We start from the raw sequence: 57,671 nt of genomic DNA on the forward strand, positions 1-57,671 counted from the left end.
GTTACATTACCGGTTATTTCAATCGGTACAGGCCTCACCAGTTTAACAAGGGGTTATCGCCACAAAAGGCTGAAGCAGAATACTTCAAAACTTATAACGAGGTGGCCAGTTTTAGTTGACCACTACACACCAACTTTCTGCGAACCTTTGTATATTTCGATTTCGACGGCTATTCCCAGCTTCCAGTCATACGGCTTGGCGCAGAACCTAAAATCTTCTTTTTCAATCTCGATCATTTGTAATTTTGGCTTCTAACGCTTCAAATCGTGGTAGAGCGACCCATTACTGGGCCGACCCCACACAGATCCGGACGTGCGGAATTACCGCATCCGGCTCTTCAGTTATATACTCACGCGTGTAAATCAACACGCGCATAGTACCAATCTACGTGAATAAATCGCTTACTCACTCGTGGTCGCTCAATTGAATTGTAGCTCGCTTGGCTCGAATTCGGGGTTTGATAAATTGATTCGCTCATGGTTTCTCCTTATGAGGGTTAACGCTTCCGCCATGCGCAGCGTGCAGCTGGCGGAATTTTTGTTGTTTTACAAAAATTATGACAGCTCATGCTGTCGCTTGGGCGGACTGGTTAGGTTGGCAGACTTAGCAACACCCATGCGGGAAGCCAGTAGTGGCAAAATTCAGAAAGGATCAGCACGAAGAAGTGCCACTATGATTACCTTGCAATTTTGACCTGAAAACGCTCAACCTTGTGCGCCCTATTTCTAGCTAACGATACTCTACCGGCTAGCGAAATTCTAAGAGTTGGCACGCGTACCAGCACCAAACTCTGTTGTGGCGACCAGCCAAAAACAGAAGCTTTGCGCCACCTAACGTCGTTGTACTGCCGCGAACGATAGTGAGTCGATGGCCTGCCGCGACAGCGGTAAAAAGCGGGCCAAATGCAGCTACTATTTGTTAACTGCTTTCGAGTAAACCTACAATATCAGTTACCTTACACTCAGCAACCTTCTTACTTCCTTCAGTAAAGTAACCCATGGTTCCGACGGCTATTCTACTGGAATGATACTCACGCCTTTCATCAACTAGTATAAACATAAGAGCCTTACCTGATGATGAAACTTCTCCTTCAGGTAGGACTTCTCCTGCCTCAGAAATGAATTCAGGCCAGATCATATTGATACCATCTACCTTTGGGTCATCACCTGCATAAAGGAAATCCCATCTAGTATGTTGATGTGGTGGCGATTCTCTACCGCCTTCGTCATGGGTTAGAAACCGATATTCGACAATAAAATCTGGTGGCCTTCTGGTTCTTTCTGAGTAAGTTTTCATTCTTTGCAGTTAACGCCTTTAGCATGGGCTGGTGAAGCTGGCACGTAATTGCGTAAGCAATTTAAGTGACAGATTTGCCAGTCCTTTGCCTAAACTTGTTATGTGCTTGCTAGTTTTTTTAATGATGCCAATAAACTTTCTGCTTGTGGCTTGCATATGTTTAACCCTAATTGAGCGTATTTTTGAGCCTTTGTCTCTTGCGCGTATTCATAGGCAAGCATAGCTAGCTTTAAATAAGTTAGGGCATGCTCGCCCCCATAAATATTGGAATTATCATTACCTAAAAGCTTATTCGGCTCAGCCTCTGCTATAGCCATACGTATTTTGCTTAAAGGAGTTAAATAATTATTAAAGCCAGATATCAATTTATCATTAATTTCGTCAACCTCTTGGCTTGATAGTTCATATGGCCAACCTAACAGGTCTTCAGGAGGTGAAACTCTTTTCCGAAATGAGCACTGGTACTCTTTTACTTTTTTCGGTTCTTGGTCTTGGATAAGGCAAAGCGGCTCTACGCCTAGATTTATATAGAACCTATTTCCCCCAGAGCTTTTCTGGAAGTTAACCACCATAACAACGTCTTCATCAATCAAATAATAGTTTTGGCCTGAGCCTTTAAAACCAAGATTTCTTATCGTTGGTGTAATTTCTTTGAGTAACTCTTTCATGACTTATTCACATAACAGCTTCTTAGATCCCAAAATGGGGGGTTAAACACCCCAAAACGGCGTCTATAACATGGCCTGAATAATCCCATTGATTTTTTATATTGTAAACAACACATTACAAGGTGTTTGATTTAAGCCATGTTATTTTCCGACAAAACGGCGGCGAATAATGTTATACGGCAAAAACATCTGGCATGAACAACAAACCAACACTAAATATAAAGGTGTAAGCACGCCATTAGCGCTAAACGGGTCTATTTCCATACAAAGAGAGACACAAGTACCAAGTAAACCACAGCGCTAACTTAGGCTTAATACTTTAAGGTGCTGCGACATGTTGGAAACTGGCTACAACCCCAAAACTGATTACCTATTTGGTTGCCGCGCTTGGCCTTTCTGATCAACATCGGCGAGCCACACTTAGGACATGGCTGGTTAGTAACAGACTGCTTACTCACCTGAGGCTTTGCTTTGAGGCTATTAACATGCTGGTTGTGGGCGTGATTGGTTTTAAGCCCTTTGCTAAGTTGATGAGTGCTAATTAACGCGACAATATCCCTTACTTGAGCTTGTGTAAGAACTCTATCGGAAAAAGATTTTATATAACGTAAACCGCTGCGAGCATAGGTAACGTTAGCTGGCATCGGGGTTTTAAATTGACTATTGCCAATAAAAATCACCAGCGAGTGGATAGCATGATCAGGCAGATTGAGTATGGCTTGCAAAGTTTTAAGGTGTTTGTAGTTTTGATGTAGTGGGTTTTGAAACTGATTTTTGTGGCGATAAATTTGCTGAGTCCACTGGCGCTGCTTGGCTGAGCCAAAGATCCAACCTGTGATGTTTTTAGTTTCAATAACAAACACACCAAATGACGAAACTAATATATGATCAATTTGCGTGCTGCCATCGACCGTCGCTAATGTTACATCCTTAACGAGGGTGTAATGGGCTTTGGGCAAAGTGGCTAACATGCGGTTAACAATAAACTCCCCCAACCGGCCTTTAAACCAGCGGCTTTTTAGCACTAAGATAAAAATGAGGACGGGCAACACATACCAAACTTGATATACGACTAACGTCATTAAATCGACAGGGTTCGGGTTCATCAGCGCTCCTAAAGCTTCATTTCATTTAACTCAACTAGCCTCAGCTTTGTTTAAACATGTCGTCTAAATGAATAGCATGTTTGTAATAAAAGCGTCGTTGTAAGGGTAAAAATACTAAGGGGATAGAGACAGATCCCTGCGACCCTTTACGATAAAAAAAGAGAGCCGATCTGGCTCTCATGTGGTTTATTAGGCTTTGTTTAGCTGTAGAAACAGCCAATCTTTCAGCTCGGCACGATCCAGTTTAAGTTGGTTCATCGCTTGGTCACCAATGGGGGCGCCATTAAGTTCGAGCACTCGAATTTCTTTATCAAGGGAGTCGTACTTTTTGACCTGCTCAGCAAAGTTTTCATCGCTGGCAATCAAATCACTAATGGTTGACAAATGTTCTGGAAATTCAGCTCGGAGTGAATGATTTTCACCTAACATATACACCTCTTTTATTGACGATAAGCAGTTGGTAGCACATAAACCGTTAACACGTAGTTTTAAGTGTAGATAGTTTTGCTGACTTTTTCATACTGGTTATGGCACAGATTAAAAGAGGTTTTCACGCTACGTTCGGCTATTTGGCGGCAGCCACAAACGCCATTTCGACTAAATAGTTAGGGTCGGCCAGTTCGGCTTTAACGCAGGCACGACTTGGCGCGGTGCCAGCTGGAAACCAAGCGTCCCAAATTTCATTTAACGCTGCTAGGTTAGCAAAATCCGTAATGTAAATAGTCACTGATAGTATGCGGGTTTTGTCGCTATTAATACTCGCTAGCCTTTCTTCGGCTTGCGCCAACACTTGCTGCACTTGTGCGGAAATACCTGCCGATAAATCACCTTCTGGCACTTCGACAAAGTGTGCAATGCCGTTGTAAACAGTTACGTCTGACCAGCGTACATCGGGGTTAATACGTTGAATATCCATTTTTATTCCTTATAAAAAGCTTGATTAATGTCGGCTATAATAATCAGTTTTGCCTGGATTTTCATCAAGCTATGTACGGAATTAAGTAGCAAATGCTCGTCGCCCCTTTGTTGATAAAAGAGGCGATAAATGTGGGGTTGTTGGGCTTGGCTATTAATCAGGTAGCGCGCTTTGCGCCTCAAGTAACTCTTCTAAGGGTAGCTCGTTAAATTCTAGCGGCAAAACTTGCTCGGTAACTAATTTCCCTCCCGCATGAATTTGTGCTTGTGCCTGTTTAATTAATTCGGCTTTGGCATCTTGCTGACGCTTTATTAACTGCTCTGCGGCCTTTTGCTGCAGAATTTTTGGATCGGTGTATTGCAATAATTCTGTTGGCCATATCGGCACAATTTCTTCCATCTGCTGATTGAGCAATTGCTCGGCAAACACTTGCGGTGAGCCACCTGTTAGCAACATCACTGCCATTTGGTTGGTGTCAGCATTCCATACCAAACCCGCTTTTTCCGCCAGCTGCGGCACTGGAGTGTGGTTGGAAATTACATAATACAACGGGCCTTGCTGCTGAATTTCGTCAGCCGTTTTAAGCAAGCTTACCGCGGTCTGGTAGTGCTCACCCAGTAATGGCTCCATCCGGTTTTTGATTAGGGGTTGCTCTAACAAGTTAACGTCATTAGGGTCTAATCCCACTAACGGCTTCATGAGTGCCCACATTAATTGGCCTTGCGGAGTCATTAATAATAAGGGGGCGGCGCAGGCGTTTAGCAATAAAGCGAGCCATACCAAGTGCAGGTAACGGCGAGGTTTGAGTATCAGTTTACCCAAGATGTGTTGCTCCAAAAAAGTGACCAGCCAATTGCCGGCGGCGGATTATAGCGGGGAAATTTTACGCAAGCGAGGGATATTTATAGGTTAACTAGAAAGGCGTTTCATGGCAGTTTAACCGCCATGAAACGGATACAGAAGACTTAGTTATTGGCGAGCATTAGGCGGTTTTGCGTGTTCAATGCCGAGATGTAAGGCGTTGAATAAGCAATAAAATCATCTCTGGCTTGGCCTGATAGCGATTCGGCTTGTGGTAACTTCACCGTTTTAGGATTGGTGTGTACACCGTTAACCAAAAACTCATAATGTAAATGCGCCCCGGTAACCCGGCCTGTTGCACCCACGGTACCTATTTTATCACCTTGTTTAACGCGCTGATTTTGCTTAACAAAACGCTTATTTAAATGCAGGTATTTAGTAATATAGCTTGAGCTATGTTTAATGACTACGTAGTTACCGTTAAATTTGTTGTAGCCAGAGGTGATTACCTTGCCGTCACCTGCTGATACAACTGGAGTACCAGTACGGGCAGCGTAATCGATGCCGCGATGGGCGCGAATTTTACCTGTAACTGGGTGGCGACGTTTCGGGTTAAAGCTAGAACTAATGTATTTAAAGTTTACTGGCGCACGTAAAAAGGCTTTGCGCATGGCTTTACCGTCAGGGGTATAAAAACTGCCATCTTCACTGCGCACGGCTTGGAACACCTCACCTTGGTTAATAAATTCAGCCGCGAGTATTTTGCCTGTTTTTACAAACTCACCTTCATGGTAAAGGCGCTCATAAAGCACCGCAAAGCTGTCACCTTGGCGAATATCCAAGGCAAAATCCACATCCCAGCCAAAAATGTTGGCAAGCTCCATAATCAGCCCCACATCAAGGCCATTGTTCATGCCTGCGTTCCAGAAGTTAGAAACGATATCGGCACGGGTAAATTCGGTGCGCGCTTCGAGGGTTAAGGTTTCAATATTAGCACTAAAGCCTTTAGTCTCTTTATTAACCACTAAGGTTTCAGTGCTGTTATAAGGGTAACGTAAGCGGTGAAATTTCCCCTCAGAAGTAAGAGTGAACTCTATTTTTTCACCGGGGTGAATACGGCGTAGTTTGTGCGCGTCGCCGCCTAGGTTATCAATACGAAACAATGTTTTAGCGCTTAAGCCTGCGCGTTGGAAAATCAGGGCTAAGCTATCACCTGACTCAACAGTAATAGTCTCGGTAATAAAATTGGCTGAGTCTGCGTGAGGGTGGGATTTATTTTGCTGACTGGCGCGAGTCTTAACGGCTTCTAAGCTTAACGGTAAGGCATATTTTTCGCCAATGCTGTATCTTTGCTCGCCAGGCTCTAGTAGCTCATCTAAATTTTGATCAGATAGGACACTGGTGGTGGTTGAAGCCATTGCCACCGTTTCTACGCTGGCACTTTTTACTGGCATTCTTAACATTGCCAACAACAGCACCAGTAAAGGCAGGCCGATCCACAGGTGTTTTTTCTTGATAGAAACATTAAATGACATTCAAACCACACTAAATTCAGACTAAAACCAGACAAAACGCTCCGATTCTATCTATTGATGGCTTGATTAGCTACGCGAAACGTCCGTTTTAGTTCTCAATTTTATAAATAAGCAGCAAAATTGTATCTCTCAGAGCGTCTCTCAACGGCGTAGATTGAACACAGGCAGAGATAAGTGCCAACGCAGCGCAGCTAAGCGTAATCCTAACGTACCCGCCATGGCGATACCCAATGCCCAACCATCATCTAATCCTAAGGATAAGCTAACGGTGTAAAGCACCCCGCCTAGAATAGATGCAGTTGCGTAAATTTCTTTTTGCAATACGAAAGGAATTTGCCCCGCTAATACATCGCGGATCATGCCACCCGCGACGCCAGTGATCACTCCCATGACGATAGCTACGACACTCGGTAACTCATAAGACAATACCTTTTCAGCGCCAATCACGGTAAAAAGGGCTAAGCCAAAGGCGTCAAGTACTGGCAATAAAAAGCTAGGCAAGCGATGGGCTTTACGGGCCGTTAGCATGCTGATCAAGGCCGTGGCAAAAATTACATATAAGTAAGTGGTATCGTTAATCCAAAATACCGGGGTTGCGCCAATGGCCATATCACGAATGGTGCCGCCACCAATAGCAGTAACAGAGGCAAGTACTACTACGCCAATAGGATCCATTTTCAGCCGCCCGGCGACCAACACGCCTGAAATGGCAAAAACGATACAACCGAGTAAATCTGAGAAATATACAAATTGGGCTAACATGGCTTAGTGGCGTATTAGTAAAAATTGGCGCGATTCTACCTTAAGCGCTGACAAAATATTATCTTTTCACGAAAAAAAAGCGATGCCTAAGCATCGCTTTGAAAAGTCTCAGTAGCTAAACCTTTGTGGTTAATCCTTACTGCTAGCTTTCACTAACAAAATTAGCTTCAACCTTATTGGTTTTACGGCGATGGAAAAAATTCGACACATTCGCGCCTAGTTTTAATAAACAAGGCGTAAGCACCAATGTGAGTATGGTTGCAAATGCTAAGCCACCGGCAATAGCGGTAGCCAGTTGCGACCACATTTGCGTACTTGGCGCGCCAAATTCAACCACTCGGTTAACAATATCAACATTGGTTTCTAATACCATCGGCATTAACCCCAGCACAGTCGTCACAGTGGTCATCATCACTGGACGTAAGCGCTGCGCCCCGGTGCGCAGAATGGCTTCTTTTATGTCCATGCCCTTGGCGCGCAAAAAGTTGTAAGTGTCGATCAATACAATGTTGTTGTTAACCACTATCCCGGCCAAGGCAATCACGCCAATCCCCGACATGACGATGCCAAAAGGTTTTTGCGTGATGTATAAGGCAAAAAATACCCCTACCGTCGAGAATAATACCGCACTTAAAATCAGGCCAGCTTGGTAGAAGGAGTTAAATTGGGTGACCAAAATAATCGCCATAACAAACAGAGCAACAACAAATGCCTGACTCAAAAACGCCGACGACTCCGCCTCATCTTCATTTTGACCACGAATTTTAATGCTTAACCTCGGGTCAATGTCCATTTTCGCCAGCTCTGCTTCAATGGCAGGAATAACTTCATGTAACTGATTATCGCCCGCTAAATCAGCACCAATAGTAATCGACTTTTTACCATCAACCTTATGGATTGTCGCTTGCTTGTGGGCTGCGTTTAACTCAACAAAGTTAGTAATTGGCACTTGCCCTTGCGGGGTCTTTATTCTGAGTGCGTCAAGGCGCGCCAGACTGCGCTTGTCTTCCGGAAAGCGCACTCGAATATCCAGCTCATCGTCAACGTCATCAGGGCGATATTCGCCGAGTTTCAAGCCTGAAGTAATAAACTGCACTGAGCTACCCACTAATGCAGCATCAGCGCCATAACGCGCGGCATCGGCTCGGTTTACATTAAGCTGAAATTCAATGCCGGGTTTATCGCCGTTATCTTCGATATTGACGAAGTAGCCCGAGTTAACCATTTTTTCACGCATTAGCTTAGATGCGGGCTCAAGTAGCTCGGAAAAGCGCGAGTTGATTTCAATGGCGACGTCTTTCTCTGACGGCGGCCCCCCTTCGTCTTTTTTAATCACCATGGTGATACCAGCAAGGTTTTCAGTGCGCTGTTGAATGTCGGCTATTACTTCATCGGCCGGTCGGCGCAGTTGCCAATCAAGTAAATTAACCCGAATAGTGCCAATGAGGTCATCTTCATTTCGACCACCCCCTCCTGTTTTAACCACTAAGGTGTCGATGTCTTCAAGCCCCAAAATCTTGCCTTCAACCTCGGCCATCAGCGCATCTTTTTCATAGATGGAAAGGTCGCCATATGAGCGAACCTTGATGTTAAAGCCCGGCGGCTCCATATCAGGGAAAAACGTTACCCCTAAGTGAGAACTGCCATAAAGAAAAATAACAATAACCGCTGTTACTAACGCCGTTACTAGCGCCATAAAAGGATACTTAATCGCACGATTAAGTAAGCGCACATAAAACCCAGTAAAGCCCGGTAAGGTTAAAATATTGCCCGTTTCAGCTTGCAATAACGCTTGCTTGTTTTTCTCTGACACGGGACGAGCTTTACCAAAAATACCGCCTAGCGCGGGAACAAACACCAGCGCCATTAACAATGATGCTAACAATGTACAAATTAAGGTGAGCGGTAAATATTTCATAAACTCGCCCATGATCCCCGGCCAAAACAGCAAAGGCGCAAAAGCGGCAAGGGTTGTTGCGGTAGAGGCGGTAATCGGCCATGCCATTCGTTTGGCCGCTAAACGATAAGCTTGCTGCTTGGGAATGCCTTCTGACATTTCACGATCAGCATACTCAGTAACAACGATAGCCCCGTCCACCAGCATACCAACGGCCATGATCAACGAGAACATCACCACGATATTAATGGTCATGCCAAAGATGGCGAGGATTAAAATACCGGTTAAAAATGAGCCTGGGATTGAAATCCCAACCAGCGCAGCACTGCGTACGCCTAAAATAGCGACAATGACGATCACCACTAAGATAATCGCGGAGCTGACGTTAGCTTGCAGCTCGCCGAGCATATTTTTTACTTCTTTTGATTGGTCACCAGCAAAGTCGGCCTTAATATTTGAGGGCCATTGTTTACTTTCTTCCGCAACTAAGGCGCGCACTTTTTCCACAGTGGAAATCATGTTTTCGCCCGGGCGTTTAACCACTTCTAACGCTAAGGTAGTTTTGCCATTTACTCGGGCAAACGATTCAGGGTCTTTGAAGGTGCGGCGAATACTGGCGACATCAGCAAAGGTCACTACGGTGTCGCCATCTACTTTGATTGGCAGGTTGTAAATATCTTGCAGATTACTGAACACCGAAGGCACTTTGATTGGAAAGCGTCCCTGTCCGTTATCCATGTCGCCCGCGGCCACAATTTGGTTATTACGAGAAATAAGTTGGTAAATATCACCGGTGTCTAGGTTGTAGCTTTCAAGTAACAAGGGATCGACAATGATTTCCATCATGTCTTCACGGTCGCCTTGCAACTTCACTTCTAGCACTTCGCGCATGCTTTCAATTTTATCTTGTAAATCTCGGCTGAGTCTCACTAGGGCGCGCTCTGGTGCTGAGCCAGAAACAAGTACTGTCAACGCCGGGTTCATACTGGCAAAGGTCACTTCGTGAATGGTTGGCTCATCGGTGCCATCCGGTAGCTTGGCTTTGGCCAAGCTTACTTTTTCTCTAACATCTGCCAACGCTTCTTTTACATCTATGCCAACGTTAAACTCCATGGTGACCGAGCCGTGGCTGGCTAAGGCGATGGAGGTCATTTCTTTGATCCCCTCAATGCCTTTGAGCTCTTGCTCTAAGGGCCGCAATAATAAACGCTCGGCATCTTCAGGCGAAATCCCTTCGTGATGAACTGAAACATAGAGAAAGGGAATTTGAATGTCTGGGTTAGACTCTTTGGGAATGTTGTTGTAGGTGACCGAGCCTGCTATCAACAGCAACAGCAGCATCATCACCACAGTTCGCGCACGGCTCAGGGCCGCATCAATCATATTAACCACGTTCAGCCTCCGCTGTTACAGCGATAACTTCATCACCCGGATTAACAAAACCTTGGCCAACCGTGATCACGTCGACCGGGCCAGAAAAGCCAGATAGCCACACACCATCAGGATCGGCTTTGATGATCTTAATGGGGGTAAACACTACATGAGCATCAACCACCGTTTTAACGCCGAGCTCGCCATGATCATTGAGAGCTAAGACCGCAGGGGTCACTTTAATACCTGATGCTTTCTCAAGTGGAATACTCAGCTCAGCACTTAAGCCCGCAAGATAAGTTAAATCAGGGTTATCAATTGCCACTTCGATGCGAAAAGTATTGGTAGCAGGATTTGAGACTGACGAAATATAATTAACTTTTCCCGGGACATTGTCGTCATTAACTAAGCGGGTGTATGCTTTTTGACCGAGATGGATACGAGAAATGTCTTTTTCTGTTACATCGCCAACGACAATAATGGGATCAATGTCGGACACCTCTGCAATAGGGTCACCAATACCTAAAAAATCCCCTACTTCAACTAAACGCGTATTCAAAATGCCAGTAAATGGCGCCCTGATAGTGGTCTTTTCAATTTGCAGTGTCAAACTAGAAACCGATACGCGAGCGTCAACTAATGCAGCCTCGGCTTCAGCCAGCCTAGCTTTACCCTGAAAGCCTTGCACGTTCAGTTTTTTAGCGCCGTTATACTCTATTTCTCGTTGCTTGAGTAATGCTTTGGCTCGTGCTAATTGCTCTTTTCGGTCATTGATTTCAAGGCGCACAATGGGGGCACCCTGCTTAACTAATGCACCGCGCTTTGCAAACACCTCAACCACTTTACCACTGACCTCGGCACTGAGCATCGCTTGTCGATTCGGCTCACTGCGACCGTATAGCGTTAAATCTTTCACTACATCTTGCGACACAAAACGTGCGATACGAACTTTAGGTAAGACAACTTCAGCTTCCTCGGCTTTTGCCGGGTGCTCTGCCTTCTCTTGAGCGGCATGACCTGACCACATCCAGCCAAATAGTAGCAAGGTTAAAACTAACGCAATAATGTATGGTCTGGTTGCAAGCCAATTTGAAAAAGTTGCAAAGCCTGGCATGGTTTCTCCTTAAACTAACAAATGACGTTTCGTCACCTCTAATGGAATACACTTTTAGCCATCATGCAATAAACATAAGGTTAGCGCTTAACATGTTGCTGGCTAATACAGTGATGTTTCATAGAGTATTGTATTCGCTGACTGTAAATCTGACAGAAAGTGTGAGTAACGTAAACTAAGCACTGGCTGATCAACTCGTGTAAGCTAAAACAAAGAATTAGAATAATACAACTCGACAAATTAAAATCAAAGGAAACTAACAAAAAAGATAAATATAGCGCGATAATTCGGCTGGTTAGCCTTGGGGTTAAATTTTAGGCATAAAAAAACCACCTCGAAAGGTGGTTAGAGATTGCGTAGTGGTTAGTTAAATACTGAAACTTGAACCACAACCACAAGTTGACGAAGCATTGGGGTTATCGACTAAAAAGCGCGATCCCTCTAGGCCCTCAGTATAATCAACGGTACCACCGACTAGGTATTGTAAACTCATTGAGTCAACTACCATAGAAACACCATCGTTACTGACTACGGTGTCGCCTTCGTTTACCTTTTCATCAAAGGTAAAACCATAAGAAAATCCTGAACAACCACCGCCAGTTACATAAACACGCAAATTTAAATTTGGGTTCTCTTCTTCTGCAGCCAGAACTTTTACTTTCTTTGCTGCGGCATCACTAAAATATATGGGTAATGCTGTTTCAACATCTGTCGACATCTGTAACCTCTGATCTCACTATCTGGCTTGGATTATCTAATACCTGAGTAAACAGTTCAAGTATTCATCTACGACTGCTAATAAAATGCGCAAAAATCAGCTCTATTACTCAGATATTTCGAGCGCTGTTGCCGTTATACATCGTCATTAAGCTCTACGCTGACTTCAATTTCTGGCTCAGTGGTGGGGCCATCCGTTGGCTCTAAACTAGCCTTAATATCTGGCGCAGAGGTGGGGTTAGCCGTTGGGTCGACACTGGCCTTAACATTTGGCTCGGTGCTTGACTCAATGGTTAATTCAACACTCGGCTCCACACTTGTCGCAACACTAGATTCAACATCATTATTCAATTCCTTAGTGGGTTCAACCGTTACCTCTGGCGTCGCTGGCACGGGAAGCGGCACATAGACTTCAGACCAAATGTAGTCGGCAGACCACGACTGTGCTTTGCCTCTGTTGTCGCGATCCAAGTTAATGGTGAGCTTTACATTTGCTGCGGTCATGCCTTCAGGTAATTGAATTTCACCTTCTATCACTTGAAAATAGGTAAAATCTAGCGGGATTTCTGCCGCTTTATTAAGGGATAAATCCGCCAGGCTCAGCGTGATAGTTTCTTGTTGTTGATTGATGCCATTGATTTCAAATGTCGCATTACCTTTAATCACGTCTCGCTCTTTAGCCAGCTGCACCAAAACTAAGCGATAACGTAAAAGGTGACTATCATTGGCGTAAAAGTTTAATGAATCAATCGCAACGCCGCCCACCATTAGCTCTGGCGACAATACCTTTTGGTAAAAAGCCAGCTCTTTACGCAGTTCAAAAATTTCATTTTGGCTTTGGGTTAGATTTTGTGTAATAGCGGCTAATGCAACTTGCTCAGTTTCCAGCGCAGTATTTTTGACCGCTAATTGACTAGAAAGCTCATTGTTTTTTTCATTGAGCGCCGCGATATTCAACTGCAGAGGTTCAATAATAGCCGTGGTGTCTTGGTAGCCTTTTTGTCCTGTTAAGAAGCCAACACTTAGCCCCAGTCCGACTAACATCGCCCACCAAGTAAAACTAATTAACTTTTTCAACTTGATAACCTCTTTATTTTTGAAAGTGCTTTTTATTATTTTTTGTTTCGGTCTACGGCTCATTTTTGATAACTAAACAACGTCAAGGTGCTTAGATACAGGCAATGCAATTAACCCTTTACGATTGTTTTTTATGCAATTGAGTAGGCATGTTACCAAAAGTCCATTTTTTACGCTGTAAAATTTATCTCTGTTTACGGGCATAAGTTGTGAGTAGCAGTGCAAGCTGAGCAAGTTTTTTGATATATTGCCTGCAACTTTTTGAACAAGCCACAAGGACTAACATGAGCCAGTCGTCTCAATTATTTGAACAAGCAAAAACAGTAATACCTGGCGGCGTGAACTCGCCAGTACGTGCCTTTAACGGTGTTGGTGGCTCGCCTTTATTTATCGATAAAGCCAATGGTGCCTATATATATGATGTAGATGGCAAAGACTACATAGATTACGTAGGCTCTTGGGGACCTATGGTGCTTGGCCATAATGATGACCGTATTAAACAAGCGGTACTAGCAGCGGTGGAAAATGGCTTAAGTTTTGGCGCGCCAACCGCGATCGAAGTAGAAATGGCCGAAAAAGTACGCCAATTGGTGCCGTCAATGGAGCAAGTGCGCATGGTAAGCTCTGGCACTGAAGCCACCATGAGCGCAATTCGTTTAGCCCGCGGCTACACTGGACGCGACAAAATTGTAAAATTTGAAGGTTGTTACCACGGCCATGCCGACTCTTTATTAGTTAAGGCGGGCTCAGGCGCGTTAACCTTAGGCCAGCCAAGTTCGCCGGGCATTCCTGCTGATTTCGCTAAGCATACTTTAACCGCAAGCTTTAATGACCTAGCCTCTGTTGAAGCATTATTCGACCAATACGGCGACGAGATTGCCTGTATTATTGTTGAACCGGTTGCTGGCAACATGAACTGCATTCCACCAAATGCTGACTTTTTATCTGGCCTGCGCACTATCTGTGATAAAACGGGCGCACTGCTAATCATTGATGAAGTAATGACTGGCTTTCGCGTTGCCCTTGGCGGTGCACAAGCCCATTATAATGTCGTGCCCGATCTAACAACCTTAGGTAAAGTGATCGGCGGTGGTATGCCTGTGGGGGCTTTTGGCGGTAAAAAAGCCGTTATGGATTACATCGCGCCAACGGGTCCTGTTTACCAAGCGGGTACGTTATCGGGTAACCCTGTGGCAATGAGTGCAGGTTTAGCGGCATTAAATGCTTTGTGTGAGCCAGGGGTTTATCAGCGTTTAAGTGAAAAAACAGAATATTTAGCCAAAGGGCTTAAACAAGCTGCGGATGAAGCAGGCATTCCATTAGCAATTAATTACGTTGGCGGTATGTTTGGCTTTTTCTTTACTGCCGAGGAAAAAATCACGCGTTACGAGCAAGTCACTCAATGTGATATCGAGCGCTTTAAGAAGTTCTACCATTTAATGTTAGAACAAGGGGTTTACCTTGCGCCTTCCGCGTATGAGGCCGGATTTTTATCGTTAGCCCATAGCCAAAAAGATTTAGACAAAACCATCGCTGCTGCAGCACACTGCTTTAAAGCACTGTAACGCAAACTAAGCTTTGTTGCCCTGCTTGATTGCGGGGCATCTCAAATAACAAGAGCCTTTAACTTTCAATACGCACCGGCGCCCTCTAAAGGCACTTGTTACAACTGAAACGAATATCACCTTAATAACTAGGGGAAACCCCTACCATTGCCCTTGTTTTCCTTAATTTGCATTACAACAGCGAAAGTATGACACTGAATCCAGAATAATCCATCAATTCTGATATGTTCATACAATGAATCAGTAATTTAAGAAGGCTGGCTGAATGAAAAGTAACATCACTCTTGCAGGCACTTGGTGCTTATCTTCCGACTCTTCACGAAACATTTCATGTGACATCGCGATTCCAGGCGATATACATAGCGCTTTATTGCTAGCCAACGAAATTCCAGACCCGTATATCAGTAAAAATGAGAGCCAAGTGCAATGGGTAGCACAAACGCCTTGGCAAATTAAACGTTCGTTTTTTATCTCAGAATCAGAGCTTAACCAAGCTGCTCTTGAATTATGGCTTGAGTCCCTCGATACCATTGCCACTGTATCAATAAATCAACAAGTTATTTATCAAGCCAGTAATCAGTTTCAACGCCACATTATCAACATCAAGCCAGCTGTTACCTTAGGTGAAAATGAAATAGAGATATTGTTTCACCCTGTTGCTGACATCGCTGCCGAACGAGCAGAAAATCTGCCTTTTCCTGTGCCTTGGGCGGTCGGGAATAATCAAATTCCACACATGAACACAGTGCGTAAAGCCCAGTGTCATGCTGGTTGGGACTGGGGTATTTGTTTATTGGTTGCAGGCTTATACGAAAAACCGCTCATTAAACCCATCGACAATATCAGTTTGCGCTATGTTGAGAACACGCAAGTTTTCACTGAAGATAGTTGCCAATTATCCATTGATGTTGAGTATTTTGCTTACCATGAAGGTATGCATACGTTTACCTTGCAGCTAGGCGAACAACTAGTTGAGAAAACCGTAACTGTAAGTGATGGCTTACACACATTAAACTTTGAAATGAGTATTGCTGCGCCGAAACGTTGGTGGCCTGCTGGGTACGGCGAGCAGCCCCTTTATGATTTAACAGTGGCGGTTGATAATCAAATTATCCAACAACAAATTGGCTTGCGTGAATTAGAGCTAGTTACTGAGCCTGATGAAGTTGGCGCTAGCATGCTATTTAGAGTAAATGGGCGAGATATTGTTTGTAAGGGAGCCAACTGGATCCCGGCTGATGCCATGCCAAGTAGGGCAACCTCGGAAAAGATTGATCAACTACTCGGTGACGCTGTAGCCGCTAATATGAATATGATCCGGGTCTGGGGCGGCGGTATTTATGAATCTGATACCTTTTATCAACTATGTGACCAAAAAGGTTTGCTGGTTTGGCAAGATTTAATGTTTGCTTGCGCTCAATATCCTTCAACCCCTGAATTTATTGCCGATGTTGAAGATGAGCTCACTCATCAACTTAAGCGCTTACAACACCACAGCTGCGTTGCGTTATGGTGTGGTGATAACGAAGTGATTGGTTCAATTGGCTGGTATCCCGAATCACGGGAGAACCGCCAGAAATACACCGTCAACTACGACCGATTAAATCGAGCATTAGATCAGAGCGTTGAGAAACTTGATCCTAGCCGTCGCTTTTGGCCGAGCTCGCCTTGTAATGGCGAATTGGATTTTGGCGATGCATGGCACGACGATAATAAAGGCGACATGCATTTTTGGGATGTATGGCACAGCGGTAAATCTTTCTCGGCTTATCGTGAGGTTAACCCTAGATTCTGTTCGGAGTTCGGCTATCAGTCATTCCCCTCACTTAGTACGGTAAAGACCTATGCCGAGGAATCCGATTGGAACATCACTTCACCAGTAATGGAATGGCACCAACGAAACAATGGCGGCAACTCTAAAATTGTAGAGATGTTTACCCGCCTATTTAGATTTCCGCAAGGGTTTGAAAACTTTCTCTACTTGAGCCAAGTGCAACAGGCTTTAGCCATTAAAACGGCCTCTGAATACTGGCGCTCAACCAAACCTATTTGTATGGGCATATTATATTGGCAGTTAAACGATGTTTGGCCTGTCGCTTCTTGGTCAAGTATTGAATATAGCGGTCAGTGGAAGCAGCTGCATTATCATGCTAAGCGCTTTTTTGCACCAAACCTAGTTACCTTTGTACCTAAAGATGAACGGCTCAATGTTATGCTGGTAAGTGATCTTGATAGCGATACCAAGTTTACTGGTGAGCTGGTTAAATATAACTTTGGCGGAGACGCGGTTGAAACAATCGCACTTGATGTGGTGAGCCCCAAAGATCAAAGTGTGGTTATCCATTCCCTAACAAACGAAGAAGACAACCAACACTTTTGGCATGTGAAATTAGTGCAAACTGACAACAACCAAGTTGTTATTGAAAATGATTATATTAATGTGCCTTGGAAGGCCTGTGAGCTTCAACCAGCCCATGTGAAATGGCAGGTTAATGAAGTAGATAATGGTGTCGCGATTGTATTATCGGTGGATACTCCTGCTTTCTTCGTTCAGTTGAGTTCAACGTTACAAGGTAAGTTCAGTGATAATAGTCTGACACTGCTGCCGAACCAGCCAAAAGAAGTATTTTTTCAACCAGAACAAACACTAAGCAAAGCAGATATAGTTGCATCTCTATCCTGCACCCATCTTCGCAACACCTATTAAGGCCAACTATGTTCCGTGGTTAGATTTTTTAGAGGTAAAAAATCAGACCACGGAGCTAATAAAAGTAAATCAACATCGGCGTTACGAAGCCCCCCTGCCCCTAATCCTACTCCACTGACTCATCAGAATTCAAAAAACGAGGACAAAAAAAAGGGAGCTAAATTAGCTCCCTACTAAAAAAACCATTACAAAGGAAAGGAAATGGCTCTTTGTAAATATCCACGTTTTATCTACCCTTGGTAGGGCTACCACTGCGATCCTTGCTGTGGGTAATTTATGTAAGATGAGGTGCAGTCATCTTACAACCACTAAATTCACAACAGCTAATAAAATAACGCTTCAAAAGACTGCGAGGTAAAGATAGCAAATTCTCGCCTAAAAAAACCACAATACTTTGCGTAAATTCCGTTAACGAGCAGAATAATTACGTCAAAAACGCTAAAAACCACGTTAATAACGTCAATAAAAATCACAAAGCATTGATTTAAATGGATAAAAAACAAAATTGGATAGCGCTATCAAAATCGACAAATATCATTTTAGCGGCTATAAATGGCTACTTAAACTGTATTTTTTACTCTAAAGACAATACTTGAGACGATACGTCTAAGTGAGTGGATAAAATGCAGCTGTGCTTTCTCAATAAAAGAGTTAAATAATCGAAGTAATACTTAAGCCAATTACGGCCCAAAGTGCCCATTTTTTGGCAAAACTTCGTTTGGAGTGATGAAAACGCAGCTTCAGGTTATTAGCTAGTAGTTGCAACTGTTTACCAACAGGCTTATGAAAAAATAAATCTATAATATCGGCTATGCAAACGAGATAAGGCAACTATTCAAGCTTTTTATTTAGGCAAAAAAAAACCGCCCTCGGGCGGTTTTCTACAAGCGATAGCATCGTTATTTCATAACGAAATCAACTCGACGGTTATCCGCCATGCCTTCTGGAGTTCCATTACTTGAACTTGGGTTACTCTCACCTAGGCTCTTAGTGCTTAATACAGATGCATCCGAACCTGTAGATATCATGTAGTTGTATGCCGCTTCTGCGCGCTTGCCACCTAACCACATGTTGTAACGCTCGGTACCTGAACTATCAGTGTTACCTTGTAGCTCAACATTAAGGCCATTCTGGCTAATTGCATCTGCAACACAGCTCATGTGGTGCTTCATACCACGACTTAATTCGTAATTATCAAAAGCGAATTTTAGCGGGGTAAAACCAACTACGCGGCCATTAACAGCTTGTACGTAGTTTTTACATTGTGAAGGAACGAAGAAAGCAACTTCTTCGATGACTTCTTCTTCAACGACTACTGAACAACCTACCTCGTCGACAACATCACCAGCAGGTGTATCAGGGCACGCATCTTTACTATTCGCTACGCCGTCAAGATCAGTATCTGGATCGTAACATAGGCCAGCAGCAATGGCCGCAGTCATTACAGAGGCAGCACCCATTGCGCCAGAAGCATCAGCGCCAGCGGCAACAAGCGCACCAACACCACCACCAACAATAGCACAAATTGCTGGGTGAGCAGCTTCACTGTTAGGGCTATGCTCTTCGTTAGTCGCACAACCAGAAGTTAATAATGCAGCACTGACTGCTGAGACTAGAAGTAATTTTTTGTTCATTGTTGTTCCTGCCATATTTTTATTGTTAGTTACATCCCTAAGTTGGTTAATTATAAGGAAATTAGCCAAAAATTCTACTTAACCAACTAGGAATCTCCTTGATATTTTTTTCAGCACAGTTTTTTTGTGACGCCAGTTGTGTTTTTTTAACTGGCAATTTAATCACATTGTCACATGTATCATTGACTAGTTGGCCCGTTTTAGCAATAAATTGCCCCATCACAACCCCATTTGGCATTTTTAAACGACTACTCTTGCCTTGCCTTTGTTTCATATAAGAGGCAAACACAGGCACCGCGCCACTAGAGCCAGTTAGCCCTGCTGGTTTATTATCATCTCGCCCAACCCAAACAGAAACAAGGTCTCGGTCATCCCACCCCACAAACCAACTATCTCTAAGCTCATCCGTGGTACCAGTTTTACCGCCTAGTTTCACGCCAGGTACACGCCACGTTAGGCTTTTCGCGGTGCCGGTTTTAGTCACTTCTTCTAGGTTGTATAAAGTGAGGTAACTGGCCGCTTTATCAAGCACTCGCTTAGCACGCTCATCTTTTTCATAAATCACCTTACCTGCCCCGTCTGTGACGGCTCGAATGGTTACCAGGGGTTGATATAAGCCTTGGCTAACTAAGGTTTGATAAATTTGATTAACCGCCATTGGCGACATTGAAACACTGCCTAAAACTAAAGAGGGGTACGGTTTCACAACCTTATCTAAGCCCATCTTATTTAAGGTAGTCACTACATTATCTAAACCGACAGCCACCCCTAAATTAACCGTAGGAATATTCAAAGATGCACTCAACGCGTCATGTAATGACACACTGCCACGATACTTTTTGTCGTAGTTTTTTGGTACCCAAACACTGCCCGACTTATTTTTCAATTTAATCGGCTTATCTTTTAGGATAGAGGCAAGATTATAATCACCTTCCAACGCCGTAACATAAACCGCAGGCTTCACCAATGAGCCTATCGGCCTAACCGCATCCATGGCACGGTTGAATCCGGCGTATTTCACATCGCGGCCCCCCACCACAGCAATCAACTCCGCTTTGCGTTTATCTGAAACAACAATCGCTCCTTCAAGGCCTGATAACTTTCGCGCCTTTTCTATATCCGTTAAACCTTGGGCTAATGCATTTTCGGCACTGGCTTGAGCCACTGGGTCAAGGGAAGTAAAAACACGCACACCAGATTGAATAACTTCAGAGCCACCTACTTTTTCTTCCAGCTCACGCCGCACTAGAGATAAAAATGCCGGTGCCGTTTGCTTACCCATCGCGCCGCGTTTAATCACGCCAATATCCGCCGAAGAAGCAACATCGTATTCATGGCGCTCAATTAAGTCATTATCAGCCATTAGCTTGAGTACAAGATCTCGCCTTGCTAAGGAACGCTCAGGCGAACGCCATGGGTCGTAATAAGAAGGGCCTTTAACCAGTGCCACTAAATGTGCAATTTGACCGGCAGAAAGCTCTGAAACTGGGCGACCGAAATAGAAATGGCTCGCTAAGCCAAAACCATAAATCCCATTGGCGCCATTTTGACCAAGGTAAACCTCGTTTAAATACGCCTCAAGAATGCGGTTTTTGTCATAACGAAAATCAATGATCAACGCCATATAAGCTTCTTGGGCTTTGCGTAGCAATGAACGCTGACGTGTTAAGAAGATATTTTTGGCTAACTGCTGAGTTAACGTACTGCCACCTTGTACTGTTTGCCCTGCTCGCACATTAGCCACCATGGCACGTAAAATGGCCATCACGGAAACACCTTGATGCTGATAAAAGTCACGATCTTCAACCAGCATTAGGGTTTCAATTAATAAACTAGGCATTTTATCCAGCGTAACCATCATACGATCTTCGGCATTATTGGTGCCAATACGATCGATTAACAACGGCTCGAGCCTAACATAACCGAGTTTTTGTCCCGTTTCGACCAAGGTAATGGTGTTCACCGAGGCACCTTTAAATTCAACTAAAATTCGCTTTTCTGGCTCAGGCCCATCTTTAAACACAAAACCACGGCGAACCACTTCAATGCGTGTTTTCGATTGGGCATATTCCCCCGCGCGGCGCGGTGATTGTACATAGCGATAATTAAGTAACTTAAGTTCAGCAATCATTTCACTTTTATCGAGCGCCATGCCGGGATACAAAGTTAACGGGCGCGCATAAACTTGTGCTGGTAGCTGCCACAGCTGGCCGTCCATACGAGAGCGTATTTTGCTATCAAGATAAATGCCGTAAATCAGCACGCCAGCAAATACAACTAAACTTAATTTAAGACTCGTTTTCCAAAACCAAGCGAAAATACTTTGTCGATTAAATTTCGATTTTGGCTTCTTCTGACTGCGTTTACGCGGTGCTCGAAGCGTTGTTTTTTTTCGGGTCGCCATATTACTGCTCTGAATTCATGAATTTTTTGGTTTTAGTGGTCGCTTGCGCAGCGCTTGGGTCATCGGGCCAAAAATGCTTGGGGTAGCGCCCTTTCATTTCTTTTTGTACGTCCTTATAACTGCCTTGCCAAAAGCCCACTAAGTCTTGAGTGGTTTGCAAAGGTCGACCCGCCGGAGACAATAACAGAATTGTGATTGCAGCACGACCATTGGCTATTTTAGGCGTCTCACTCAACCCAAACATATGCTGCATTTTTACCGCAATAACTGGGGGTTTGTTACCTTCATACTGTACTTTTACTGTTGAGCCCGCAGGGGTGGTATAACTGCGCGGAAAGTAGTCTGCCAAAGCTTGCTGCTGGGGCCAAGTTAACCTTTGTTTAATCAGGTTTAACATGTCTAACTTTTTCACTTGCTCTAAGCTGGTTAAATCAGAGATATAAGGCGCCAACCAAACATCGATACTCTGACGTAAGCTGTCTTGGCTAAGCTCAGGTAGCGCTAATTCTGGCATTAAGCTGCGCGCATATTCTACCAAGCCAATGTAGGCTAACGCCGCCTCAGTTAATGGTAATTCAGGCAAAGCTAAGATGCCTTGTAACAATGCTTGAGTGCGAAGCTCTGGATTAATCTTTTTCAGCGGCTGACTGCTCAATACAATCGCGCCTACCCGTGTTTGCTCTGTGCCCTTCACTTTATTAATGCTGGCATCCCAACTAACATCATGATGGGTATGGAATAAATGTGGCTGGTATTGTTTGAGAGTTGAAAGTTCAAGGGGCGCAGCCGTAAAAGCCAGTAACTCTTGTTGTTTGCCAACACCGCCAAGTTGCGGGATCACCAACCACTCTTGATTAAACAAGCTCTGCTCAGAATAAAGTTTAACCCCCAGCCCAGAACTAAGTAGCCAATGGTCACTATTCCCAGCCCGTTTACGAGCAATGCGATCAGGATAAGCTAACACCAAAGCCAGTCCGGTTAATGCCACCGGTAAAGTAGCAGGAGGCGCTAGCGCTAACTTTTTCAAGGTTTGCAGATACTGCTGTTGTTCAACCTTGTTGAGCCTTGCTTCTACCGCTCGCGATAAATCAAACTCCCTTTGCTGCTGGTTTAATAAAACCGCTAATTTTGCTGCTAACGCAGTAAAGCCAACCAGATTAAATTTTTGCTCTAATTCCTTAGCGGCCAATAACATGTGCGCTTCGCGAGGCGAGCCAGAAAAACCTAATATAGCTTGACCATGGGCCGTTAACTGGCCCGATGGCGTAAGGGCGCCGAGTTGATTCAGCAAATTGACGGCTTGCTGCCAATTGCGCTCAGGCGGTAAAGTCAACCAAGATAGCGCATCCGCTTGTTGTACCCCCCAACCGGCTAGCTCTAACACCAGCGCACTTAAGTCAGCCACCATAATGTCGGGTAAACTGTGTTGCTCTAGGCTCGCATAAATTTCTTTATTTATAAGGCGATAACAGCTGCCAGCTTGAATACGCCCCGCTCGCCCCATACGCTGTGTGGCTGCAGCTTGGCTGATCAAACGTGTGGTTAAGGTGCCAATGCCGGTTTTGTGATCAAGTTTTAAGCGCCGCTCGCGCATCGAGTCCACCACTACGCTGATGCCGGCAATGGTTAAACTGGTTTCTGCGATATTAGTAGCAAGCACAATTTTACGCTTACCCGCTGGTGGCTCAGCAATCGCAAGACGTTGTTCATTGAGAGGCATCGCGCCATAAAGAGGGCAAATATTCACATCTTGCCATTCTTGCTGCTGTAACAATTTAGCGAGGTTAACAATTTCTTTTTTACCCGCTAAAAAAACCAAAATATTACCGCTTTCATTGGCAACGATCTGTTTGATCAACAGCGCTAAATCTTGCTCTATATACTGGTTTTTCGGGCTCCGGTAATGAAGCTCAACCGGATACATACGACCTTCACAACTTAACACCTTAGCGTCAGGCATTAACTCAGTAAGGGGTTGGTTATCCAATGTCGCTGACATCACTAAGATATGCAGATCTTCGCGCAGCCCAGCTTGCACATCCAAGCACAAGGCTAAGCCTAAATCGGCTTGTAAATTGCGCTCATGGAACTCATCAAAAATCACCATCGCCACCCCGGTTAATTCCGGGTCGGACTGCAGCATTCGCGTCAACACACCTTCGGTCACTATTTCTAAGCGCGTATGCTGGGAGACAACCGTTTCACCGCGCATCCTGTACCCAACGGTATCCCCAACTTTTTCATTAAGCTGCTCAGCCAAGTAATGAGCAATATTTTTTGCTGCTAACCGACGCGGCTCTAACAGAATAATTTTACCTTGAATATGCGACCTAAGATTTAGCAAAAATAAGGGTAATGCAGTCGATTTACCAGCCCCCGTAGGAGCCTGCAATATAATTTGCTGATAGTGAGATAAACTAGATGATAAGGCTGGAAATATACTTTCTATGGGTAACACAACAAGGCTCGCGATTGGATAATGGCAGGCGCTATCTTAACGCAAGCGCCCTTGACTAAAAACTCTAACCCGCTCAATTTTCTTTATCCCTTTAAAACCATTGCGCCGATAGGGAAAGAGCTTTACCCTGCCCGCCATCGACCATCGCCAATGGAGCAGGCATGCAATTTACCCCGCCGTTACAATCCGCCACATTAATTAAACGTTACAAACGTTTTTTAGCTGATGTCGTATTACCAGATGGCCGTGAAGTCACCGTGCATATTGCTAATACCGGTGCCATGACCAACTGTGGCTCGCCGGGTGATACTGTTTGGCTAAGTTATTCTGGCAACAGTAAACGAAAATACGCCTACAGCTGGGAGTTGACCCAAACCCAATCAGGGCAACTCATTTGCGTGAACACCCAAAGGGCGAATCAAATTGTTAAACAAGCTTTACTTGAACAGCGCATCCCGGCACTTGCGCAATACTCAACCGTGCAAGCGGAAGTGAAGTATGGCGATGAAAATAGCCGAATCGACTTTCTGCTGCGTGACGAGACACAAGCGGATTGCTATGTGGAAGTAAAAAGCGTCACTTTATTAGATCAGGAAAACGGCTGGTTTCCTGATACCAAGACACCACGCGGGCAAAAGCACCTTAGAGAATTAATGGCTATAAAACAAACAGGCGCACGCGCGGTGCTGCTCTTTGCAGTGATGCATTCAGGGATTAACTCTGTCAGTGCGGCAAAACAAATAGATCCCATCTATAATCAGTTGATCAATGAAGCGCAGCAGGCGGGTGTTGAAATATTAGTCTATCAGGCTGAACTATCAGCCACAGAGCTTTGTCTTAATAAAAAACTGGATTGGATAAATAACCAACAAGATTGATGAGTTCGTAATATGTAATAGGCAGTAAAAACTAGGGATTGATTGTAGGTTGAACAAATAAATATAAATTGCAATTGATCCACGTCAGCTATTTTGCTATAGATAGCCGCCTTATTTTTGCTTCCATCACTAGTTAAGTGTGAAAAAGGAGAAACGTCATGCCAGAAGGCAAGGCTAAAAAAACACTGGGCGTATTAGCTATTGCTGGGCTTGAACCTTATAAGGAAAAGCCTGGCGAAGAATTCATGAATGACGCTCAACGTGAGCACTTTAAAGTCATTCTAGAAGCTTGGCGCAACCAGTTAAGACAAGAAGTGGACCGCACTGTTGGCCATATGAAAGATGAAGCGGCTAACTTTCCTGATCCAGTAGACCGCGCAGCACAAGAAGAAGAGTTCAGTCTTGAGTTACGCGCTCGTGACCGTGAGCGTAAGTTAATCAAGAAAATTGAGAAAACGTTGCAAAAAATTGAAGATGACGACTTCGGTTACTGCGACAGCTGTGGCATCGAAATTGGCATCCGCCGTTTAGAAGCAAGACCGACAGCCGATCAATGTATTGATTGTAAAACCCTTGCAGAAATCAAAGAACGTCAACTGGTGGGCTAATACACCCATGGTTGAAATTGAAGGGGCCTTGGCCCCTTTTTGTTCACTTTAACGCGTGTTTAAATACTTCTAATGATCCCCCCTAGCAAAGACTCTTCAGCACACCACTACATTGGCCGTTTTGCTCCTAGCCCCTCGGGACCGTTGCATTTTGGTTCACTGATTGCCGCACTCGGTAGCTATTTACAAGCAAAATCGCAGCAAGGAAGTTGGTTAGTACGGATAGAAGATATCGATCCACCGCGTGAAGTAGCTGGCGCAGATCAAGCCATTTTGCGGAGCTTAGAACAATATGGCTTACATTGGGATCAAGAAGTACGGTATCAAAGCCAACAGTCTGACTATTACGAGGACGTGATAGCAGAGCTAAAGCAACGGGGCTTATGTTACGCTTGCCAATGCACCCGAGCGCAGATTAAACAACAAGGTGGTCTTTATTTGGGCCATTGTCGTCAACTTGGCTTAGACCCTCAAGATCGTGCAATTCGCTTACAAGTGGATAAAGGTGTCAGCGCATTCATTGATAAGCTGCAAGGTGAGGTTTCGATTCCTCATAATATGGCGACGGAAGATTTTATTATTAAGCGTAAAGATGGTTTGTTTGCCTATAACTTAGCGGTCACCTTAGACGACATTCAACAAGGCATTACCGAAGTTGTCAGAGGCGCAGACTTACTGCTACCCACAGCAAGGCAAATAGGCCTGATGCAACAACTCAAAGCGCCCGTGCCAGATTATGTACATTTACCCTTAGCGGTGACAGAGCCTGGCTTTAAATTGTCGAAACAAAATCACGCCCCGGCAATTTCAGACTTGGATGTCACATTAACCACTTGGCAAGCGCTTGCATTTCTTGGCCAACAACCACCACCAGAATTGCAATCAAGCGGTCAACAAACCCTGCTAAATTGGGCTGTTGACCATTGGTCGTTAGATAAAGTAGCGCACCAAGAAGAAATAATACTCAGTTAATGAGCTGATTTAGGGTTGCCTTCACAAAACTACAGCACATATTTTGTGAATCCCCCGAGCGAATACGGAACAAATACGGAGTTAAGTTGTGTTTAACTTAACCCTTGCATATTATAGGCGCCTAAAATATCAGCGCGATCTAGAGGACATAGACCATTAAGCGTATAAAAGAATTTTGCAAAAAAGTGTTGAGTAAAAAATCTCAACCGCGCACGGCTCCCGCTGCGTCAGCAAACACCCCGACCACCATTACGCCAGCCCAACCTAAAGAGGCTAAAGCGAATGTGCCAGTAGCCAGTAGTAATAGCACCGCTATTCACCGCAGTGAGCACAGCATTTCACGTAATGATATTAGTGAAAATGCATTAAAAGTATTGTATCGCCTACATAAATCAGGCCACAAAGCTTACCTAGTCGGTGGCGGTGTTCGCGATCTATTACTCGGGTTAAAACCAAAAGACTTTGATATCGCAACCGATGCGACGCCAGAGCAAGTTAAAAAGCTGTTTAGAAATTGCCGTTTAGTTGGCCGTCGTTTTCGCTTGGCGCATATTTTATTTGGTCGCGACATTATTGAAGTGGCGACCTTACGTGGTCATCATAGTGAAGAAGAAACCGAAAAGAATACCTCTTCACAATCGCAAGAAGGCATGCTGCTGCGTGACAACGTATACGGCTCAATAGAAGAAGATGCCGAACGCCGTGATTTCACCGTAAATGCCCTTTACTATGACATTGCTGATTTTTCCTTGCGTGATTTTTGTCATGGCCTAGACGATCTTGAGTGTCGTCGTATTGAGTTAATTGGCGATCCGGAAACGCGCTATCGTGAAGACCCCGTGCGCATGCTTCGCGCCGTACGTTTTGCGGTTAAACTACAGATGGAAATTAGTGAACGCACCAAAGCGCCAATTTCAAAATTAGCACCGCTATTGAAAGATATTCCACCTGCACGTTTATTTGAAGAAAGCTTAAAACTGATGTTATCAGGCCAAGGTTTAGCGACTTACAAAATGCTGCAGCAATACCAGCTATTACAACAGCTTTACCCGGTATCTTTCGTCAACGGGGACGATCCTAAATCAGAAGCATTGATCCATGCGGCACTGGCCAATACCGATGAACGTATTCAAGCCGACAAACGCGTCACCCCAGCCTTCTTGTATGCCGCTATTCTATGGTATCCAGTAGAGCAAAAGACCCAAGAAATTCTAACTGAAAGTGGTCTGCCATTTAACGACGCGTTTTTAATGGCGATGAACGAAGTGCTCGATTTCCAAGTGAAAAGTGTAGCCATCCCGAAACGCTTTACCTCGACCATGCGTGATATTTGGGTATTGCAAACGCGGATGTCAAAGCGTTATGGCAAACATGCTTACCGCATCTTCCATCATCCTAAATTTCGTGCTGCCTACGACTTTTTGCAACTGCGTGCCGATAACGAAGGCGGAGAATTAGTTGAGCTGTTTGAATGGTGGACTGATTTCCAAGAGCAAGATGAAGACGGTAAGCGCTCGATGGTGGCTAAATTAAGTAAACCTGCGACTAAAAAACGTCGTTACTACAAAAAAAAGCCTAGGCCAGCGTCATAATGCCAAGCTCTACCACACTCTGCTACATCGCTCTGGGCAGTAACCAGGGCGATCCAGTTAATAAAGCACTGTCGGCAATCACCGTGCTCAAACAAACTGCTGAGTTGAACATTACAGCTGTGTCGAGCCTGTATCGCAGTGCGCCGATGGGGCCACAAGATCAGCCCGACTATATTAATGGCGTTATCGCCCTAGAAACCGCTCTTCCCCCCCTTGCGTTACTGGATTTACTGCAAAAAATTGAATTAGAGCATGGCCGCGAACGTAAAGATGAACGCTGGGGTCCACGTACCTTAGATCTTGATATTCTGTTGTATGGTCAAGAAAACATTAATAACACGCGTTTAACTGTGCCGCACTATGGCATGAAACAGCGAGAGTTTGTAATATACCCCCTTTTAGAGATAGCACCGCAGCTTATGCTGCCTTGTGGTGCTAGTCTAATCAGCCTTGCTGCTCAATGTGACAGAAATGGCTTAGAAATCTATCAGGCCAGTTAGCCTTTTATACTGGCTGACCGTAATGGAGACAAGATGAGTAAAATATCCGCATCCCGCCTATTGAAAATGAAGCAAGAGCAGCAAAAAATAACCTGTATTACTGCCTATGATGCCAGTTTTGCCAGCTTATTTGATCAAGTAGGCATTCAGGTATTGCTGATTGGCGACTCTTTAGGGATGGTACTTCAAGGCCATGATTCTACTTTACCTGTGACCATTGACGATATTTGCTATCACACCCGCGCAGTCAAAGCCGGTGCAGAAAAAGCGTTAGTGATTGCAGACTTACCCTTTATGACGTACTCAAGCCCAGAGCAAACTTATGCCAGTTCAGCGCAACTGATGCGTGCTGGAGCCCATATGGTTAAACTTGAGGGCGGACAATGGTTAACAGAAACCATTACAGGCTTAACCCAACGTGGCGTGCCTGTTTGTGGTCATTTAGGTCTCACACCGCAATCTGTCAACGTCTTTGGCGGTTATAAAGTCCAAGGGCGCGGTGAAGCGCAAGCCGAGCAACTGCTACAAGACGCATTAGCACTAGAAACAGCCGGTATACAATTATTAGTTCTTGAATGTGTACCCGTTCCTGTTGCAGAAAAAATTACTCAAGCACTGAGCATCCCCGTTATTGGTATTGGTGCCGGTAATGTTACCGATGGACAAATTCTAGTCATGCATGATGCGTTTGGCATTTCAGCAGGCTTTTGCCCTAAGTTTTCAAAAAACTTTCTCACTGAAACCGGCGACATTAGAAAGGCCGTGGCCTTGTATAAAAGCCAAGTTGAAAGTGGTGAATTTCCCGCCCAAGAGCACAGTTTTTATTAGGCATTAATAATGGACATCACCCATAATATTGAGCAAATTCGCGCCACGGTAAAAGAGTGGCGTCAACAAGGGTTAAAGGTAGCGTTTGTCCCCACTATGGGTAACCTTCATCAAGGCCACCTAACCTTGGTGAAAACCGCTAAGCAACATGCTGATAAGGTGGTGGTAAGCATTTTTGTTAATCCAATGCAGTTTGATAGTGCCACGGATTTACAAGCCTACCCACGAACCCTAGATCAAGATGCGCAATTATTAGTCGCCAATCACGCCGATTTACTCTTCACTCCGACGCCAGAGATTATTTATCCGCAAGGTATCGATAGTCACACTTATGTTCATGTGCCAGGTATTTCAGAGCTACTAGAGGGAGCCTTACGACCGGGCCACTTTCGTGGCGTTAGCACCGTAGTCACCAAGCTATTTAATATTGTGCAACCTGATGTGGCCTGTTTTGGCGAAAAAGATTTTCAGCAACTGGCACTGATCCGAAAAATGACGACCGATCTTGCCTTGCCCATCGACATTATTAGTGTGCCTACAGTACGCGCCGAGTCAGGTTTAGCCCTTAGTTCGCGTAATGGCTACCTAACACCTGAAGAATTAGCACTCGCGCCCTATTTGCATCAAGTCATGCAAGCCATCGCAACTAAAATGGCTGCTGGTGAACGAGATGTCACATCGCTCGTAAATGAATTTAGTAACCAACTCGATGCCAAAGGGTTTAAAACGGATCAAATTGATATTGTCGATGCTGAATCTTTACTGCCACTATCTGCCACCAGTCATACCGCGGTGATATTAATGGCGGCCTTTTTAGGCAAAGCGAGATTGATTGATAATCGCACAGTAAATTTGCACCCTTAAACATTTTATTTTATATTTCACCGCTCAAATAGCCCCTAGTTCATTTGAGCTGAATACGGAGAAGAAATTGCCATGCAAAAGGTAATGTTAACAGGCAAACTGCACCAAGCGCGTATTACTCACGCAGAGCTTAATTATGAGGGCTCATGTGCCATCGACCAGGATTTTTTGGAAGCGGCCGGTATTCTTGAGTACGAAAAAATAGAAATATATAACATTGAAAACGGTGCGCGTTTTTCAACTTACGCCATCGTCGGTGAGCGTGGTTCGAAAATCATTTCAGTTAATGGCGCAGCAGCGCGCATGGCTGCAGTAGGCGATCGCGTGATCATTTGTACCTACGCTTCAATGAATGATGCTGAAATCAAACAGCATAAACCAAGCTTAGTTTACCTTGATGCGCAAAATAACATTGTACGCACCAGTAAAGACGTGCCGATCCAAGTCGCTTAAGCTAACCGCTTTCGCCACACATAAAAAAAGGACGAATTATCGTCCTTTTTTTATTGCCTGTGAAAAATTACAAATTCAACTGCAAGCGCCACGAATCTTGGCCACTTGCCCAGTATTTTCGCTCAAATGGCGTGATTGCCTCATCACTTTGATATTGCTCGACCTTGGTATCAAAGCCTGCGATGGCTAACGATGCTGCAAATTCATCGACATAGGTTTGCCAATTGCTGCGCACCTCTAACTTACCACCGAGTTTGAGAATATAGGGAAAGACCGAGCTACCGTGCCAGCGACGTTGAAAGTGCTTTGCTTTTGGCCAAGGGTTTGGGTAGAGCAGGTAATGATGACTTAATTGCCAGCCCGCCTCTACCGCTAAACGCCAAAAGTCATTCAAATCAACCTGCAGTAACACGGCATTGTCAGGTAGGCTGATAGGTGTTTTTGCCAAGCGATGGGCTGACTTATCTAAACCAATCACCACCGCCTCTGGATGCAATTGTGCAATCTTCACCGTGCTTTCACCAACACCACAACATGAATCAAAAATAATGGGACGACTATCACCCGCTAGTTGCTTTGCTAACGTATTAAATGCAGCTAACGTATGCTCTTGATACGGTTTTTTAAAGTCTGTTGATAAATGTTTGCGCACCACAGTTTCAAGTTGCTCATTAAGCCCAACTTGATTTGAAATAACCTTGCGAGAATTACCCAATTCGTTCAACTTCTTAACCCTATACCTTTGTTTACTAAATAATATGCGACGCTATAGAACACAGCAATGAAGCTGCAAATCACTAACAATGAGACCCAAACTGATACGTCAGACACACCTAAGAAGCCGTAGCGAAAGGCATTAATCATGTACACAATCGGGTTTAGTTGAGACACCCCCTGCCAGAAATCGGGCAGCATACTAATAGAGTAAAATACGCCGCCTAAATAGGTTAGCGGAGTGAGTACAAACGTAGGGATGATACTGATGTCATCAAAGCTCTTGGCAAATATGGCATTGATCAATCCGGCTAGAGAAAAGGTGATAGACGTCAATAACACTGTGACCACTAAAATAAATAAGTGGTGGATCTGTAAAGTAACAAAAAACTGCGAGATACAGGTGACAATCAGGCCAACCAATAGCCCACGAACCACGCCGCCACCGATGTAACCCAAAATCATAATGTGATTTGGTACAGGCGCCACCAGCAACTCTTCCACATTACGCTGAAATTTAGCGCTATAAAATGAAGAAGCCACATTCGAGTATGAGTTAGTAATTACCGACATCATAATTAAACCCGGTACAATGAAAGACATATAGCTCACGCCACCCATCTCACCAATGCGAGAGCCGATCAAGTTACCAAAAATAACGAAATAAAGGCTCATAGTGATCGCAGGCGGCACTAAGGTTTGTACCCAAATACGTGTAAAACGATAGATTTCTTTAATTAAGATACTTTTAAAAGCAGTGAAATACAGCTGACCTTTCATTTTAGTGACTTCCTTGTTGTACCAGTTCAACAAATAGCTCTTCCAGTCGATTACTCTTATTGCGCATACTCAGCACTTGCACCCCTAGTTCACTAAGTTTTGCAAAAGTGGCATTAAGACCTTCATCTTTCAGTACTTCTACTTCTAAAGTGTGCTCGTCGATGCGAGTAAACTCCGGCCCTAACTGCAATTGCTCTGGCAAGGTACTGGTGTCGAGCACAAAAGTCTCTTTCGCAATACGCGCAAGCAAAGACTTCATGCTGGTATTTTCAATCAGCTCACCTTGATTAATGATGCCAATATTTCGACACAAGGTTTCGGCTTCTTCCAAGTAGTGAGTGGTTAACACTATGGTAATCCCCTCCTTATTTAGCTGCTGCAAGAAAACCCACATTGAGCGTCTTAGCTCAATGTCTACACCGGCGGTTGGCTCATCTAAAATCAGTAGTTTAGGCTGATGCATCAAGGCCCTTGCTATCATTAAACGACGCTTCATTCCCCCCGATAAGGTGCGACTTTGCTGTTTCCGTTTATCCCACAAATCTAACTGCTTTAAACAGATTTCAGCACGTTGCCACGCCTCTTTACGAGGTAAGCCATAATAGCCTGCTTGATTCACTAATATTTGTTCAACCGCTTCAAATTGATTGAAATTAAATTCCTGAGGTACTAAACCTATATGGCGTTTGGCATCTTCAAGGTGCGTGTCTATATCGTCACCAAATATTTTCACTTCGCCTGAAGTTTTATTCACGAGTGAACTTAAAATACCAATAGTTGTCGATTTTCCTGCGCCATTAGGACCAAGCAACGCATAAAAATCACCTTGCTTGACTGTCAAACTAATTCCCTTTAAAGCCGTATTACCATCTTTATAAATTTTTATTAAATTTTTAATTTCAATTGCGTTCAACAAAGTCATCCTTTTATTAATTATGACTGAATTAACACACCTCGATTTGAGCGGTTAAACCCTTATATAATGGGCGTATTATTCAGGTACTACTTTACCGATGAAAGGTAAATTTCTATATTTTTGCGCGTAATCGATGCCATAACCAACTACAAATTCATCAGGAATTGAAAAACCTACCCAATCAACCGGTACTTCAACCTGGCGACGAACCGGCTTGTCGAGTAGGGTACAGATAGTCAGAGATGCAGGATCACGCATCAGTAGCATTTCACGAATTTTGTTTAAGGTAAAACCGGTGTCGATGATGTCTTCAACTATCACCACGTCTTTACCGCGGATTTCATCATCCAAGTCTTTTTTGATTTTTACTTCACGTGAACTTTCCATTTTATTACCGTAACTTGATGCTGTCATAAAGTCTAATTGCACTGGCAAGTTTACTTTTCGACTTAAGTCAGCCAATAAAATACAAGAGCCTCTCAACAAACCTATCATGACTAAGCATTCAGTATCTTTGTATTTTAATTCTATTTCTTTGGCCATTTCACTGACACGTTGTTGTACATCTTGCTCAGAGATTAAAACCTCTACTGAATGTTTCATAATCGATTCCTAAATATTGCTTTTTTAATAACAAGGTTAATAATAAATTAGTAACTAACAAAACTCGGTCAGTTCAAACTCAAGTGGTGAATTATTCTGAGTTATACGTTTTTAATATACTGAAAATGTAATTTTACAGTCTATTGAGTGTACTAATATGGCCGTAAATGATAGTCTTCCGCCGTATAAAATAAAATTATATTTTCATAATAATAACAGCAGTAGACAGTAGACAATATCATGGAACCACGCGCAGAATTTAGACGCCGAACAAGATTGGCACCGGAAGCCCGCCGCAAACAGCTCATGGAATGTGCACTTGAAGTTTTCTCTAAACGAGGAATCGGACGTGCAGGCCATGCAGAAATTGCTGAGTTAGCTCAAGTATCAGTCGCCACGGTGTTTAACTATTTTAACACCCGAGAAGACCTAGTAAACGCTGTACTCACCGAAGTAGAGCTTTACTTCAGAGGTATTGCCTCTGCCGCATTTGTGCAAAGTAAAGATCCGATGGAAACCATCCACGATTACATTGCCTTTGTAGTAGAAGCGGCTTATACCAAACCCGATTATACGCACATTTGGTTAGAATGGAGTTCTTCAGTTCGTGAAGAAATCTGGCCTCGCTATCTCAAATTGCTAGCGCATAACACGGAATTAATGAAAAAAGTCATTAAGCCTGGGTTTGATAACAACACCTTTGAATGTAGCTTAACCGTCGATGAGTTCTGTCGTGCGTTAACAGGTTGTGGCTATATGATCATTCAAATGATCAACCAGCCTAGCAATCCGTCGCAAGACAAAGTGATAGAGTTTGTTTATAACTATATCACCGCCATCTTACGGCCAACCGCTAAGTAATAATAGATAATACAAAAGCTGCCTTGGCAGCTTTTTTTGGTCTTCAATATTAGCCCTTACACTAATCCTCACAACCCCAGCGCTGACTAGCATTATTATCAATGCCTAAATGGTCAAGAATTCGCGCCACCATAAAATCGAGCAACTCATCTATTGAACTTGGTTTATGATAAAAGCCTGGCGCTGCAGGCATAATAGTTACCCCCATTTGCGATAGGCTCAGCATATTTTGTAAATGTAGCGTCGAAAATGGCGTTTCGCGCGGCACCAATATTAACCGGCCTCGCTCTTTTAAAATCACATCAGCCGCACGCTCGACTAAATTATCGGATAAGCCGTGAGCGATCGCTGCTAACGTGCCGCCACTACAGGGGCAAATCACCATGGTTTTTGGTGCGCCAGAGCCCGATGCGACGGGAGAAAACCAATCTTTCGATGCCCAGACCTTAATTTGTTCCGGCTGAGCTTGATGTTGCTCGGTTAAATGCGTCGCTAATGCCTCTGGCTCATCGGGCCATATTTCTTCTAACTCAGTTCGCACCACTATTTTGGCTGCATCTGACATTAAAAAATGCACTTGGTAACCCGCCCGAACTAAAGCAGATAAGAGTCTGGTGCCATAAGCAGCACCAGAGGCACCGGTTAAGCCTAAGGTTAAGCTACCGTTAAATTGTCTCACTATAACTCCTCTCGCTGAGCCAGTCGCTCAATCAACCGCTGATGAATACCACCAAAACCACCATTACTCATGATTAATACGCTATCTCCTGATTTTACTTGCAACAGTATATGTTCAAGTAAGGCACTGAGATCAGATTCAATGATGGCGGGGGTATCACTATTACTAAAACATGCGGGTAATGACCAGTTAAGCCCTTCTGGCTGCAAGCAATAGATCATATCCGCGGTTTGTAATGACGTGACTAATTCATGTTGGTGAGTGCCCATTTTCATGGTGTTGGAGCGCGGCTCTAATACAGCTAGAATACGCCCTTTACCGACCTTAGCCCGCAGTCCTGCTAATGTTGTTTTGATTGCTGTGGGGTGATGGGCAAAATCATCATAAACCTTGATGCCGGCCACCTCGCCTTTTAGCTCCATTCGACGTTTGGCATTTTTAAACTCACCTAACGCCGCAATACTGTGTTCAGGCAGCACGCCAACATGTTTCGCTGCGGCAATGGTGGCTAACGCATTAGCAATATTATGATCTCCTAATAAAGACCAGCTCACGCGCCCTTGTAGTTGCTGTTGGTAAAAAACATCGAATACGGTGCCATCAGCAATCACCTTTTCCGCTGACCAATCACCATTTAATGTTTGCAACTCACTCCAGCATCCTTGCTCTAATACTTGGTCAATGGCTGGTGTTTGGGTTGGATAAATGATTTGCCCTTGTTGCGGAACAAGACGGACAAGGTGATGGAACTGACGTTGAATAGCGGCGAGATCAGCAAAAATATCTGCATGATCAAATTCCAAGTTATTAATAATCAGCGTGCGTGGTTTGTAGTGAACGAACTTCGAACGCTTATCAAAGAAAGCACTGTCATATTCATCGGCTTCAATTACAAAAAACGGCGTTTCGCCCAACCGAGCAGAAATGCCGAAATTTTCTGGCACACCGCCAATAAGGAAACCCGGTGCCATCCCCGCAAACTCTAATACCCAAGCTAACATACTGGAGGTAGAGGTTTTACCATGAGTCCCCGATGCCGCTAGCACCCATTTATCTTTGAGCACAAATTCGTTCAGCCATTGCGGCCCAGAAATGTAAGGCAAGTTAAGATTAAGCATGGCTTCAACACAAGGGTTACCACGGCTCATGGCGTTACCAACGACAATCAAGTCTGGCGCGGGAGCCAGTTGAGAAGGATCGTACCCTTGAATTAATTCTATGCCTTGCTCTTCAAGTTGTGTACTCATGGGAGGATAAACGTTGGCGTCCGAGCCCGTTACCCGGTGCCCTAATTGCTTGGCCAAAATGGCTAAACCACCCATAAAGGTGCCGCAAATGCCTAGAATATGAATGTGCATACTGCTCTCTCTGTATAATTTATTGAGCCCAGCAACGACTTAGGCTCCATTGAAAGCATGTTAACGTAACCACAAAACTAAGGCTAGAACACCCATAACTTAAACCGAGCTGGCGCACAGCCAAGTCAGCACTTAATTAGGTTTTCTTTGCCCTTTTTTATTCCGGCTATGGCGTAATGGTGTAATTGGATTGGCCTGATCCATCTCTGCAGGCGGATCGATTGGCATAAACAATGGTTGCCCTATCCCTTGATAAGGTCTGTAAAACAAGCCGTTACATTGATAAATCAACTGGGGTTTAGGCCAACTGATACAACCCGCAGGTAATTGGTATAGCCAATTCAGCCCTTGCTGATATTTAAGCTGCTCACGCCATTGGTTTTCTGCCAAAATTTGCTGCTTAAGCGCCCAAGGGTTAGGTTTTTGCTCTGTGCTTTTTTGCACTGTCACCGTGCCCGCTAACACCGGAAACAATGCCTGCAGACAGCAATAAATGAAGATCCATTGTTTGTATTTCATTTGCTCAATTCTCTCTAGAGTCTTTGCTTAGCCATCAATTAGTTCTAAACACGCTCTTTTGTTAAGCAATATCTATTCCATTAACCAAGAAAAAAACACAATAAAAAATTTGATCTAGATCGAGTTTTTGTCCTATTTGTTAAATAGAGACAAGTTTTAATGAGGTGGATATGATGAAGCAATTAATAATGTTACTGATACTGACGGTATCCACTTCAGTGTTTGCGGTTCTCCCCCAAGAAGACGCCGGATCAACATTGAAGCTTGACTGGTTTTGGCAAAATGAATCTGGTAGCCAACAAGTAGCGCAGGCCTTGTTTACTCGTAATCAAGTGAAGCAAGGGGTGCAAGACCAACAAAAAATTAACTTTACCCTTAACTCCCCTATCCGAGCATTACATGGCTATATTGGTCCTCGCCTTATGCATGTACTCGACAGCATCAATTCAGTATCACCAGATCATGCGACAAAATTTGTCAGTATCGAGCATGCTTTTTCAGTGAAAGATGCCAGCCCTGAATCGACTTTGTTTTGGCAGGCCTATTATCAATATCAAGATGATGCTTTTAATTTTTTAAGAGTGAGCCCTTGCTTGGCACAAAATGAGTTAGATGGTCCTTGCATTAGACCTAATTATTCACAGATATTTTACAGCTACCGCCAATCATTTAGTGGCTTAGCTGAGCAATTAAGATCCCATGAAGGTGCATCGATTTCGATTCAAAACGCACAAAGCTGGCTACTCAATATTCCTGACGCTGAAGAGCATCATGATCGCTTCTCCCCTCCTTTAACCGTGCTATTAGAAAATGTGGCTGACAGCGATGAGCGAGCGTTACTACTGGCAACTTTGATCAGTCAAATTGCACCTGACTATCGTATGTTTTTGGTTTACCCAGCTAACAGTAACGGTAGCGCATCACCCGCTTGGTTAACCATTGAAGCGCGAAGTGGCGCAAATGGCACGCCTGTTGTGATTGATAATAATGAACATACTTTATTAACGGGTTCACCTGCGTTACTAAAAGAAATGATGACCACACAAACGCCGATGATCAGTGAACCTTTATATTAAACGCTCATAGCGGTGGCTCATAAATGATGAGCCATTACTTATGATGAGTTTGGATAAAAAAGAGGAAATAAATAGTAAAAACTTCATACAGGTTGATATAACATAACACTTGTTTTGTTGTTTAGCTTTGTAGGGATTTTTTGCTGTCGTCTCCGCGTTTGTTATCTATGCTCTGTTTAACCCTTTGGCTGCTTGGCCAAGGGGCTTTTGCGCTGCACTGGCAACACGACCATTTAACTAAAGTCAATACTATCAATGATGGCCCATGTGCTGTTTGTATTCACATCAAGCAATATTCTCCCCCCAGTTTAACGGTTGCGATTGCAGTGGTAATGACCACAATGCTACTGTTTGTCACCAGCTCGCCCATCATTCCCATTTCGACCCCTTACTATTCAGCAGGCCCCCGCGCACCGCCTTTTTATAGTCATGTCATCAATATTTATTTTCTCTCATTAACACTATGACAACTATTTATAAAGGTTTATACCATGCAATTTCGTTTAAAAAAGATGTTCTCGTTAAGTCTTATCACATTGGCCGGTATCAGTAGCCAAACAACGGCAGCCGATCATGACCATCGCGCCCATGGTAGCCATGAGCATGGCGCAGCTAACATTGATTTAGTGCTCGAAGGTAATGAGCTCGCTTTTGACTGGATGTCACCCGCGGCCAATTTACTCGGTTTTGAACATCAGGCGAAAAATGACGAGCAAAAGCAGAAACTAGCTGAAGTGACATCTCTACTCGCACAACCAAAGCATATTTTAGTCTTACCGGACGCAGCAGGTTGTAAAGTGACAGAGCACAATATCGACAGTGCACTGTTCACTATGAACGCAAGCGCAGATGAACATCATGACGACAAACATCATGACGACAAACATCATGACGACGAACATCATGACGACGAACATCATGACGACGAACATCATGACGATACTCACCAAGATACACATTCTGACGTCACTGTAAGCTATCACTTTGAATGTGCTAACCCCGACGAAATATCATCTCTTTCATTTAGCTTATTTGACCATTTCTTATTAACCGAAAAAGTGCAAATCCAAGGTATCATCAACAGTCAACAAATGGCTAAAACTCTGACACCAAAAGATCACTCATTAACTTGGTAAGGGAGCATTCGCTCAGTATCCATGAATAAATTACCTATTTTAACTATTCAGGATCTCAAGTTCGGTTGGCTGAAAAGCCAACCGCTCACTATTGAGATAGATCACCTTAGTATTAACAAAGGCGATAAAGTATTTTTGAAAGGTCCCAGTGGTTGTGGTAAATCGACACTACTTGGTCTTATGACAGGCATTAACCAACCTTATAGCGGAACAATCTCGATGCTAGGCAAAGAGTTAACTGCGCTAAAAGGTAGTCAGAGGGATCACTTTAGAGCAGATCATTTAGGTTATATTTTCCAACAATTTAATCTATTACCTTATTTGAGTGTGATTGAAAATGTCACGTTACCGTGTTTTTTCTCCAAAGTGCGAAAAAACAAAGCACTGGCTAGCTCTGGCTCATTAGAGCAAGAAGCAAAGCGTTTACTGAGTCACCTCGAGATCCCCACGCAACTAATACATCGCCAAGTTACCGAACTCAGCATCGGTCAGCAACAGCGTGTGGCAGCAGCGCGAGCATTAATTGGCAAGCCTGAATTTATCATTGCCGATGAACCCACCTCATCCCTCGATACTGACGCCAGGGAGTCTTTTATTAAGCTGTTGTTTAACGAATGTGTGGAAACGGATATTAGTCTGATTTTTGTCAGCCACGATGCCAGCTTACAAGGTTTGTTTGACCATCAAATAGACTTGCCAACGCTTAACAAAGCCACTCAAACAGGAGCATGAAATGGCCATTGCTAAATTAGCGCTCAAAAGTTTATATAATCGTCGTGGCACAGCCATTTTAACGGTATTTGCTATTGCCCTTAGCGTCACCTTATTACTCGGTGTAGAGCGAGTTAGAACACAAACCAAAGAAAACTTTGCTAATACGCTATCAGGTACCGATTTAATTGTTGGCGCGCGTACCGGGCAAGTACAGCTTTTACTTTACTCTGTATTCAGAATAGGAAATGCCACGAATAATATTTCTTGGCAAACCTACCAAGAAATTGCCAACGATAAAGCAGTAAAGTGGACCGTTCCCTTCTCGCTGGGTGATTCCCACCGTGGTTTTCGCGTGCTCGGCACCACACCCGATTACTTTAAATATTACCGATTTGGCCAAAAGCAACATTTAAACTTTCACCAAGGACAGTCTTTTGGTAGCCCGATTGAAGCAGTACTTGGCGCGGAAGTAGCGAAAAAGCTTAACTACCAACTTGGCCAAGAGATCGTTATCGCTCACGGCAGCAGCGATGTGTCGTTTACTAAGCACGACAACTTGCCCTTTAAGGTCGTGGGTATTCTCGACCCGACAGGAACCCCAGTTGATCGTACGGTGCATGTTTCATTAGCAGGCATTGAAGCCATTCATTTTGGTTGGCAAAATGGCGCCCCACGTGGCGGTCAGCTGCAAGCAGATCAATTAGATCAAGTAGCACTTGAACCTGAGGTGATCACGGCATTTCTTGTAGGATTAAAATCCAAAATGCATACCTTTGCATTACAACGGAAAATAAATGAATACCAACAAGAAGCGATAATGGCGGTGCTTCCGGGGGTGGCATTGCAAGAGCTATGGAGTACGATGAGCATGGCCGAGAATGCCTTACTAGTCGTGTCAGGTTTTGTCGTGGTGTCTGGTTTATTAGGCATGTTAACCACTCTACTCACTAGCTTAAATGAACGGCGCCGTGAAATGGCCATCTTACGCTCGGTTGGCGCAAGACCAGGCCATATATTTAGCTTGTTAATTTCAGAAGCGGGCTTGCTCGCACTGGCTGGAGCCTTAACCGGAGTGAGTTTATTATATGGATTGATTTTGATAATACGGCCTATTGCCATGGATATGTTTGGTATCTATGTCCGGTTATCTGCTTTAACCCAATATGAACTTATTTTATTATCGATCGTGGTAATATCTGGTTTTATTATAGGTTTATTTCCCGCATGGCGCGCATACCGCATGTCCCTTGCTGACGGCATGACTATTAGGATATAACAATGAAATACTTGAAACACATAATATTAAGCGCTTTAGTCGCCTTGCCGATGCTGGTTCAGGCTGAAGCGATAACGATGGAATGGGAAGAATTATTACCTGAAGCGGAGCGCATTGCACAAGCTAAAGCCGCTGAACTCAACCATGATGGCAGTGTAGTCAATCAACCTCAAAGCCAAGAGGTTAATGTTCGCAGTGACCTTAATGGCAAAACGATCCGTCTACCCGGCTTCGTGGTACCTTTAGAGGGCGATGAAAACACGATTACTGAGTTCTTTTTGGTACCTTACTTTGGCGCTTGTATTCACGTACCACCACCACCACCAAACCAAATCATCTACGTCAAATATCCAAAAGGTGCCCCCGTTGATGATGTTTGGGGCGCCGTATGGATTGAAGGAACGATTAAAGCAGAAACCATGAGTAATGATCTGGCGACGGTCGGATACACCATGGAAGGTATTAAGGTTGAGGTTTACGAAGAGTAGAAGAAACGTTCTGATTGGTGATAGTTCAATTACCACTATCACCAATCAGAGCCCCAGAGGGATAATAAGGTCAGTAAATGTAAGCAGCCAACGCCACTAATCCCACTAAATAGCCGACACCTAACAGAATATTCCATACTTTCTTTTTCAAAATAATCATGCCATTCTCCTTTAGAGCCTGTCTATCTGTATTGGATAACAAACGCTAGCTTTACCTGTTAATAATTTTAACATTTCAGCAACAATGCGCAACTGCTATTGTTTAACATAATGATAACAAACGAGGAAAGGGTATGGCTGAAGCAAAAAGCTCCCTTGATAAACTAACTGAAAAGTCGGAAAAGCAGCTCTTTAATAGTAAACATAAAACCATGGCATTAGCTCGCCAATACGGAATTGAAGGTGGCCTTACTAATGTTGCAGACAGTACGGTACTAACGAGGGCCAAAAAACGCATGGCCTTAGAGTTGTCGCAAAAGCAACATAATCTAGAACAAATCATGCAAGCCACTCATACCGAATGTGGTGAAGATGATGCAGCAAGAGAAGTTGATCCTGATTGGATGTCAGCTTATTTGCGTTTAGCAGAAACCATCAGTAGCAAAAATATGCAGGCATTGTGGGGAAAAATTTTAGCGCAAGAAATTACCAGTCCAGCGAGCTACTCAGTACGAGCCCTAGAAACACTGAAACAAATGACCAACCGAGAAGCCATTATTTTTCAAAAATTATGTCAGCTAAGTTCAACATTTGCAGGGGATCCGGCGCGAAAAATTATCACCGGCTATGTGCGTTTACCTACGTCATTTCAGCTTTTTACACCGCTGCACAGTCAAAAACTATCACTGGGTAAGTTTCGCTTTCCCTATTCTAACGTTATGCTAATGGCTGATTTAGGGTTAATTTATCAAAGTGAATTAGAGTCGGGAGAAATGAGCCCAGGCCAACCCCTTAATATTAATTATCACGACTTGCCCATCAGCTTAGTACCAAACGGTAAACGCTTAAAGCTGTATTACTATAAGTTTACGCAAGTTGGCAATGAACTAAGTAAACTCATTAGTAATGATGCGTTAGTTGAGTATGTTGAAGAGCTGACGCTAATACTCGAGAGAGAATTTCAAATAACCAGCTCTATTAAAAGTAAGGCTTAGCCGGCAATCAGCAGCCTAAGCCTTAAATAAAACTAGCCTTTAGGGTTAGAGTGAAAGCTAACCACTCGATTTCGACCTTTAGATTTGGCCTTGTAAAGGGCTTCATCAGCACGCGCTATAAATTCACCTGTACTTTCCTGCCCCATTTGAGTAACCCCAAAGCTACAGGTGACTTTCACACCATCAGGCCATTGTGACACCTCTAGCAGAGACCTGATTTTTTCAGCCAGTTGAGAAGCCTGATCAAGCTCAGTATTGGGACAAACCAGTAAAAATTCTTCCCCACCCCAGCGAACAAGACTATCACCCTGTCGTGTTAGGCCAGTAACTAAACCAGCAAATACTTTTAACACCTCATCACCCACATCATGACCATGTACATCATTGATTTGCTTAAAATGATCAAGGTCCATAAACACAATTGATAATGGTGTTTGTTGCAGGTAAACCAGCTGAACTTGCTCAAACAATGAATCTCGGATCCCAGCTCTGTTTCTCGCGCCGGTCAACGGATCACGTTTTGCCATAGTTTCAAATTTCTTACTTTCTAACTTTAACGCTTCGGTTAATGACTCAAGTTCAATGGCTTTCTGTCTCGTGCTAGATAAGTCCACTCTTAATCGCTTTAAATCTGAGAGTAAATAGATAATAGCAAACGCAATCCACACCCCTATTATCCCTGTCAAGAATACGGTTTCAGGGATTAACTTACCGTCAAATCTTATTTCCTCCACGACAATCTTTACCGGCCCTTCAGAAATAAGGCTACCCGTTGCAATCTCAAGCACTGACACATTGGTAAAGTCAGGTGCAAAGTGCTCCAACGGAATATTAAGTTCGGAAATCCACCATGAGGCGACCTGAAAGTTTTTCAGAGGAATCGTCACTTCAGACGAATATAAGTTTGGCTCGTACTCTACCTCGTTAACTTTCAGGGTAGCGTCATTGTGAATATCAGTATAGGTAGGATGAAAGTTTCGAATATAGAAACGGATTCGCTGCGATCCTTCACCTTCATAGCGTGCGTCAAGAGTAACCGTATCATATTTAGAAATATCAATACCTTCCGATATTTCTGACAGTTTTATCGCAAACTCACAAAATGGCCAGGCGTAAGCCTTGACGATATTGCATTCCAGCACTATCCCTTGCGGCGTCAGTGTTAAGGTAGCGGTAGTTTTACCACCTTGGGACTCATCGGTAATCGGTTTGAATGCATAGTCAGACTCGGCGTTAATCACTAGGCTAGTATTAAAACTGTGCTGGTAAGCAAATAGCGAAATCACCGAGAAGAGTACCAATAACAATAACCCTGTACTTAAGGACTTTGACTGCATAGTACGCTCCATAGTTAATCACCTGTCCGGTAATAAGTTAACTAAAATGATTCATGAAGTTTGGCGAATGGCCTTACTCATCAGCTCAGTCTTGCTGAACAAGGACCAAACTAGACGACACATAATTGATGATGTTAACTATACAAAAATAAACCCAATGAAACCGAGAGCTATTTCAATAAGTTAATTTAAGAGTAGTAAATAGGTGGAAGGCTGCCAACTATATAGTCAGCGGCCACAAGTGGGATTAATATTTATCAAACAAAACAATGAATTAGCTAAAAATAAAGTCGATTCAGTGCGCTATTATAACCAACATACTGATGTCCCTATAACACAGAGAAAGGCTTTATTCTTCTTCTTCAATGATCCCTTCAAGGTAGTCATCGGCATCTAACAAACTATCAAACTCGGTATCATCAGACGCTCTGATTTGCAGCACCCAACCATCATCGTAGGGATCAGCATTGATTAGACTGGGAGAATCAGGCAACTCTTCATTTAGCTCAGAAATTTCACCACTTAAAGGAGAATAGATTTCAACGGTCGTTTTTTCAGCATCAACTACAAAACATTCATCACCCGCATCAAGCTCATCACCAACATGGGGGAGCTCGATACTGTAAACGTTTCCTAATTGGCTTTGCCCATGGTCAGTAATACCCAAGGTATAAATGCCATCTCCTTCACTTCTCACCCAGACATGGGTATCGGTATATTTTAAATCATTCGGCAATTGGCTCATTTTTACTCTCCCAATAAAATAGGCCTATATTCAAAAATAGGTTATTAGCGTCTGCTCAATCATCTACACAGCGTAGCCAAATAATAGTTAACTGCAAGGTGATTGGGTGCTGATTTTTTTACCGCTTAAACAAACCGGAAGTATCATATTTAGCATCTAAAGCCGGGCTAACTCAGGAAGCTCACCAGCCAACCCCATGGCTTGTTTAAGTAAGGTATTTTTCACTAAAGGTGCATTATTCACTAGGCTCAAACCAACATCTCGGATCAATTTTTTAAGTGGATGTTGGCCACTAAAGCCTTGTTTTAATGCTTCCATAGCGACAATCATTTCCATTGCCTGACTCTTACGCCAGCGCTCGTAACCCCGTAACTGCGCAAGTTGGCCAATATCTAAACCAAGGGCTAAGTTTTTCTTTATTTCTTGAGCCAGTGCTGTCGCATCCATCAAACCAAGATTAACCCCTTGACCAGCAAGGGGGTGAATAGTGTGTGCAGCATCACCGATTAAGGCAACTCGATGTTTGGCAAAGTCTCGCGCATAACGCATTCGTAGCGGCACACTATGGCGATCACCTAGTACCTGACACAAACCCAATCGGTTATCGAATGCCATAGCCAGCTGCTTATTAAACTCATCGTCAGATAGCTCCATCAACATTGATGCTCGCTCTGGGCTTGTGGACCAAACTATCGAACAATGATGTGGATTAAACAACGGCAAAAAAGCCAGCGGGCCTTCCGGCTTAAAAATTTGCCAAGCGGTATTTTGATGGCACTCGGCAGTCGCAATAGTCGCCACCAGCGCATGGTGCTGATAATCACGAAAGGTGAGCGGAATAGCCGCTTGCTTACGTACCCAAGATTCGGCCCCGTCAGCGCCAACCACTAATTTACTGGTCAAAGCATGGCCATTATCTAAAGTTATCCAAGCTTCTCCTTCGCCTAAGGCCAGCTGTGCTATTCGCTGAGGACAAAATATACGCACATTTTCTTGTGTCTCTAAGGTATTAAGTAATGCCAATTGCAGATTACGGTTTTCAATAATATGACCTAGATTGGGAGTCCGATTTTGCTGAGCAGAAAATTGTAATTGCGCAAAACTATCTTGATCCCAAACCTGCATTTGTTCATAGGCCTGGCTTCGTGAAATATTTAAGTTTGGCCAGACGCCCAGTTTTTCTAACACGGTTTGACTGGCGGCATTAATCGCACTAACACGGTTGTCTGCTATCTCACTAAATTCTGGCTCGAGCTCACGGCCTTCTATCACCGCAATTTTAATCGGCGCATCATATAATGCGCGGGCTAATGTCAGCCCGACCATTCCACCGCCAACAATAACAAGGTCAAAAGACTGGATCATAATGGTTTCGCCTGAAAAAGTTCAAAATGGCCTAAGGCTTGGTAGCTTAAGGGTTGCTTTAATATGTCAAAGGTATCCATTAAATGTAATGCGCTATTACGGGCTTTAACTAAGGGCCAATAGTTGTTAGCAAACGTTCGCGCCAATAAGTCAGTCATAAAAATGGTTCGTTGATGGTCGCCTTCCCGTTGCTGCCAATAGCGGTCTAGCGTCGTAAACGCACCAATATCAGACGCTTGGGCAATCGTACTCGCGAGCACAAACAAATCACGCAGGCCAAGGTTATAACCTTGACCCGCAACGGGATGCAAAGTGTGGGCGGCATTACCAATTAACACACTGCGATGACTGACTGGCATCGGGGATTGTGTGAGTGACAAAGGGTAAGCGGTGCGAGCACCAAGGCGCGTAAACTTACCTAAACGAAAACCAAATTTTTGCTGCAAAGCGGCGCCAAAGTCAACATCAGATAAGGCCATTAACTGCTCAAGCTGATGATTATGCACCGACCAAACCAGTGCACTGCGATTATCAGACATAGGTAATAACGCCAAAGGCCCCGCATCCGTGAAGCGCTCAAAGGCGCGTCCTTGATGCAACTCGCTGGTTAATACATTAGCAATAATTGCGCTGGTGCCGTAATCATCCGTTTGTTGCTGTAATTTGAGTAATTGCCGACAACGGCTGTGTCCGCCATCGGCGCCAACCAATAACGATGCTTGTAATTGCTGGCCCGAGGCGAGTGTGACGGTGACACAGTGTTGGCATTGGGCAATTTCTTCAACACTGTCAGGACAGATCCAAGTTAAGTTTGGCAAGCGAGATAAACGCTTATTGAGAATGTCACCCGCATTGATAAGCTCAATCACATAGCCCAACGCGTCAAGCTGCTCTTGTTTCGCGCTCAGATGCGCTAAGCCAGAATGCCCTCGGTCTGAGACATGTATGTGAGAGATAGACGTAGTTTGCAATGAAAATTCAGACCAGAGACCAATCTGTTGCAGTAATTGCGCCGAGCCATACGATAGCGCTATAGCCCGACTGTCAAAGCCAGGATGTGCTTCTTGGCTAGCGGCGACGGCATCCACTAACGCAATTTTTAGATGTGGCGCTAAATAAGCCACCGCGCATGCGAAAGTGGCACCAACCATGCCTCCTCCCACTATGATTAAATCAACATCTAGCGTCGCATTGGTCTCTGCCATGTCTGTCTTCACTTCTTATTATTTAGATTGCGCCATTAACGCCTCGATATCGGCAATGGATTTAGGCGCAGCTGCCGTTAAGTTATCAATACCTTGCTGTGTGATAACAATATCGTCTTCGATACGAACGCCGATGCCGTGCCACTTAGGATCCACATCTGCAGACGCTGCAATATACAATCCTGGCTCAACGGTAATCACCATGCCCGGCTCAAGTAAACGTGAACGGTCAACAGATTGATAATCGCCCACATCATGTACATCTAACCCTAACCAGTGGGATAGTCCGTGCATATAAAAAGCTTTGTATGCTTGCTCTTCAATTAACTGCTCGACTTCGCCTTGCATTATACCTAACTCAACCAAACCAGAAACCATGATATTTAAAACAATATCATTAGCTTGCTTAATTGATTTACGTGGGCCGAGTGCCGCAAGTGCCGCCTCTTGTGCATCTAGCACTAATTGATAAATCGCTTTTTGTTCCAGACTAAACTTGCCATTAACAGGAAATGTGCGCGTAATATCCCCCGCATAACCGGCATATTCAGCACCAGCATCAATGAGCACTAATTCACCGTCCACCAGCTGCGATTCATTTTCGGTGTAATGTAAAATACAAGCATTTTCGCCACCACCGACAATGGTACTATAGGCTGCGTCGCGCGCGCCAAGCATGGCAAACTCGTGTAAAATTCCCGCTTCCAGTTGGTATTCCCAAACGCCAGCACGACATTCTTTCATCGCTCGAATATGACCAGCAACAGAAATATCGGCGGCTTTACGCATCAGTTCAATCTCTGTCACTGATTTAAAAAGACGCATTTCGTGTAACTGTGGACGCCAATCAATAATTTGACGAGGCTCGCGCCAACCTTGACGAGCACCTTGGCGCAGACGTGTTAGGGTTTGTTGTACCCTAGCCTCAGCAGCAGGATGCTGATTAAGCACAAAATACAAACTATCAACCTGATTCAACAATTCGACTAATTGCTCGTCTAACTCTGATAACTCAAATGCTTGATCAATAGCCAATGTCGTTATTGCCGCTTTTGCGCCTAAACGCCGCCCGTGCCAAATTTCAGCTAATGCGTCTTTTGGACGACAAAACAAAGTGCGACTTAATTGATTATCTTTTTTAACTAAAACGAGCCAAGCGTCTGGCTCGTTAAAGCCAGTCAGGTAATAAAAATCACTGTCTTGGCGAAAACGGTATTCCGTATCACGGCTACGTGTTTGCTCGTTCGCTGCGACAAAAATTGCAGCACTGTTGTCTCGCATCAACTCGCCGAACGCTAACTGGCGTAGATGAAATTCAGATTGCATGAAATAACCTTTATTAAAGAAAGTTAATAATTAAGCGCTAGCTTAGAGTTAATAATTAGGTACTAGCTTAAAGTTCATAATTAAGCTTTACCTAGTGCTATTAGTGCAGCGTGGGCTTATCGTTAGTTGTAGTGAGAGGTTGCGCAAACTCGTTAAAACACAGCAATGCGCCAATACGTAAATATTCAACGACCTCGTTAAACGCCAGCTCACTTTCTTCGTCTTCTTGTTCAAAATCGAGCGAAACTTGAGATATGTCGCGGATGTCGGTGATTAATTCTTGAATATTTTCAGGTGCTTGATTCAATTTTGATTGCATAATGCCAAAACCAACGAGAAAGCTTTGCGCCCATTGCGCCATCGCTTCAGCGCGCTCATCAAGCGGCACCTCATCATCAGGTAGTAATAGCTTAAATCCCATATTGCCGTCGGTAAGTTGCTCACAAATAATAGAATAAAGCTGTGTCGCGGTTTTTTTTGCTTCAGCTGGTAAGCCTAACCCTTCATTGATTAAATCATTAAAGGGGGCTTCCCAACTGGTCGCATCGAGTTTCACTCCCGCACAAACCAGCCCAGCTAAAACACCATGAACTTCCGCCGCGCCCACCATTAATGACGCTGATTCGAAGATACGGGTCACTTCATCAAAATCCGGTAATGTGTTTTTATTCATGGCCAACCTAAACTCACAATTAAAATTAATATATTACCTTAAATCCTAACATTGCCTTACTCTTGGCGCTAGCTAGGACTTGAAAGTTCACCCGTTGGCCTTTATAGTCGCAGCAGTTAGACATCTGAAACAGATGTTCGGTTAATTCTTGTGTTCGGAGTTCAGTGATGAGCCAATCGGCTGTCGAGATCAATATTTTAGGCAAATGTTACAAAATGGCTTGTCCACAAGGACAAGAAGATGCGCTTCTTGGCGCAGCAGAAATATTGAATGAGAAAATTGCTGACCTAAAACAGCGCACTAAGATAGCAAAAAGCGAACAGCTTGCAGTGATGGCTGCGTTAAATTTTTGCCATGAACTAAAATTAGAGCAAGCTAAAAATAATGAGTATGCTGATACCATGGCTCAACGCATTCAAATGTTACAAAGCACCATTGAAAATGCATTGATCGAAAAAGGCATCAACACTAACGAGAAGTAAGTCTCGTACAATAATACAATTTTAATTCCTGGGGTGTTTGTCAATACGGTGACGTCCCTGAGCCGATAATTACAACACCGGAGATTTTGCTTGTTACTATTGCGCAGGCTCAGCATGTACTGAGAAGCCTACGGTAATGACAAAATCACCACCTTGAGCCGTCGGGTTCAAGGGCTTATACCGTGTAACGGCACCCTGGGTACTCCATCTTTAGGAACAGTACATTTACTGTGCTAATGTCAACAAACACTACGGACTTTTCGCCATGCAGAAAACCCGTCACCAAATAAGACAAGACGTACGTCAACTCAGACGTCAACTTAGCCATCAGCAGCAACATGATTACAGCCATCAACTTAAGCAGCAATTAAGTCAGCATCCCAAACTGAGTAACGCCAAGCAGGTCGCACTTTACCTTGCTAACGACGGCGAACTTTGCCCGCAGCCATTAATTGAATGGTGCTGGCAGCAAGGAATAAAAACATACTTGCCAGTACTTGACCCTATTAATGAAGGCCACCTGCTCTTTTTGCACTACCACGCCAATAGCCCAATGAAAACCAATAAATTTGGTATTGCTGAGCCTTGCCTCCAATCTAACCAAAAAGCCAGCATTGATCAGCTTGATGTCATCTTCACTCCCCTTGTAGCGTTCGATCATTTCGGTAATCGCCTAGGTATGGGCGGCGGTTTTTACGATCGGACTCTAGCAAACGTAAGTCACACCGATAAATCACCTTACACCATTGGTCTTGCCCACGATCTTCAATGCTTACCTAAACTCCCAATTGAAGCTTGGGACGTCCCCTTACCAGAAGTCATTACGCCCAGTAAAATCTGGTCTTGGGGGAGTGTTTTTAAGCCCGAGGATACGCTATAATCCGCGCTTCTTTTACCGTACTCTCGGAGCATAAGCATGACACAAGATGAAATGAAAAAAGCCGCTGGTTGGGCTGCACTAAAATACGTCGAAGAAGGCTCTATTGTTGGTGTTGGTACAGGCTCAACCGTGAATCATTTTATCGATGCCCTAGGTACGATAAAACATGACATAAAAGGCGCAGTATCAAGCTCTGAAGCCTCAACTGAACGCTTAAAAGCATTAGGTATTGAAGTATTTGACCTAAATAATGTTAGCGATCTAAGCATCTATGTTGATGGTGCCGATGAAATAAATGCTCACAACTACATGATTAAAGGTGGCGGTGCGGCATTAACCCGTGAAAAAATCGTGGCAGCGGTTGCTGATAAGTTTATTTGCATTGTCGATAACACTAAACACGTTGATGTATTAGGTGATTTTCCATTGCCAGTGGAAGTGATTCCAATGGCACGCAGTTATGTAGCACGTGAATTGGTTAAGCTGGGCGGCGATCCAGTGTACCGAGAAGGCGTAATAACCGATAACGGTAACGTCATCATTGACCTGCATAACGTAAAAATTCTAGATCCGATCAAGCTAGAACAACAAATTAACAACATCGTTGGCGTTGTTACCAATGGTCTATTTGCCCAACGTGGTGCAGATGTAGTCCTTGTTGGCAGCCCGGATGGCGTTAAAACGTTATAATTAGATCAAAAAAAGTGGCGTTAATGCGCCACATACGGGTTTTTTGTAGTAAATTTTCTAAAATAATTGTATCTTGTCAATGTTGACAAAATTTGAGCAATTGACACATTTGGGTTCGAGGGAAGTAGCATGACCACCTTTTCACTAGGCAAGGAAAAAATCAAAATTCTTCTGTTAGAAGGACTACATAGCAGCGCTGAAGAGACTTTTAGAGCCGCGGGTTACACTAACATTGAAGCGTTAAAAACCTCCTTAAGCGAAGAAGATCTGAAAGAAAAGATCAAAGACGTTCATTTCGTTGGTATTCGCTCTCGTTCAAACTTAACAGAAGACGTAATTAACGCAGCTGAAAAGCTCGTTGCTATCGGTTGTTTCTGTATTGGTACTAACCAAGTTGACTTAAAAGCAGCGCAAATCAAAGGTATCCCTGTATTCAACGCGCCGTTTTCAAATACACGCAGCGTAGCTGAAATGGTGTTAGGTCAGATCCTAATGCTACTTCGCGGTATTCCTGAGAAAAATGCCAAAGCACATCGCGGTGAATGGCAAAAGTCTGCTGACAATTCTTACGAAGCGCGTGGTAAAAAACTGGGCATCATAGGTTACGGCCACATTGGTACACAGTTAAGCATTCTAGCTGAAAACCTTGGCTTTAACGTTTTCTATTACGACATCGAAAATAAGCTATCACTCGGTAATGCGACTCAAGTTGCAAGCCTACCTGAGCTTCTTGCTATGTCAGATATTGTTAGCCTACATGTACCGGAAACCGCGTCTACTAAGCTGATGTTTGGTGCCACTGAACTATCACAGATGAAGCAGGGCTCAATCCTGATCAACGCTTCACGTGGTACAGTAGTTGATATTGATGCACTAGTTGAAACGTTGAAAACAGACAAGCTATACGGCGCAGCGATTGACGTATTCCCAGTAGAACCAAAATCAAACAACGACGAGTTTGTGTCGCCACTACGTGGTTTTGATAACGTGATCCTAACGCCACACATTGGTGGTAGCACCCAAGAAGCGCAAGAAAACATTGGTTACGAAGTTGCTGGCAAACTAGTGAAATACTCAGATAACGGTTCAACTTTATCTGCAGTTAACTTCCCTGAAGTTTCACTACCAGAGCACGTTAAAACCAGCCGTTTACTGCACATCCATGAAAATATTCCTGGCATCATGATCCAAATTAACCAAGCATTTGCTGATGAAGGTATCAACATTGTAGGTCAGTACTTACAAACCAATGAAAACATTGGTTACGTGGTGATTGACGTTGCGAGTGATGATCGCGAAGGCGCGCTGGCTAAGCTTAAAAATATCAAAGGCACCCTGCGTGCGCGCGTATTGCACTAATCGCTAAACATTAATGCTCTTGTTTAAAAGGTGGCTTGGCCACCTTTTTTATTGCCTATATTTATCTAAACCGCCTTTTCACTGCTCATTCCAATCATCATTTTTCGCAATTAACTTGAGTAGTTGCAACACCGGCCAAAAAAATAACGATGAGAGAGATCACAATATTCACAAAACTGTCACTAAAAATATAGCTCCGAACAGTAAGAAGTTAGCGATAAAACAGAATATAATGCTAATTTTAATAAAAAAATATAACGATTTTGCTAAAAATAACCCCCATTAAATCTGCTCAGCAACGTTCTACTTCACCCAAGATAGCGCTATCAACCTCGACCAGTCAACAAGTGAAACTTAAAAACATTCATGTCTGAGAATGCCACCTCAAATAGATAAAAAAACTATAAAACAACCAAAAAACAGATTAATTGACATATCTCTCAGCCCGAAAAATACTCCTTTAACTATTAATTTTTAATTGATATAAAACACGGCAGCAAGGATTGCTAAGAATTGACGTTTTTGTCGAGCAGCGGATCGCTCAGTCATTTATTAAATTTTTAGTATCAGGTAACTCAACATGAGCCATACGATCCTCTGCCGACATAAAACTAGTTCCCAGCTGGGTTTTAGCTTAATCGAAACCATGATCACCTTATTCGTGCTCACCACTGGCTTACTTGGCGTAGCTGCCTCTCAAGGTATCGCTAAAAAGTCTGCTTACGAGTCCAATCAACGCACGATCGCTAGCTTTATCGCCATGGATATCGCAGAGCGCCTGCGCCTTAATCGTCAAGAATTAATTGCTTCCCCAGATCGATATGCTGTTGATAGCGTAGTGTCATCAGCTTCATCTATCACAAATCCAAGCTGCACCGCTTGCGGACAAATTCAGCAGCGAGAGAAAGATCTCTTACACTGGGCAGGCCTTCTACAAGGACAACAAGTCGTTCAAGACAGTCGCGCTGTTGGCGGTCTCAAGCAAGCTGACGCCTGTATAGATTACGATACCAACAATGGCAAAGTGCTTATTGTGGTCAGCTGGACCGGTAGGCAGTCCCTTATTGATGGCGCCACTGATCGAAATAGCTTTGAGAAAAAATGTGGTACCTCCAGTAAAGAGCGTCGTCAACTAATACTGCGGACGCTAGTTAAAAATGCATAATACTCCAACTCAAAAACAACAAGCTGGCTATGGTTTAATCGAATGGATGATTGGCATCAGCATTGGCCTTTTTTTGATTGCAGGTCTCTCTGCGGTATTCGTTCACTCAAGAGTGGGCGCACAAAGCACCAACCAAATGGGCGAGCTACAAGAAACGGGCAGAGTCGCGTTGCAGTTGTTAACCCAAGACTTACGACAAGTTGGTTTTTGGGGGTTGGCCACCGCTAATCTGGTTACACGATACAATGCCGTGCAAAGTAACGAGGTAATCGTGCCTAAGCTAGCGAGTAGCAAAGATTGTATTGATGATTTAGGCAATGGCTCTTTTCCACAAAACAGTGTGCAGTTTAGACAGTTTTGGTCGTTTGAGTTGCCAGCTAATAGCAGCCTAAGCTTTATGCGCTGCCTGATTGATGATGACGCCAATACCCAATTGAGCAAAGAAACCGACGTGATTACCATTAAACGCCTGCTGGGCCAATCAATGTCCATACCCAGTGCCGGCTTAACCACCGCAACCGCACCATTTTTTTTCAAAGCAAATAATACCAAGGCAATGATTTTCAAAGGTAATGCAGCTGCCCCTTCAGAGCCGACTCTAACCGACAGTGAAACCTGGCAATTTCTTCACCATGTTTATTACCTAGACCGCCAACTTTCGACCAATACGCCTAACTTGCGCAGGCTGACTTTAAACACATCAGGTATGACATTAGAGCCAGTCTTACTTTCAGGCATTGAAAATATGCAGTTGCAATACATCGTCGAAAATGCAGCCGGTAAAACCAGCTTTCAAACCAGCGCACAGCCCAGTGATAAAGTCATAGGTGCCCAGCTGTTTGTGTTGGTTAGAGCGTTAGATCAAAGTCATGGCTATGTAAATAATAATAGCTACCAACTGGGTGATAAGACCGTTCAAGTCAATGACAATTATCGCCGTTTACTAGTGTCAACCTCAGTAACCTTTAATAACCCAGTATGGCTCAGCCAAGGAATTTAAAACCATGAAAAGCCCCCATACTCAACGAGGAATTTCATTATTTATTAGTATGTTAATGCTGGCATTGTTGTCAGCCTTAACCACCTTATTGATGGCCAATGCCAGCTTAGATTTAAAAATGGCGGGGGCAGCCGCGTTAAAAATTGATGCAGATCAGCAGCTAGAAGGGGCAATTGAAGAGTTACTGGCAAAAGATGATAGCGCGCTAAAATTTGCCAGCGCCATCAAGGGCAGTCAATTTACCTTAACCCACATTAGCGGCGTGAGCTCGGCAGTTGCTCAAGTACAAGATCAGCCCAGCTGCGCACGAAGTCGAAAACCGAGCTCAGATGACATTTTTGCTTGTCGCTATTTGCACACAAAATTAAACCGTGATTATGGCCGAGCCAAAACTGGCAGCGGCCGCTTAGGCCATAACAGTGCAGGCTTAGGCATAGAGCAAAAAACCCTTAAGAACTAAAAGCTAAACACGCCTTCCTAGGATGGGAAAGTGATGCGGTAATAACCGCAACACGCATAGGACGCATTAATTTAATTTCCAAAAAACATGGAAAGGACACTAATGTACAGGTTCAAATTATTACTGCCCTTTGGCGCTCTTTTGTGCGCGAATGCCCTTGCTGATGATACTGAGTTATATATCGCCGATATTTCTGCGCAAAATGGTCTGCGCCCACAAGTTATGATTATATTCGATAACTCTGGCAGCATGCGTGATTCAGAAATGCTTACCAAAGAGGCCTTCGATCCCAATAAAGATTATGGCGAATCAGGGCAACAAAAGATCTACTGGGGCGGTGCTGGACAAAAGGTGCCCAAACTAAACAGTCGTAATCAATTCGACAGCAACAAAAATAATTGTCAATCAGCTGTTGACCCATTAGCAAAAAATGGCAAGTACACCGGTAATCTAAGAAGATGGAATAGTAAAAACCAAACTTGGCTACGCCTTAACAAGAGCAAAGGGGAGTATTTTGATTGTCGCGAAGATGTCGATAAAAACCAAGTTTTAAACCCTGGCTCTCAAGTTGACGGGTTTCCAATCAATGACATAAAAACCGGCTATCAAGCTACCAAGGGAAGTAGTGTTTTTAAAGGCTCTGATGGTATTACGCTTTATACCGAAAAATACCTCACTTGGTATCATCAACCCGATACCGTCACTAAAAGCCGCTTAAGTATCGCCCAAGACGCAATTTCCGATCTGGTCAAATCCACCCCTTCGGTTAACTTTGGTTTAACGGTATTTAACTACAATGACAGTTATGACACTCGTAACGGTGGCCGCGTCGTTCGTGCCATTAACGATATGACAGCGCAAGATAGAGCGGACTTTAGTCGTGTCATTAATAGCCAGTCAGCCCAAGGCAACACCCCTTTGTGTGAATCACTCTATGAAGTCTATCGGTACTTTGCAGGTAAAACGGTTTACTTTGGTGATGATGATGCCAACTATGGCAGTTACTTAGCCAATAAACCGCCAAGAGATAGCAATGCTGAAGCGCCGCAGGGTACCTATAAATCCCCCTATAAAACCTGTCAGGATAAAGCTTACATTATCTTAATGACCGATGGTCAACCGACTCAAGATAATATGGCTAACCATTTAATCGCTAATTTAACAGGCGCGAGTGCGTGGAATTACAGTTACTTACCAGCACTAGCAAAGCACCTCAATACAAAAGACATCAACAATACGAAAGCAGGTACGCAAACAGTGTCCACCTTCACCATTGGCTTTGGTGAAGCAGCAACCACTCAAGCTGGGGCATTATTATTAGAAACCGCGACCCAAGGCGGCGGTGAATACTACCCCGCTACCGATGCAAAAGCACTGCAACAAGCCTTTCAAGAAACGATCATTAAAATTCTCGACCAATCTTCTAGCTTTAACGCACCTGCCGTTTCAGCCACAAGTTTTGATCGCACCCAGCATCAAAACAACGTGTATTACTCGATGTTTATGCCAAGTAAAAAGCAGCGCTGGCGTGGCAATATTAAAAAGCTCACTATTGATAACAAAGGCATTTTACGAGACGCCAACAACCTGCCGGCTATTTCGGCCAATGGTTATATCAGTGAAGATTCATCTACCGGTTGGGGCGGCGTTAATGATGGTAACTCGGTTAGTCAAGGTGGCGTAGCCGCAGCAATAGCCAAGCAAACCAGTCGTAAAGTTTACACTAATATTCAAGGTGCGCTGGTTGAACTAAACAAGCAAAACATCAAAACATTCTTTAATGCTGCCAGCGACGATGCGCTAGCGGCTGAACTTGGGATAGATGCGACCAATCTCAATACACATTTAAATTGGCTGCTCGGCTACGATGTGCATGATGTTAACGGCAACAATAGCATTGCCGACTACCGCGCTGATATCTTTGCCGATCCACTGCATTCAAAGCCCACCGCCATCGTTTATCCAAGTGGTAATGACACCACTCGCT

The 57,671-nt window shown here is 43.9% G+C and carries 55 protein-coding genes and 1 other RNA gene (1 of these 56 running past the window's edge); 27 read left to right on the forward strand and 29 right to left on the reverse strand.

Features of this window, described 5'->3' with window-relative positions; translation table 11 throughout:
* Nucleotides 1–349: 349 nt before the first annotated feature.
* The 13 genes from K6Y31_RS22365 to K6Y31_RS16965 all read right to left on the reverse strand — a co-directional run bounded on the left by K6Y31_RS22365 (nucleotide 350) and on the right by K6Y31_RS16965 (nucleotide 13,260).
* The gene (locus tag K6Y31_RS22365) at nucleotides 350–478 is read right to left on the reverse strand and encodes a hypothetical protein (protein ID WP_282560195.1); all 129 of its coding nucleotides are present in this window, start codon (nucleotides 476–478) and stop codon (nucleotides 350–352) included.
* 440 nt (nucleotides 479–918) lie between these two features.
* Nucleotides 919–1,296 carry a hypothetical protein gene (locus K6Y31_RS16910; RefSeq protein ID WP_233054114.1) on the reverse strand — a complete coding sequence of 126 codons (378 nt, stop codon included), beginning with the start codon at nucleotides 1,294–1,296 and terminating at the stop codon, nucleotides 919–921.
* A 98-nt stretch (nucleotides 1,297–1,394) separates the two neighbouring features.
* Nucleotides 1,395–1,964: a DUF4304 domain-containing protein gene (locus K6Y31_RS16915; RefSeq protein WP_233054115.1), complete on the reverse strand. Its 570-nt coding sequence runs from the start codon at nucleotides 1,962–1,964 to the stop codon at nucleotides 1,395–1,397.
* 311 nt (nucleotides 1,965–2,275) lie between these two features.
* Nucleotides 2,276–3,070 (reverse strand): nuclease-related domain-containing protein, encoded by a 795-nt coding sequence (locus K6Y31_RS16920; protein WP_233054116.1) that lies wholly within the window; start codon nucleotides 3,068–3,070, stop codon nucleotides 2,276–2,278.
* Nucleotides 3,071–3,259: 189 nt separating this feature from the next.
* Nucleotides 3,260–3,499, reverse strand: coding sequence for an HP1242/YdcH family protein (locus K6Y31_RS16925; RefSeq protein WP_233054117.1), 240 nt, complete (start codon nucleotides 3,497–3,499; stop codon nucleotides 3,260–3,262).
* A gap of 136 nt (nucleotides 3,500–3,635) precedes the next feature.
* Complete coding sequence (locus K6Y31_RS16930; RefSeq protein WP_233054118.1) at nucleotides 3,636–3,986, reverse strand: RidA family protein; 351 nt, start codon at nucleotides 3,984–3,986, stop codon at nucleotides 3,636–3,638.
* Between the two features lie 153 nt (nucleotides 3,987–4,139).
* Nucleotides 4,140–4,808, reverse strand: a complete 669-nt coding sequence (locus K6Y31_RS16935) for a hypothetical protein (RefSeq protein WP_233054119.1) — start codon at nucleotides 4,806–4,808, stop codon at nucleotides 4,140–4,142.
* Nucleotides 4,809–4,951: 143 nt separating this feature from the next.
* The gene (locus K6Y31_RS16940; RefSeq protein ID WP_233054120.1) at nucleotides 4,952–6,322 is read right to left on the reverse strand and encodes a peptidoglycan DD-metalloendopeptidase family protein; all 1,371 of its coding nucleotides are present in this window, start codon (nucleotides 6,320–6,322) and stop codon (nucleotides 4,952–4,954) included.
* A 141-nt stretch (nucleotides 6,323–6,463) separates the two neighbouring features.
* Nucleotides 6,464–7,084 carry a trimeric intracellular cation channel family protein gene (locus tag K6Y31_RS16945; protein WP_233054121.1) on the reverse strand — a complete coding sequence of 207 codons (621 nt, stop codon included), beginning with the start codon at nucleotides 7,082–7,084 and terminating at the stop codon, nucleotides 6,464–6,466.
* Nucleotides 7,085–7,226: 142 nt separating this feature from the next.
* Complete coding sequence (locus K6Y31_RS16950; protein ID WP_233054122.1) at nucleotides 7,227–10,373, reverse strand: efflux RND transporter permease subunit; 3,147 nt, start codon at nucleotides 10,371–10,373, stop codon at nucleotides 7,227–7,229.
* The gene (locus K6Y31_RS16955) at nucleotides 10,366–11,466 is read right to left on the reverse strand and encodes an efflux RND transporter periplasmic adaptor subunit (protein ID WP_233054123.1); all 1,101 of its coding nucleotides are present in this window, start codon (nucleotides 11,464–11,466) and stop codon (nucleotides 10,366–10,368) included. The genes K6Y31_RS16950 and K6Y31_RS16955 overlap by 8 nt, the downstream gene beginning before the upstream one ends.
* 367 nt (nucleotides 11,467–11,833) lie before the next feature.
* Nucleotides 11,834–12,184 (reverse strand): iron-sulfur cluster insertion protein ErpA, encoded by a 351-nt coding sequence (gene erpA / locus K6Y31_RS16960; RefSeq protein WP_232804087.1) that lies wholly within the window; start codon nucleotides 12,182–12,184, stop codon nucleotides 11,834–11,836.
* Between the two features lie 134 nt (nucleotides 12,185–12,318).
* Nucleotides 12,319–13,260, reverse strand: a complete 942-nt coding sequence (locus K6Y31_RS16965; protein WP_233054124.1) for a DUF6776 family protein — start codon at nucleotides 13,258–13,260, stop codon at nucleotides 12,319–12,321.
* A gap of 284 nt (nucleotides 13,261–13,544) precedes the next feature.
* Here K6Y31_RS16965 and hemL point away from each other — a divergent pair, with 284 nt between their 5' ends.
* The gene (gene hemL / locus K6Y31_RS16970) at nucleotides 13,545–14,825 is read left to right on the forward strand and encodes a glutamate-1-semialdehyde 2,1-aminomutase (protein WP_233054125.1); all 1,281 of its coding nucleotides are present in this window, start codon (nucleotides 13,545–13,547) and stop codon (nucleotides 14,823–14,825) included.
* Nucleotides 14,826–15,090: 265 nt separating this feature from the next.
* A complete protein-coding gene (locus tag K6Y31_RS16975) occupies nucleotides 15,091–17,532 on the forward strand; it encodes a beta-mannosidase (protein ID WP_233054126.1) in 2,442 nt (813 codons plus the stop codon).
* An 899-nt stretch (nucleotides 17,533–18,431) separates the two neighbouring features.
* Here K6Y31_RS16975 and K6Y31_RS16980 read toward each other — a convergent pair.
* The 3 genes from K6Y31_RS16980 to hrpB form a co-directional block, all read right to left on the reverse strand.
* The gene (locus K6Y31_RS16980; protein WP_233054127.1) at nucleotides 18,432–19,166 is read right to left on the reverse strand and encodes an OmpA family protein; all 735 of its coding nucleotides are present in this window, start codon (nucleotides 19,164–19,166) and stop codon (nucleotides 18,432–18,434) included.
* Nucleotides 19,167–19,227: 61 nt separating this feature from the next.
* On the reverse strand, nucleotides 19,228–21,570 hold the full coding sequence (gene mrcB / locus K6Y31_RS16985) for a penicillin-binding protein 1B (RefSeq protein WP_233054128.1): 2,343 nt from the start codon (nucleotides 21,568–21,570) through the stop codon (nucleotides 19,228–19,230).
* A 1-nt stretch (nucleotide 21,571) separates the two neighbouring features.
* Nucleotides 21,572–24,028, reverse strand: a complete 2,457-nt coding sequence (gene hrpB / locus K6Y31_RS16990) for an ATP-dependent helicase HrpB (RefSeq protein ID WP_233054129.1) — start codon at nucleotides 24,026–24,028, stop codon at nucleotides 21,572–21,574.
* Between the two features lie 161 nt (nucleotides 24,029–24,189).
* Between hrpB and sfsA the strand changes: the two genes are divergently transcribed.
* The 8 genes from sfsA (at nucleotide 24,190) to panD (ending at nucleotide 30,723) form a co-directional block, all read left to right on the forward strand.
* The gene (gene sfsA, locus K6Y31_RS16995; RefSeq protein WP_233054130.1) at nucleotides 24,190–24,906 is read left to right on the forward strand and encodes a DNA/RNA nuclease SfsA; all 717 of its coding nucleotides are present in this window, start codon (nucleotides 24,190–24,192) and stop codon (nucleotides 24,904–24,906) included.
* Nucleotides 24,907–25,064: 158 nt separating this feature from the next.
* Nucleotides 25,065–25,514: an RNA polymerase-binding protein DksA gene (gene dksA / locus K6Y31_RS17000; RefSeq protein ID WP_233054131.1), complete on the forward strand. Its 450-nt coding sequence runs from the start codon at nucleotides 25,065–25,067 to the stop codon at nucleotides 25,512–25,514.
* 72 nt (nucleotides 25,515–25,586) lie between these two features.
* Nucleotides 25,587–26,486 (forward strand): tRNA glutamyl-Q(34) synthetase GluQRS, encoded by a 900-nt coding sequence (gene gluQRS, locus K6Y31_RS17005; RefSeq protein WP_233054132.1) that lies wholly within the window; start codon nucleotides 25,587–25,589, stop codon nucleotides 26,484–26,486.
* Nucleotides 26,487–26,800: 314 nt separating this feature from the next.
* Nucleotides 26,801–28,078, forward strand: a complete 1,278-nt coding sequence (pcnB, locus tag K6Y31_RS17010) for a polynucleotide adenylyltransferase PcnB (RefSeq protein ID WP_233054178.1) — start codon at nucleotides 26,801–26,803, stop codon at nucleotides 28,076–28,078.
* The gene (folK, locus tag K6Y31_RS17015; protein WP_233054133.1) at nucleotides 28,078–28,578 is read left to right on the forward strand and encodes a 2-amino-4-hydroxy-6-hydroxymethyldihydropteridine diphosphokinase; all 501 of its coding nucleotides are present in this window, start codon (nucleotides 28,078–28,080) and stop codon (nucleotides 28,576–28,578) included. Before pcnB ends, folK begins: the two co-directional genes overlap by 1 nt.
* Nucleotides 28,579–28,611: 33 nt before the next feature.
* On the forward strand, nucleotides 28,612–29,406 hold the full coding sequence (gene panB, locus K6Y31_RS17020; RefSeq protein WP_233054134.1) for a 3-methyl-2-oxobutanoate hydroxymethyltransferase: 795 nt from the start codon (nucleotides 28,612–28,614) through the stop codon (nucleotides 29,404–29,406).
* A 9-nt stretch (nucleotides 29,407–29,415) separates the two neighbouring features.
* On the forward strand, nucleotides 29,416–30,270 hold the full coding sequence (gene panC, locus K6Y31_RS17025) for a pantoate--beta-alanine ligase (protein WP_233054135.1): 855 nt from the start codon (nucleotides 29,416–29,418) through the stop codon (nucleotides 30,268–30,270).
* A 72-nt stretch (nucleotides 30,271–30,342) separates the two neighbouring features.
* The gene (gene panD, locus K6Y31_RS17030; RefSeq protein ID WP_233054136.1) at nucleotides 30,343–30,723 is read left to right on the forward strand and encodes an aspartate 1-decarboxylase; all 381 of its coding nucleotides are present in this window, start codon (nucleotides 30,343–30,345) and stop codon (nucleotides 30,721–30,723) included.
* A gap of 67 nt (nucleotides 30,724–30,790) precedes the next feature.
* Here the strand turns inward: panD and trmB are convergent, their stop codons facing one another.
* From trmB to hpt, 4 genes are all read right to left on the reverse strand, one after another.
* Nucleotides 30,791–31,447 (reverse strand): tRNA (guanine(46)-N(7))-methyltransferase TrmB, encoded by a 657-nt coding sequence (gene trmB / locus K6Y31_RS17035; RefSeq protein ID WP_233054137.1) that lies wholly within the window; start codon nucleotides 31,445–31,447, stop codon nucleotides 30,791–30,793.
* Nucleotides 31,444–32,217, reverse strand: a complete 774-nt coding sequence (locus tag K6Y31_RS17040; RefSeq protein WP_233054138.1) for an ABC transporter permease — start codon at nucleotides 32,215–32,217, stop codon at nucleotides 31,444–31,446. Before K6Y31_RS17040 ends, trmB begins: the two co-directional genes overlap by 4 nt.
* A gap of 1 nt (nucleotide 32,218) precedes the next feature.
* On the reverse strand, nucleotides 32,219–33,139 hold the full coding sequence (locus K6Y31_RS17045) for an ABC transporter ATP-binding protein (RefSeq protein WP_233054139.1): 921 nt from the start codon (nucleotides 33,137–33,139) through the stop codon (nucleotides 32,219–32,221).
* A 69-nt stretch (nucleotides 33,140–33,208) separates the two neighbouring features.
* Nucleotides 33,209–33,736: a hypoxanthine phosphoribosyltransferase gene (hpt, locus tag K6Y31_RS17050; protein WP_233054140.1), complete on the reverse strand. Its 528-nt coding sequence runs from the start codon at nucleotides 33,734–33,736 to the stop codon at nucleotides 33,209–33,211.
* A 240-nt stretch (nucleotides 33,737–33,976) separates the two neighbouring features.
* On the opposite strand from hpt, the gene K6Y31_RS17055 reads away from it, so the two are divergent.
* Nucleotides 33,977–34,597 carry a TetR/AcrR family transcriptional regulator gene (locus tag K6Y31_RS17055; protein ID WP_233054141.1) on the forward strand — a complete coding sequence of 207 codons (621 nt, stop codon included), beginning with the start codon at nucleotides 33,977–33,979 and terminating at the stop codon, nucleotides 34,595–34,597.
* Nucleotides 34,598–34,658: 61 nt separating this feature from the next.
* Here the strand turns inward: K6Y31_RS17055 and K6Y31_RS17060 are convergent, their stop codons facing one another.
* From K6Y31_RS17060 to K6Y31_RS17070, 3 genes are all read right to left on the reverse strand, one after another.
* Nucleotides 34,659–35,276 carry a flavin prenyltransferase UbiX gene (locus tag K6Y31_RS17060; RefSeq protein ID WP_233054142.1) on the reverse strand — a complete coding sequence of 206 codons (618 nt, stop codon included), beginning with the start codon at nucleotides 35,274–35,276 and terminating at the stop codon, nucleotides 34,659–34,661.
* Entirely contained in the window at nucleotides 35,276–36,634 is a 1,359-nt protein-coding gene (mpl, locus tag K6Y31_RS17065; RefSeq protein ID WP_233054143.1) for a UDP-N-acetylmuramate:L-alanyl-gamma-D-glutamyl-meso-diaminopimelate ligase, read from the reverse strand. The genes K6Y31_RS17060 and mpl overlap by 1 nt, the downstream gene beginning before the upstream one ends.
* Nucleotides 36,635–36,766: 132 nt before the next feature.
* The gene (locus K6Y31_RS17070) at nucleotides 36,767–37,153 is read right to left on the reverse strand and encodes a hypothetical protein (RefSeq protein ID WP_233054144.1); all 387 of its coding nucleotides are present in this window, start codon (nucleotides 37,151–37,153) and stop codon (nucleotides 36,767–36,769) included.
* 170 nt (nucleotides 37,154–37,323) lie between these two features.
* Here K6Y31_RS17070 and K6Y31_RS17075 point away from each other — a divergent pair, with 170 nt between their 5' ends.
* From K6Y31_RS17075 to K6Y31_RS17105, 7 genes are all read left to right on the forward strand, one after another.
* Nucleotides 37,324–38,229 (forward strand): hypothetical protein, encoded by a 906-nt coding sequence (locus K6Y31_RS17075; protein ID WP_233054145.1) that lies wholly within the window; start codon nucleotides 37,324–37,326, stop codon nucleotides 38,227–38,229.
* A gap of 140 nt (nucleotides 38,230–38,369) precedes the next feature.
* Nucleotides 38,370–38,696, forward strand: a complete 327-nt coding sequence (locus K6Y31_RS17080; protein WP_233054146.1) for a hypothetical protein — start codon at nucleotides 38,370–38,372, stop codon at nucleotides 38,694–38,696.
* Between the two features lie 24 nt (nucleotides 38,697–38,720).
* On the forward strand, nucleotides 38,721–39,365 hold the full coding sequence (locus K6Y31_RS17085; protein ID WP_233054147.1) for a DUF2796 domain-containing protein: 645 nt from the start codon (nucleotides 38,721–38,723) through the stop codon (nucleotides 39,363–39,365).
* Nucleotides 39,366–39,401: 36 nt separating this feature from the next.
* Entirely contained in the window at nucleotides 39,402–40,097 is a 696-nt protein-coding gene (locus tag K6Y31_RS17090; protein WP_233054179.1) for an ABC transporter ATP-binding protein, read from the forward strand.
* A 1-nt stretch (nucleotide 40,098) separates the two neighbouring features.
* A complete protein-coding gene (locus K6Y31_RS17095; protein WP_233054148.1) occupies nucleotides 40,099–41,355 on the forward strand; it encodes an ABC transporter permease in 1,257 nt (418 codons plus the stop codon).
* Between the two features lie 2 nt (nucleotides 41,356–41,357).
* The gene (locus K6Y31_RS17100) at nucleotides 41,358–41,843 is read left to right on the forward strand and encodes a DUF3299 domain-containing protein (protein ID WP_233054149.1); all 486 of its coding nucleotides are present in this window, start codon (nucleotides 41,358–41,360) and stop codon (nucleotides 41,841–41,843) included.
* A 293-nt stretch (nucleotides 41,844–42,136) separates the two neighbouring features.
* Entirely contained in the window at nucleotides 42,137–42,997 is an 861-nt protein-coding gene (locus K6Y31_RS17105; protein ID WP_233054150.1) for a TIGR03899 family protein, read from the forward strand.
* Between the two features lie 32 nt (nucleotides 42,998–43,029).
* Here the strand turns inward: K6Y31_RS17105 and K6Y31_RS17110 are convergent, their stop codons facing one another.
* The 6 genes from K6Y31_RS17110 to K6Y31_RS17135 all read right to left on the reverse strand — a co-directional run bounded on the left by K6Y31_RS17110 (nucleotide 43,030) and on the right by K6Y31_RS17135 (nucleotide 49,648).
* A complete protein-coding gene (locus K6Y31_RS17110; protein WP_233054151.1) occupies nucleotides 43,030–44,334 on the reverse strand; it encodes a GGDEF domain-containing protein in 1,305 nt (434 codons plus the stop codon).
* 349 nt (nucleotides 44,335–44,683) lie between these two features.
* Entirely contained in the window at nucleotides 44,684–45,079 is a 396-nt protein-coding gene (gene gcvH / locus K6Y31_RS17115) for a glycine cleavage system protein GcvH (RefSeq protein WP_233054152.1), read from the reverse strand.
* Nucleotides 45,080–45,235: 156 nt separating this feature from the next.
* A complete protein-coding gene (locus K6Y31_RS17120; RefSeq protein ID WP_251080890.1) occupies nucleotides 45,236–46,444 on the reverse strand; it encodes an FAD-dependent monooxygenase in 1,209 nt (402 codons plus the stop codon).
* Nucleotides 46,441–47,649: a 2-octaprenyl-6-methoxyphenyl hydroxylase gene (ubiH, locus tag K6Y31_RS17125; RefSeq protein ID WP_233054153.1), complete on the reverse strand. Its 1,209-nt coding sequence runs from the start codon at nucleotides 47,647–47,649 to the stop codon at nucleotides 46,441–46,443. Before ubiH ends, K6Y31_RS17120 begins: the two co-directional genes overlap by 4 nt.
* Before the next feature lie 18 nt (nucleotides 47,650–47,667).
* Nucleotides 47,668–48,975, reverse strand: a complete 1,308-nt coding sequence (pepP, locus tag K6Y31_RS17130) for a Xaa-Pro aminopeptidase (RefSeq protein WP_233054154.1) — start codon at nucleotides 48,973–48,975, stop codon at nucleotides 47,668–47,670.
* Between the two features lie 100 nt (nucleotides 48,976–49,075).
* Nucleotides 49,076–49,648 (reverse strand): UPF0149 family protein, encoded by a 573-nt coding sequence (locus tag K6Y31_RS17135; protein ID WP_233054155.1) that lies wholly within the window; start codon nucleotides 49,646–49,648, stop codon nucleotides 49,076–49,078.
* 167 nt (nucleotides 49,649–49,815) lie between these two features.
* Here K6Y31_RS17135 and zapA point away from each other — a divergent pair, with 167 nt between their 5' ends.
* The 9 genes from zapA to K6Y31_RS17180 form a co-directional block, all read left to right on the forward strand.
* Entirely contained in the window at nucleotides 49,816–50,130 is a 315-nt protein-coding gene (gene zapA, locus K6Y31_RS17140; protein ID WP_233054156.1) for a cell division protein ZapA, read from the forward strand.
* 22 nt (nucleotides 50,131–50,152) lie between these two features.
* Nucleotides 50,153–50,336, forward strand: a non-coding RNA gene (ssrS, locus tag K6Y31_RS17145) — 6S RNA.
* Between the two features lie 59 nt (nucleotides 50,337–50,395).
* Nucleotides 50,396–51,010, forward strand: coding sequence for a 5-formyltetrahydrofolate cyclo-ligase (locus K6Y31_RS17150; RefSeq protein WP_233054157.1), 615 nt, complete (start codon nucleotides 50,396–50,398; stop codon nucleotides 51,008–51,010).
* A 36-nt stretch (nucleotides 51,011–51,046) separates the two neighbouring features.
* Nucleotides 51,047–51,700 carry a ribose-5-phosphate isomerase RpiA gene (gene rpiA / locus K6Y31_RS17155; RefSeq protein WP_232803471.1) on the forward strand — a complete coding sequence of 218 codons (654 nt, stop codon included), beginning with the start codon at nucleotides 51,047–51,049 and terminating at the stop codon, nucleotides 51,698–51,700.
* Nucleotides 51,701–51,829: 129 nt separating this feature from the next.
* Nucleotides 51,830–53,059 carry a phosphoglycerate dehydrogenase gene (gene serA, locus K6Y31_RS17160; protein ID WP_233054158.1) on the forward strand — a complete coding sequence of 410 codons (1,230 nt, stop codon included), beginning with the start codon at nucleotides 51,830–51,832 and terminating at the stop codon, nucleotides 53,057–53,059.
* Nucleotides 53,060–53,639: 580 nt separating this feature from the next.
* Nucleotides 53,640–54,224 carry a type IV pilus modification protein PilV gene (gene pilV, locus K6Y31_RS17165; protein WP_233054159.1) on the forward strand — a complete coding sequence of 195 codons (585 nt, stop codon included), beginning with the start codon at nucleotides 53,640–53,642 and terminating at the stop codon, nucleotides 54,222–54,224.
* Nucleotides 54,217–55,224, forward strand: a complete 1,008-nt coding sequence (locus K6Y31_RS17170; RefSeq protein WP_233054160.1) for a PilW family protein — start codon at nucleotides 54,217–54,219, stop codon at nucleotides 55,222–55,224. The genes pilV and K6Y31_RS17170 overlap by 8 nt, the downstream gene beginning before the upstream one ends.
* A gap of 4 nt (nucleotides 55,225–55,228) precedes the next feature.
* Nucleotides 55,229–55,684: a hypothetical protein gene (locus tag K6Y31_RS17175; RefSeq protein ID WP_233054161.1), complete on the forward strand. Its 456-nt coding sequence runs from the start codon at nucleotides 55,229–55,231 to the stop codon at nucleotides 55,682–55,684.
* A 102-nt stretch (nucleotides 55,685–55,786) separates the two neighbouring features.
* Nucleotides 55,787–57,671, forward strand: partial view of a pilus assembly protein gene (locus K6Y31_RS17180; RefSeq protein WP_233054162.1) — the 5' portion only. 1,478 nt of this gene lie beyond the right edge of the window; the window shows 1,885 of its 3,363 coding nt (coding positions 1–1,885); the start codon lies at nucleotides 55,787–55,789; the stop codon falls past the right edge of the window.

Source organism: Motilimonas cestriensis (assembly GCF_021295315.1).
In the GTDB taxonomy this organism is placed as follows: domain Bacteria; phylum Pseudomonadota; class Gammaproteobacteria; order Enterobacterales; family CBDFNC01; genus Motilimonas; species Motilimonas cestriensis.

Excerpts from the sequence above, each read along its gene's own strand:
- K6Y31_RS22365 (WP_282560195.1), bottom strand. The coding sequence starts at position 478 with ATGAGCGAATCAATTTATCAAACCCCGAATTCGAGCCAAGCGAGCTAC.
- K6Y31_RS16910 (WP_233054114.1), bottom strand. The coding sequence starts at position 1,296 with ATGAAAACTTACTCAGAAAGAACCAGAAGGCCACCAGATTTTATTGTC.
- K6Y31_RS16915 (WP_233054115.1), bottom strand. The coding sequence starts at position 1,964 with ATGAAAGAGTTACTCAAAGAAATTACACCAACGATAAGAAATCTTGGT.
- K6Y31_RS16920 (WP_233054116.1), bottom strand. The coding sequence starts at position 3,070 with ATGAACCCGAACCCTGTCGATTTAATGACGTTAGTCGTATATCAAGTT.
- K6Y31_RS16925 (WP_233054117.1), bottom strand. The coding sequence starts at position 3,499 with ATGTTAGGTGAAAATCATTCACTCCGAGCTGAATTTCCAGAACATTTG.
- K6Y31_RS16930 (WP_233054118.1), bottom strand. The coding sequence starts at position 3,986 with ATGGATATTCAACGTATTAACCCCGATGTACGCTGGTCAGACGTAACT.
- K6Y31_RS16940 (WP_233054120.1), bottom strand. The coding sequence starts at position 6,322 with ATGTCATTTAATGTTTCTATCAAGAAAAAACACCTGTGGATCGGCCTG.
- K6Y31_RS16945 (WP_233054121.1), bottom strand. The coding sequence starts at position 7,084 with ATGTTAGCCCAATTTGTATATTTCTCAGATTTACTCGGTTGTATCGTT.
- K6Y31_RS16955 (WP_233054123.1), bottom strand. The coding sequence starts at position 11,466 with ATGCCAGGCTTTGCAACTTTTTCAAATTGGCTTGCAACCAGACCATAC.
- erpA (WP_232804087.1), bottom strand. The coding sequence starts at position 12,184 with ATGTCGACAGATGTTGAAACAGCATTACCCATATATTTTAGTGATGCC.
- hemL (WP_233054125.1), top strand. The coding sequence starts at position 13,545 with ATGAGCCAGTCGTCTCAATTATTTGAACAAGCAAAAACAGTAATACCT.
- K6Y31_RS16975 (WP_233054126.1), top strand. The coding sequence starts at position 15,091 with ATGAAAAGTAACATCACTCTTGCAGGCACTTGGTGCTTATCTTCCGAC.
- K6Y31_RS16980 (WP_233054127.1), bottom strand. The coding sequence starts at position 19,166 with ATGAACAAAAAATTACTTCTAGTCTCAGCAGTCAGTGCTGCATTATTA.
- mrcB (WP_233054128.1), bottom strand. The coding sequence starts at position 21,570 with ATGGCGACCCGAAAAAAAACAACGCTTCGAGCACCGCGTAAACGCAGT.
- sfsA (WP_233054130.1), top strand. The coding sequence starts at position 24,190 with ATGCAATTTACCCCGCCGTTACAATCCGCCACATTAATTAAACGTTAC.
- dksA (WP_233054131.1), top strand. The coding sequence starts at position 25,065 with ATGCCAGAAGGCAAGGCTAAAAAAACACTGGGCGTATTAGCTATTGCT.
- gluQRS (WP_233054132.1), top strand. The coding sequence starts at position 25,587 with ATGATCCCCCCTAGCAAAGACTCTTCAGCACACCACTACATTGGCCGT.
- folK (WP_233054133.1), top strand. The coding sequence starts at position 28,078 with ATGCCAAGCTCTACCACACTCTGCTACATCGCTCTGGGCAGTAACCAG.
- panB (WP_233054134.1), top strand. The coding sequence starts at position 28,612 with ATGAGTAAAATATCCGCATCCCGCCTATTGAAAATGAAGCAAGAGCAG.
- panC (WP_233054135.1), top strand. The coding sequence starts at position 29,416 with ATGGACATCACCCATAATATTGAGCAAATTCGCGCCACGGTAAAAGAG.
- panD (WP_233054136.1), top strand. The coding sequence starts at position 30,343 with ATGCAAAAGGTAATGTTAACAGGCAAACTGCACCAAGCGCGTATTACT.
- K6Y31_RS17040 (WP_233054138.1), bottom strand. The coding sequence starts at position 32,217 with ATGAAAGGTCAGCTGTATTTCACTGCTTTTAAAAGTATCTTAATTAAA.
- K6Y31_RS17045 (WP_233054139.1), bottom strand. The coding sequence starts at position 33,139 with ATGACTTTGTTGAACGCAATTGAAATTAAAAATTTAATAAAAATTTAT.
- hpt (WP_233054140.1), bottom strand. The coding sequence starts at position 33,736 with ATGAAACATTCAGTAGAGGTTTTAATCTCTGAGCAAGATGTACAACAA.
- K6Y31_RS17055 (WP_233054141.1), top strand. The coding sequence starts at position 33,977 with ATGGAACCACGCGCAGAATTTAGACGCCGAACAAGATTGGCACCGGAA.
- mpl (WP_233054143.1), bottom strand. The coding sequence starts at position 36,634 with ATGCACATTCATATTCTAGGCATTTGCGGCACCTTTATGGGTGGTTTA.
- K6Y31_RS17070 (WP_233054144.1), bottom strand. The coding sequence starts at position 37,153 with ATGAAATACAAACAATGGATCTTCATTTATTGCTGTCTGCAGGCATTG.
- K6Y31_RS17075 (WP_233054145.1), top strand. The coding sequence starts at position 37,324 with ATGATGAAGCAATTAATAATGTTACTGATACTGACGGTATCCACTTCA.
- K6Y31_RS17085 (WP_233054147.1), top strand. The coding sequence starts at position 38,721 with ATGCAATTTCGTTTAAAAAAGATGTTCTCGTTAAGTCTTATCACATTG.
- K6Y31_RS17095 (WP_233054148.1), top strand. The coding sequence starts at position 40,099 with ATGGCCATTGCTAAATTAGCGCTCAAAAGTTTATATAATCGTCGTGGC.
- K6Y31_RS17100 (WP_233054149.1), top strand. The coding sequence starts at position 41,358 with ATGAAATACTTGAAACACATAATATTAAGCGCTTTAGTCGCCTTGCCG.
- K6Y31_RS17105 (WP_233054150.1), top strand. The coding sequence starts at position 42,137 with ATGGCTGAAGCAAAAAGCTCCCTTGATAAACTAACTGAAAAGTCGGAA.
- K6Y31_RS17110 (WP_233054151.1), bottom strand. The coding sequence starts at position 44,334 with ATGCAGTCAAAGTCCTTAAGTACAGGGTTATTGTTATTGGTACTCTTC.
- gcvH (WP_233054152.1), bottom strand. The coding sequence starts at position 45,079 with ATGAGCCAATTGCCGAATGATTTAAAATATACCGATACCCATGTCTGG.
- K6Y31_RS17120 (WP_251080890.1), bottom strand. The coding sequence starts at position 46,444 with ATGATCCAGTCTTTTGACCTTGTTATTGTTGGCGGTGGAATGGTCGGG.
- ubiH (WP_233054153.1), bottom strand. The coding sequence starts at position 47,649 with ATGGCAGAGACCAATGCGACGCTAGATGTTGATTTAATCATAGTGGGA.
- pepP (WP_233054154.1), bottom strand. The coding sequence starts at position 48,975 with ATGCAATCTGAATTTCATCTACGCCAGTTAGCGTTCGGCGAGTTGATG.
- K6Y31_RS17135 (WP_233054155.1), bottom strand. The coding sequence starts at position 49,648 with ATGAATAAAAACACATTACCGGATTTTGATGAAGTGACCCGTATCTTC.
- zapA (WP_233054156.1), top strand. The coding sequence starts at position 49,816 with ATGAGCCAATCGGCTGTCGAGATCAATATTTTAGGCAAATGTTACAAA.
- K6Y31_RS17150 (WP_233054157.1), top strand. The coding sequence starts at position 50,396 with ATGCAGAAAACCCGTCACCAAATAAGACAAGACGTACGTCAACTCAGA.
- rpiA (WP_232803471.1), top strand. The coding sequence starts at position 51,047 with ATGACACAAGATGAAATGAAAAAAGCCGCTGGTTGGGCTGCACTAAAA.
- serA (WP_233054158.1), top strand. The coding sequence starts at position 51,830 with ATGACCACCTTTTCACTAGGCAAGGAAAAAATCAAAATTCTTCTGTTA.
- pilV (WP_233054159.1), top strand. The coding sequence starts at position 53,640 with ATGAGCCATACGATCCTCTGCCGACATAAAACTAGTTCCCAGCTGGGT.
- K6Y31_RS17170 (WP_233054160.1), top strand. The coding sequence starts at position 54,217 with ATGCATAATACTCCAACTCAAAAACAACAAGCTGGCTATGGTTTAATC.
- K6Y31_RS17175 (WP_233054161.1), top strand. The coding sequence starts at position 55,229 with ATGAAAAGCCCCCATACTCAACGAGGAATTTCATTATTTATTAGTATG.